The sequence below is a fragment of the Caproicibacter fermentans genome (assembly GCF_014303955.1).
Lineage (GTDB): Bacteria > Bacillota > Clostridia > Oscillospirales > Acutalibacteraceae > Caproicibacter > Caproicibacter fermentans.
Window position 1 is genome coordinate 57672 of record NZ_CP060286.1, and the last position, 57671, is coordinate 115342.

54 protein-coding genes and 1 pseudogene (2 of these 55 cut by a window edge) are annotated in these 57671 nt (G+C 51.7%); 24 read left to right on the plus strand and 31 right to left on the minus strand.

Annotated elements, in window-relative coordinates; translation table 11 throughout:
- The 4 genes from HCR03_RS00295 to HCR03_RS20225 all read right to left on the minus strand — a co-directional run.
- Positions 1-274: the beginning of an amino acid ABC transporter ATP-binding protein gene (locus HCR03_RS00295; RefSeq protein WP_187036095.1), read on the minus strand. It extends 449 nt beyond the left edge of the window; only the first 274 of its 723 coding nucleotides appear in the window; its start codon is at positions 272-274; the stop codon falls past the left edge of the window.
- A 12-nt stretch (positions 275-286) separates the two neighbouring features.
- Entirely contained in the window at positions 287-949 is a 663-nt protein-coding gene (locus HCR03_RS00300) for an amino acid ABC transporter permease (protein ID WP_228725040.1), read from the minus strand.
- A gap of 68 nt (positions 950-1017) precedes the next feature.
- On the minus strand, positions 1018-1869 hold the full coding sequence (locus tag HCR03_RS00305; protein ID WP_166525092.1) for a transporter substrate-binding domain-containing protein: 852 nt from the start codon (positions 1867-1869) through the stop codon (positions 1018-1020).
- A gap of 306 nt (positions 1870-2175) precedes the next feature.
- Positions 2176-4329, minus strand: a complete 2154-nt coding sequence (locus tag HCR03_RS20225; RefSeq protein ID WP_330601083.1) for a KamA family radical SAM protein — start codon at positions 4327-4329, stop codon at positions 2176-2178.
- A 452-nt stretch (positions 4330-4781) separates the two neighbouring features.
- Between HCR03_RS20225 and HCR03_RS00320 the strand changes: the two genes are divergently transcribed.
- On the plus strand, positions 4782-6008 hold the full coding sequence (locus HCR03_RS00320) for an MFS transporter (RefSeq protein ID WP_187036097.1): 1227 nt from the start codon (positions 4782-4784) through the stop codon (positions 6006-6008).
- A gap of 22 nt (positions 6009-6030) precedes the next feature.
- Positions 6031-6549, plus strand: a complete 519-nt coding sequence (locus tag HCR03_RS00325) for a P-loop NTPase family protein (RefSeq protein ID WP_187036099.1) — start codon at positions 6031-6033, stop codon at positions 6547-6549.
- A gap of 73 nt (positions 6550-6622) precedes the next feature.
- Here HCR03_RS00325 and nagZ read toward each other — a convergent pair whose 3' ends face one another.
- The gene (gene nagZ, locus HCR03_RS00330) at positions 6623-8176 is read right to left on the minus strand and encodes a beta-N-acetylhexosaminidase (protein ID WP_187036101.1); all 1554 of its coding nucleotides are present in this window, start codon (positions 8174-8176) and stop codon (positions 6623-6625) included.
- A complete protein-coding gene (murQ, locus tag HCR03_RS00335; RefSeq protein WP_187036103.1) occupies positions 8173-9102 on the minus strand; it encodes an N-acetylmuramic acid 6-phosphate etherase in 930 nt (309 codons plus the stop codon). Before murQ ends, nagZ begins: the two co-directional genes overlap by 4 nt.
- A gap of 351 nt (positions 9103-9453) precedes the next feature.
- Here murQ and HCR03_RS00340 point away from each other — a divergent pair, with 351 nt between their 5' ends.
- The 5 genes from HCR03_RS00340 to HCR03_RS00360 all read left to right on the plus strand — a co-directional run bounded on the left by HCR03_RS00340 (position 9454) and on the right by HCR03_RS00360 (position 13968).
- Positions 9454-10341, plus strand: a complete 888-nt coding sequence (locus HCR03_RS00340; RefSeq protein WP_228725041.1) for a MurR/RpiR family transcriptional regulator — start codon at positions 9454-9456, stop codon at positions 10339-10341.
- Between the two features lie 177 nt (positions 10342-10518).
- Positions 10519-11658, plus strand: coding sequence for an exo-beta-N-acetylmuramidase NamZ family protein (locus HCR03_RS00345; protein ID WP_156990221.1), 1140 nt, complete (start codon positions 10519-10521; stop codon positions 11656-11658).
- Between the two features lie 24 nt (positions 11659-11682).
- Entirely contained in the window at positions 11683-12162 is a 480-nt protein-coding gene (locus HCR03_RS00350; RefSeq protein WP_083210236.1) for a GNAT family N-acetyltransferase, read from the plus strand.
- A gap of 55 nt (positions 12163-12217) precedes the next feature.
- Positions 12218-13036 (plus strand): NlpC/P60 family protein, encoded by an 819-nt coding sequence (locus tag HCR03_RS00355; protein ID WP_187036105.1) that lies wholly within the window; start codon positions 12218-12220, stop codon positions 13034-13036.
- A gap of 17 nt (positions 13037-13053) precedes the next feature.
- Positions 13054-13968: an N-acetylglucosamine kinase gene (locus HCR03_RS00360; RefSeq protein ID WP_187036107.1), complete on the plus strand. Its 915-nt coding sequence runs from the start codon at positions 13054-13056 to the stop codon at positions 13966-13968.
- Between the two features lie 19 nt (positions 13969-13987).
- Here the strand turns inward: HCR03_RS00360 and HCR03_RS00365 are convergent, their stop codons facing one another.
- Positions 13988-15082, minus strand: a complete 1095-nt coding sequence (locus HCR03_RS00365; RefSeq protein WP_156990218.1) for a serine hydrolase domain-containing protein — start codon at positions 15080-15082, stop codon at positions 13988-13990.
- Positions 15083-15364: 282 nt separating this feature from the next.
- Between HCR03_RS00365 and HCR03_RS00370 the strand changes: the two genes are divergently transcribed.
- The 7 genes from HCR03_RS00370 (at position 15365) to HCR03_RS00400 (ending at position 23540) form a co-directional block, all read left to right on the plus strand.
- Positions 15365-17248 (plus strand): peptide ABC transporter substrate-binding protein, encoded by a 1884-nt coding sequence (locus HCR03_RS00370; protein ID WP_187036109.1) that lies wholly within the window; start codon positions 15365-15367, stop codon positions 17246-17248.
- Between the two features lie 125 nt (positions 17249-17373).
- Positions 17374-18315: an ABC transporter permease gene (locus HCR03_RS00375; RefSeq protein WP_066648929.1), complete on the plus strand. Its 942-nt coding sequence runs from the start codon at positions 17374-17376 to the stop codon at positions 18313-18315.
- Entirely contained in the window at positions 18315-19367 is a 1053-nt protein-coding gene (locus tag HCR03_RS00380; RefSeq protein WP_187036111.1) for an ABC transporter permease, read from the plus strand. Before HCR03_RS00375 ends, HCR03_RS00380 begins: the two co-directional genes overlap by 1 nt.
- 10 nt (positions 19368-19377) lie before the next feature.
- Positions 19378-20433: an ABC transporter ATP-binding protein gene (locus HCR03_RS00385; RefSeq protein ID WP_187036113.1), complete on the plus strand. Its 1056-nt coding sequence runs from the start codon at positions 19378-19380 to the stop codon at positions 20431-20433.
- Positions 20420-21364 (plus strand): ATP-binding cassette domain-containing protein, encoded by a 945-nt coding sequence (locus tag HCR03_RS00390; RefSeq protein ID WP_207727261.1) that lies wholly within the window; start codon positions 20420-20422, stop codon positions 21362-21364. The genes HCR03_RS00385 and HCR03_RS00390 overlap by 14 nt, the downstream gene beginning before the upstream one ends.
- 15 nt (positions 21365-21379) lie before the next feature.
- A complete protein-coding gene (locus tag HCR03_RS00395) occupies positions 21380-22087 on the plus strand; it encodes a tyrosine-protein phosphatase (protein ID WP_187036115.1) in 708 nt (235 codons plus the stop codon).
- An 85-nt stretch (positions 22088-22172) separates the two neighbouring features.
- The gene (locus HCR03_RS00400; RefSeq protein WP_187036117.1) at positions 22173-23540 is read left to right on the plus strand and encodes a transglutaminase-like domain-containing protein; all 1368 of its coding nucleotides are present in this window, start codon (positions 22173-22175) and stop codon (positions 23538-23540) included.
- Here HCR03_RS00400 and HCR03_RS00405 read toward each other — a convergent pair.
- The 17 genes from HCR03_RS00405 to HCR03_RS00480 are packed head-to-tail and all read right to left on the minus strand — an operon-like array spanning position 23524 to position 39220.
- Positions 23524-24333: a DUF7402 domain-containing protein gene (locus HCR03_RS00405; protein ID WP_187036119.1), complete on the minus strand. Its 810-nt coding sequence runs from the start codon at positions 24331-24333 to the stop codon at positions 23524-23526. The two genes, HCR03_RS00400 and HCR03_RS00405, sit on opposite strands and share 17 nt — an antisense overlap.
- On the minus strand, positions 24314-24973 hold the full coding sequence (locus tag HCR03_RS00410; RefSeq protein ID WP_187036121.1) for a PIG-L family deacetylase: 660 nt from the start codon (positions 24971-24973) through the stop codon (positions 24314-24316). The genes HCR03_RS00405 and HCR03_RS00410 overlap by 20 nt, the downstream gene beginning before the upstream one ends.
- A gap of 34 nt (positions 24974-25007) precedes the next feature.
- A complete protein-coding gene (locus HCR03_RS00415) occupies positions 25008-26180 on the minus strand; it encodes a Coenzyme F420 hydrogenase/dehydrogenase, beta subunit C-terminal domain (RefSeq protein WP_187036123.1) in 1173 nt (390 codons plus the stop codon).
- Positions 26181-26185: 5 nt separating this feature from the next.
- Positions 26186-26809: an acyltransferase gene (locus HCR03_RS19520; RefSeq protein WP_066648913.1), complete on the minus strand. Its 624-nt coding sequence runs from the start codon at positions 26807-26809 to the stop codon at positions 26186-26188.
- A gap of 14 nt (positions 26810-26823) precedes the next feature.
- Positions 26824-28401, minus strand: coding sequence for an oligosaccharide flippase family protein (locus HCR03_RS00425; RefSeq protein ID WP_228725042.1), 1578 nt, complete (start codon positions 28399-28401; stop codon positions 26824-26826).
- On the minus strand, positions 28398-30656 hold the full coding sequence (locus tag HCR03_RS00430) for a glycosyltransferase (RefSeq protein ID WP_187036125.1): 2259 nt from the start codon (positions 30654-30656) through the stop codon (positions 28398-28400). The genes HCR03_RS00425 and HCR03_RS00430 overlap by 4 nt, the downstream gene beginning before the upstream one ends.
- Before the next feature lie 41 nt (positions 30657-30697).
- Positions 30698-31783, minus strand: coding sequence for an EpsG family protein (locus HCR03_RS00435; RefSeq protein ID WP_187036127.1), 1086 nt, complete (start codon positions 31781-31783; stop codon positions 30698-30700).
- A gap of 36 nt (positions 31784-31819) precedes the next feature.
- A complete protein-coding gene (locus HCR03_RS20230) occupies positions 31820-32260 on the minus strand; it encodes a glycosyltransferase family 4 protein (protein WP_330601087.1) in 441 nt (146 codons plus the stop codon).
- Complete coding sequence (locus tag HCR03_RS20235) at positions 32257-32940, minus strand: glycosyltransferase family 4 protein (protein ID WP_330601088.1); 684 nt, start codon at positions 32938-32940, stop codon at positions 32257-32259. Before HCR03_RS20235 ends, HCR03_RS20230 begins: the two co-directional genes overlap by 4 nt.
- A 16-nt stretch (positions 32941-32956) precedes the next feature.
- Positions 32957-34006, minus strand: coding sequence for a radical SAM protein (locus HCR03_RS00445; protein WP_187036128.1), 1050 nt, complete (start codon positions 34004-34006; stop codon positions 32957-32959).
- On the minus strand, positions 33912-35258 hold the full coding sequence (locus tag HCR03_RS00450) for a glycosyltransferase (protein ID WP_187036130.1): 1347 nt from the start codon (positions 35256-35258) through the stop codon (positions 33912-33914). The genes HCR03_RS00445 and HCR03_RS00450 overlap by 95 nt, the downstream gene beginning before the upstream one ends.
- Positions 35255-35971, minus strand: coding sequence for an acyltransferase (locus tag HCR03_RS19585; protein WP_187036132.1), 717 nt, complete (start codon positions 35969-35971; stop codon positions 35255-35257). The genes HCR03_RS00450 and HCR03_RS19585 overlap by 4 nt, the downstream gene beginning before the upstream one ends.
- 13 nt (positions 35972-35984) lie before the next feature.
- Complete coding sequence (locus tag HCR03_RS00460) at positions 35985-36674, minus strand: sugar transferase (protein ID WP_187036134.1); 690 nt, start codon at positions 36672-36674, stop codon at positions 35985-35987.
- A gap of 42 nt (positions 36675-36716) precedes the next feature.
- Positions 36717-37808 (minus strand): LCP family protein, encoded by a 1092-nt coding sequence (locus tag HCR03_RS00465; RefSeq protein ID WP_187036136.1) that lies wholly within the window; start codon positions 37806-37808, stop codon positions 36717-36719.
- Positions 37805-38005 carry a tyrosine-protein kinase family protein gene (locus HCR03_RS00470; RefSeq protein ID WP_187038181.1) on the minus strand — a complete coding sequence of 67 codons (201 nt, stop codon included), beginning with the start codon at positions 38003-38005 and terminating at the stop codon, positions 37805-37807. The genes HCR03_RS00465 and HCR03_RS00470 overlap by 4 nt, the downstream gene beginning before the upstream one ends.
- The gene (locus HCR03_RS00475; RefSeq protein WP_187036138.1) at positions 37944-38525 is read right to left on the minus strand and encodes a CpsD/CapB family tyrosine-protein kinase; all 582 of its coding nucleotides are present in this window, start codon (positions 38523-38525) and stop codon (positions 37944-37946) included. Before HCR03_RS00475 ends, HCR03_RS00470 begins: the two co-directional genes overlap by 62 nt.
- 23 nt (positions 38526-38548) lie before the next feature.
- On the minus strand, positions 38549-39220 hold the full coding sequence (locus tag HCR03_RS00480) for a YveK family protein (RefSeq protein ID WP_187036140.1): 672 nt from the start codon (positions 39218-39220) through the stop codon (positions 38549-38551).
- A 578-nt stretch (positions 39221-39798) separates the two neighbouring features.
- Here HCR03_RS00480 and trpE point away from each other — a divergent pair.
- The 6 genes and pseudogenes from trpE (at position 39799) to trpA (ending at position 46300) form a co-directional block, all read left to right on the plus strand.
- Complete coding sequence (trpE, locus tag HCR03_RS00485) at positions 39799-41265, plus strand: anthranilate synthase component I (RefSeq protein WP_187036142.1); 1467 nt, start codon at positions 39799-39801, stop codon at positions 41263-41265.
- Positions 41262-42908, plus strand: a complete 1647-nt coding sequence (locus HCR03_RS00490; RefSeq protein WP_187036144.1) for a bifunctional anthranilate synthase component II/anthranilate phosphoribosyltransferase — start codon at positions 41262-41264, stop codon at positions 42906-42908. Before trpE ends, HCR03_RS00490 begins: the two co-directional genes overlap by 4 nt.
- Positions 42905-43684, plus strand: coding sequence for an indole-3-glycerol phosphate synthase TrpC (trpC, locus tag HCR03_RS00495; RefSeq protein WP_187036146.1), 780 nt, complete (start codon positions 42905-42907; stop codon positions 43682-43684). The genes HCR03_RS00490 and trpC overlap by 4 nt, the downstream gene beginning before the upstream one ends.
- Positions 43681-44316 (plus strand): phosphoribosylanthranilate isomerase, encoded by a 636-nt coding sequence (locus tag HCR03_RS00500; RefSeq protein ID WP_187036148.1) that lies wholly within the window; start codon positions 43681-43683, stop codon positions 44314-44316. The genes trpC and HCR03_RS00500 overlap by 4 nt, the downstream gene beginning before the upstream one ends.
- 1 nt (position 44317) lies before the next feature.
- Positions 44318-45510, plus strand: a pseudogene (gene trpB / locus HCR03_RS00505) (tryptophan synthase subunit beta).
- Complete coding sequence (trpA, locus tag HCR03_RS00510; RefSeq protein WP_187036150.1) at positions 45497-46300, plus strand: tryptophan synthase subunit alpha; 804 nt, start codon at positions 45497-45499, stop codon at positions 46298-46300. Before trpB ends, trpA begins: the two are co-directional and overlap by 14 nt.
- A gap of 172 nt (positions 46301-46472) precedes the next feature.
- Here trpA and HCR03_RS00515 read toward each other — a convergent pair whose 3' ends face one another.
- Complete coding sequence (locus HCR03_RS00515) at positions 46473-47045, minus strand: chromate transporter (RefSeq protein WP_187036152.1); 573 nt, start codon at positions 47043-47045, stop codon at positions 46473-46475.
- Positions 47046-47618 carry a chromate transporter gene (locus HCR03_RS00520; protein ID WP_187036154.1) on the minus strand — a complete coding sequence of 191 codons (573 nt, stop codon included), beginning with the start codon at positions 47616-47618 and terminating at the stop codon, positions 47046-47048.
- Positions 47619-47734: 116 nt separating this feature from the next.
- On the opposite strand from HCR03_RS00520, the gene HCR03_RS00525 reads away from it, so the two are divergent.
- Complete coding sequence (locus tag HCR03_RS00525; RefSeq protein ID WP_187036155.1) at positions 47735-48628, plus strand: LysR family transcriptional regulator; 894 nt, start codon at positions 47735-47737, stop codon at positions 48626-48628.
- A gap of 26 nt (positions 48629-48654) precedes the next feature.
- On the opposite strand, the gene HCR03_RS00530 is transcribed toward HCR03_RS00525, so the two are convergent.
- Entirely contained in the window at positions 48655-50163 is a 1509-nt protein-coding gene (locus HCR03_RS00530; RefSeq protein WP_187036158.1) for a sulfatase-like hydrolase/transferase, read from the minus strand.
- Positions 50160-51917: a solute:sodium symporter family transporter gene (locus HCR03_RS00535; protein ID WP_187036159.1), complete on the minus strand. Its 1758-nt coding sequence runs from the start codon at positions 51915-51917 to the stop codon at positions 50160-50162. Before HCR03_RS00535 ends, HCR03_RS00530 begins: the two co-directional genes overlap by 4 nt.
- Positions 51918-52055: 138 nt before the next feature.
- Here HCR03_RS00535 and HCR03_RS00540 point away from each other — a divergent pair, with 138 nt between their 5' ends.
- Together HCR03_RS00540 and HCR03_RS00545 are read left to right on the plus strand one after the other, a co-directional pair.
- Positions 52056-52514: an ROK family transcriptional regulator gene (locus tag HCR03_RS00540; protein ID WP_187036162.1), complete on the plus strand. Its 459-nt coding sequence runs from the start codon at positions 52056-52058 to the stop codon at positions 52512-52514.
- On the plus strand, positions 52501-53220 hold the full coding sequence (locus tag HCR03_RS00545; protein WP_187036164.1) for an ROK family protein: 720 nt from the start codon (positions 52501-52503) through the stop codon (positions 53218-53220). The genes HCR03_RS00540 and HCR03_RS00545 overlap by 14 nt, the downstream gene beginning before the upstream one ends.
- 96 nt (positions 53221-53316) lie before the next feature.
- Here HCR03_RS00545 and HCR03_RS00550 read toward each other — a convergent pair whose 3' ends face one another.
- From HCR03_RS00550 to HCR03_RS00560, 3 genes are all read right to left on the minus strand, one after another.
- Positions 53317-54555: an MFS transporter gene (locus HCR03_RS00550; protein WP_228725043.1), complete on the minus strand. Its 1239-nt coding sequence runs from the start codon at positions 54553-54555 to the stop codon at positions 53317-53319.
- Positions 54556-54737: 182 nt separating this feature from the next.
- Complete coding sequence (locus HCR03_RS00555) at positions 54738-55271, minus strand: Chromate resistance protein ChrB (RefSeq protein WP_187036165.1); 534 nt, start codon at positions 55269-55271, stop codon at positions 54738-54740.
- A gap of 211 nt (positions 55272-55482) precedes the next feature.
- The gene (locus HCR03_RS00560; protein WP_187036169.1) at positions 55483-57288 is read right to left on the minus strand and encodes an oleate hydratase; all 1806 of its coding nucleotides are present in this window, start codon (positions 57286-57288) and stop codon (positions 55483-55485) included.
- A gap of 225 nt (positions 57289-57513) precedes the next feature.
- Between HCR03_RS00560 and HCR03_RS00565 the strand changes: the two genes are divergently transcribed.
- Positions 57514-57671: the start of a TetR/AcrR family transcriptional regulator gene (locus HCR03_RS00565; RefSeq protein ID WP_066648842.1), read on the plus strand. The gene runs 397 nt beyond the window's last position; 158 of the gene's 555 nt are visible here — the first part of the coding sequence; its start codon is at positions 57514-57516; its stop codon lies beyond the right edge, outside the window.

Genomic DNA, 57671 nt, shown 5'->3' on the forward strand with positions numbered 1-57671 from the left:
TGTGCGGGAACAGATTAAAATGCTGAAATACCATTCCAACCTCCTGGCGCATCAAATTCAGCTTTTTGCTTTTCTGCGTATAGACTTTTCCGTCGATCGAAATGGTGCCCCGCTGTGCTTTTTCCAGAAAATTGACGCAGCGGAGGAGGGTGCTTTTTCCGGAGCCGCTGGGGCCGATGATGACCACCACTTCGCTCGGGTCCACATTCAGGCTGATATTGTCCAGAACCTGATTTTTTCCGAACCATTTGCTCAGATTTTCAATTTTTATCATATGGAACCCTCCTTACGCCTGACGGCTGCTGGTTTTTAAAGCGTGTTCGATCAGGCCGGTAATAATCGTTAAGACGGAGGTCATTACCAGATAGAAAACGGCCGCGACCGAAAGCGATTCCATCAGCTTGAAGTTCGCGGACCCGATTTGCTTCGCTTTCAGCAGCAGCTCCGGGACGGCGATGGAACTGGCGAGGGAGGAATCCTTCAGCGCGATGATGAACTGATTGCTCAGGGAAGGCAGAGCTCGTTTAAAGGCCTGGGGGAAAATAATGCGCCGCATGACCTTCCGTCTGGTCATCCCAAGCGAAACCCCGGCTTCCGTCTGGCCGCGGTCCACCGACTGGATCGCCCCGCGGAAAATTTCCGCGATGTACGCGCCGTTGTGAACACCCAGTGCGACAAAAGCGGCGGGGAGGTTATCCATTTTCACAACGCCGACAAGACCGTAATAAATCAGCAGGAGCTGCAAAAGCAGGGGAGTGCCTCGGATCACCCAGATATAGGCTTTTGCCGGGATGGTCAGCGCCCGGTATTTTGAAATACGCATCAGGGCAAAAAACAGCCCGAGCAGAATCCCGATGAGGATTCCGAATGTTGTAACCTTTAATGTCATCACAGAGGCCGGGACAAAGACTCTGAAATATTTCGTAATATATGTAATCCATTCGTTCAAATAAAACTCACCTTCCACGGCGATAGGGCCCGTTCACGGACCCTGTCGTGTCTCTCTCGTTTTTGGACCTACTGAACCGTAATGTCCGCGCCGCCCTGCCATTTTTTGCTGATTTGCGTCAGTGTTCCGTCGTCGTGCATGGCCTGAACGATTTCGTTCAGCTTGTTTAACAGGGACGTGTCGTTTTGATTCACTGCGATTCCCATTTTTTCAACGCGCATAACTTTGCCAAGCAGTTGAAACCGGTCGCCTTCCTTCATTTTGCGTTTGGCTTCCAGCGCCACCAGCCGGTCGGTAATGACTCCGTCAACCCGACCGCTGATTAGCTCCAGCATCGTCGAATTGTCGTCATCGTAAAGAGCACTCTCCGCGCCCAGGGCGTTTACATCCTGCTCGAAATTTGTGCCGGTCGCGACGGCGATTTTCTTACCTTTCAGTTGATTGGGATCGGTGAAGCCTGAATCGCTTCTTACCACTAATTGAGCCCCCGAATAATAGTACGGAGTCGTAAAATTGACGGACTGGAGCCGCTCCTCCGTGATCGCCATGCTTCCAAGGATCGCATCGTATCGACTGTTGCGCAGCCCTTCGATCAGACCGGACCACTCACTGGTAACGTAATTCAGTTTGACGCCCATCCTCTTGGCGATTTCTTGCCCAACGTCCACATCAAAGCCGATGACATTGCCGCTGTCATCTATGTAATTAAAGGGCGGGTAACCGCCGCTGCCGACCACCGTTAGCTTGCCTGCGTCTAATACGCGCTGAAGACTGGTGTCGCCGCTTTTCGGCGCACTGGCCTGGCTTCCGGATGTGTTGACGGCCGACTGGCCGTCCTGCATTCCGCTAGAGGGAGAACATGCGGACAACAGCATGCATACCGAAAGAGCAGCTGCGATCATCCGGCCAATTCTTTTCATAATCATTTTGGTCTCCTTTCAAATAGCAACTTACAATTTTTAATTTTGTTGTGAGTTGTAGCATCTATTAAAAATATAGTTCCAATTCATTCTTTAAGAACTAATTGGAAAATAATAACAGGCAACTTACATATTCTGTAAAGTTGTCTGTTATTATAACGGATTTTTATCCATATGTCAAATTCGCTGTGATCGGTTCCCTGCTGTATCAGGTCCGGCAAGAGATTGTTTCCGGGAGATGACGCAGGCAGCGACAAAAATCGTACCTCGGTGCGCAGATGATTATACTGCGCTCTGGAACCGGTCTTAGAGAAGAGGATTCGGATAGCGGTATTGCTTCCCTTCAAAATTTTCCATGACGGTTTCCCGGTTGTCCATATGAAGGATGTAGTCCATGGAAACGGGGGTTTTTCCTCCGCCCCCGGGCAGATCGATCACAAACTCCGGTACGGCGAAACCGGAAATATTACCGCGGATTTGCTTCATTATCTCAATGCCTTCCGCAACCGGAGTTCGAAAATGGCCGATGCCGCTGGAAAGGTCGCACTGATACAGGTAGTAGGGGCGAACGCGGATTTGAACCAGCCCGGTAAACAGCCTGATCAGGGTGTCCCGCCGGTCGTTAACGCCGCGAAGCAGAACGCTCTGGTTTCCCAGGGGAATGCCGGCGTCCACAATTTTTTCGCAGGCCCGCGCGGAATCGGGCGTAATTTCGTCCGGATGGTTGAAGTGAGTATTGATCCAGATCGGCTGGTACTTCTTCAGCATGGAAAGCAGATGGTCGGTAATCCGCATCGGCAGTACCACGGGAGTCCTGGTTCCGATGCGGATGATTTCCACATGAGGAATGGAACGAAGCCTCTGAATGACTTTTTCCAGCCACTCATCCGATAATACAAACGGATCGCCGCCGGAAAGAAGAACATCCCGAACCTCCTGATGCCGCTCTATGTAGCCGAACGCCTTGTCGAGATCATCGGCGCCCAGAGAAAAATCTTCGCATCCGACCATTCTGCGCCGGGTGCAGTGCCGGCAGTACATGGAGCATTGATGGGTCAGAAGGAACAGAACTCTGTCCGGATAGCGGTGCACCAGCCCGTTTTCGGGGGAATAGCGGTCTTCACACAGGGGATCCGTCTGGTCGCAGGGATCAACCTGAAGCTCGCGGATGGACGGAACCGCCTGCTTTCGAATCGGACTGTCCGGCTGGTTCGGATCAATCAGGGAGGCGTAATAAGGTGTGATCGCCATACGGAAGCGCCGAAGGCATTGTTCGATTTCAGCCTGTTCTTTGTCGGGAAGGGGAACGACCTTTGCAAGCTGTTCCGCGGTTGTGATTCTGTTGTGCATCTGCCATTTCCAGTCGTTCCACTGTTCAGCCGCAACCCCCGACCAGGGCCCGGCGTTATGATAACTGTTTATGGAAGATCCCCTCGATTCAGAGCGACCGGGTTCATCCCGTATCGCACAAGCGCGCTGTTCAGAACGCTCAAAATCAAGGTCCTGTAATCCATGCCGCAAAACTCCGCCAGCATGGGGTAGTCGCTGTAATTGGGGGCCAGACCGGGCAGAGGGGTTGATTTCGATAAAATAGAGAGTTTCATCCTCTGAAAGGCGGAAATCGATCCGTGAAAAATCCCTGCATTCCAGCGCTTGATAGATTTCTTTTGCCGTTTTTTTCATGAACTCGCATAATTCCGGGTCAAGACTGGCCGGGCATTGGTATTTGACATAATGCCGATAGTTTTTTTTGATCCTGTAACTGTAAATCCGGTTCCCAATCCCTTGCTGAAGATAGCAGATTTCCATCGGTTCAAACACGGTCAGCCGGTCTTCGTTGCCTAAAATGCCAACCGTGAATTCACGCCCGGGGATGTACTCCTCCAAAAGCATGGGTTCATCGTAAAGGCTGAAATTCCTTGCAAGGACTCCGTCTAATTGTTCCTCGTTTTCCACCACGGCAAGCTCGGTGATTCCCTTGCCGGAGCCTTCGGAATCCGGCTTGACGATCAGCGGAAACCGGAGGGAAGCGTTTCGCCGAGCCTGCGGGTTTTTCAGATACTGATAATGGGGGGTTGTAATCTGATAGGTCGAAAGATATCGCTTGGCAAGCGCTTTGTCCAGCGATACGGCAAGCGTCGTTTCATCCGAGCCGGAGAAGGGAATGCCCAAAAAACTCAAAATGGCAGGGATCTGCGATTCCCTGCCTCTGCCCTGGGTGCCTTCGGCGATGTTGAAAACAAGATCGACCCCGGCGCTTTTTACTTTTTCAATAAATTCAGAGTCGGCTTCTAAAAGCTCTGCGCGAAGTCCCGCAGATTCCAGCGCTTCCCGTATGGCTTTGATCGTTTCGAAAGAGTCGTATTCCGCCTCCATGTCTTCGGCCCCAGATGAAGAACCCTTTTGCAGATTATAAGCAATTCCGATTTTTAACGGGGGAGGAAAGCTGTCATTTTCCATTCAAAACACTCTCGTTTTCTTTATAAATTTTGAGAGAACCACCGTTTATTTTTGCTTGCTTCATTATAGCAAAATGGATGTAAAAGAAAATCTTGAAAAATCGCCGTTTCTTCACAAATGCGGCAATGTGGAATCGTTTTTCTCAAATATCCGGCTGGCCCTGTTACTTTCGAAAAATGTCTGGGTCAATCATCGAATGTCAAACTTTGTTTTTATTCTCCTGTGACAGAAGCGCATATTTGGGAAGAGAGTGTTCCGCGCGATTCGCCTTGTTCTCCGGGAATTGAAAAAAATTAAACCGTCCCTTGTTGAACTGCCGGTTTTTCTGAAGTATAATTAATTGTGATTTCTGAATAAAATACCTTTTTTTCAGACGAAATCATTGGCTTTTCGTTCGCTTTTACTTCCGTGAAAAGGTGGCTGGTCCTATCAATATCCGCAAAGACCTGAACTTGAGATTTACCGTTTGGTATTCCGCGGCGCAGGGCTTTTACTGGTCTGCGTTTTGCAGCAGCCTGAATTTCGCGTCGGTGTTTCTGCTGTCTAAATCGTTCAGAAACAGCCAGATTGGCATTGTGCTTGCTGTCGCGAATATTCTGGCGGTATTTTTGCAGCCTTTGATTGCCGGACTGGCCGACAGATCGGAGAAAATTACGATAAACGGCATCATTATTGCGATGGCGGGAACAGCGGGCGCCTTCGCTGCGGCTCGGTGCTTTCTTTCACATGTTTCCCCCGTCCTGGCGGCTCTTTTTATCCTTGAGCTTACCGTTCTTTTTAGTTTGCAGCCCTTTCTGAACTCCTTGGGAATGAGGATCATTAATCAGGGCATTGAAATCAACTTCGGCTTTTCAAGAGGATTCGGATCCCTGTCGTATGCCGTGCTTTCCGTTCTTTTGGGAATTCTGGTTCAACAATTCGGCACGGATTCGCTTTCCGTAATTTCGGTTGGTCTTTATTCGGCGCTTTGTTTTGTGATTTTCTTTTTTTCAAAGCGCCAATTTGCTTTGAAATCCGGAACAGTCCAAGCAGAATCTTTCCAGGGACAATTGGATTCTAAGAGCGCGAATCCGGAGTCTGTGCTATCATTTTTGTCCCATAACAAACGATTTGCGGCATTGATGGTCGCGGTTTCTCTTACATTTTGCTCTCACTCCATGATCAATAACTACTTTATACAGATTACGGAACATGTGGGCGGCACCTCGAAAGAAATGGGGATCGCAACCGGGATTGCGGCGGCGATTGAATTGCCCGCGATGATGCTCTGCGATTTCCTTGTCAGAAAGATCCGCTGCAGCTCAATTTTAAAATTTTCTCTCGTTTTCTTTACGGTGAAAACAGTGATCACTTTGATGGCGACCAGTGTCCGGATGCTCTATGCCGCGCAGGTGCTGCAGTTCTGCTCTTATGCGCTGTTCATTCCGGCTTCCATCTATTATGTGAATGAAGTGATCAAAGAAGAAGACCTGGCCAAGGGCCAGGCCTTCATGACGGCCGCAACCACCTTCGGCGGAGTTACGGCCAGCTTGTTCGGCGGACTTCTTTTAGACAGCGAAGGAGTCGGAACCATGCTGCTGGTGGGGGTAATTGCCGCCGCGCTGGGCGCCGCAATCGGGTTTTACGCAACTCAAAGGGTTGAGGTTAAAGAATGCGCGCCGGACAAAACGCAGCTTTAACCATGGCAGTGGGCGGTGAAATATGAAAATCGCAATTTTAGGGTATAGCGGCAGCGGCAAATCGACTCTTGCGAAACGATTAGCCGAATTTTATGGGATTCCCGTACTGTTTCTCGATACCGTCCAATATTTACCCAACTGGGTGGAAAGGGACCGGGTAGAGAGCTGCTCCATTGTCCGGAATTTTATGAGCAATGAGTCCTGGATCATTGACGGTAATTACAAAGAATTTCTGCAAAACGAGCGATTGCAGCGGGCGGACCAAATAATTATTTTAAATTTCCCCCGGGCAGTTTGTTTCTGCAGAGCCGTCAGAAGGTATCTGCAAAATAAAAACCGAACCCGTGAAAGTATGGCGGATGGATGTATTGAAAAGCTTGATCCGGAATTTATCTGGTGGATTCTTTATCGGGGGAGAACCAGAAGCAGGCGGGACCATTATCGCCGGATAGCTTCGCGGTATCCTTCCAAAACCGTAATATTGAAAACCCGGAATCAGATTGAACGTTTTATTCTGGATGTTTTTCGCGGATCACGCTGAGTGCCGTTCTCCGCATTCTTGTCGGGGATAAAGTGAATCCGGGGCTTCGATCAGCTTTATGTTGGCTTTTCTTTCACAGGGTTACCGGAAGACGCCCCGCCGCGGAAAGTTCCCCGGAAAGAACCTTGGCGACAGCGTCGCACGCGGCCGCGCTGTATTCATAAGCCGCGAGAGAATAAATATCCGCAGACAGTTTTTTCAGTTCGTACGGTTCGCGCAGTGATACCGCAATGGTTGGAACGCCGGTTTCGGCCAGAAGATTTGCCGCTTTCAACTGCCCCGGATGTTTTAGGCCATAGTTGAGTCCAAACACAAAACAGCTGAAGCGGCCGGCATTTGCAAGAACAGGTTCAAGGTCCGCTGGGACCGGGTCCACCGGTGTGACGAGAGCGTGGCCGCCGAATCTCTCCGCCATTCGGCTCGGAAAAGACAGAGACCCGTTCGCAGTTTCCGCAACGACTGTGGTCTGGTGGATAGAGCTTCCGACAAAGCATGGATTTTTGCCAAGCGGGGGCAGCGTTTGGCCCGGTCTGCCGACCGGCGTAACGGACTTGGCAGTCATCTCCCGAATTGTCTCCCGGTCCGATATGCGGATCGCTTCAAGCGTTCCCTGCGGAGCTTGCGCATAAATCTCTTTCAGCTTTAAGATTTTTTCAACGGAAGCGTCTGATTCACTCAAATCCAGCTTTCCGCACCGCAGTGCGTCTTCTATTGCGAGAACCGCTTCCGACGCCAAAGCGTTGCTGTGAGAGATTAGAACCATATCGGCTCCGGCTCCGGCCGCGGCTACTGCGCCGTTGATGGTCCCGTAAAAGTCCTGAATGGCTTTCATCTCCAGACAGTCCGTAATCACAAGCCCGCCGAATCCCAGTTTTTCTTTCAGCAGCCCGGTCAGAATCCTGCGGGACATCGTCGCGGGAATTTTTTCGGGTTCGAGTGCCGGAAAAAGAATATGGGTGCTCATCATTGCCGGGAGCCCGTGCAGGATCGCCTGCCGAAACGGGACCAGCTCTGTTTCGAGCAGCTCCGGCAAGGACTTTCCCACGCAGGGCAGATTCAGATGAGAGTCCGCGTCGGTGTCTCCGTGACCCGGAAAATGTTTCGCGGCGCACAGAATTCCCGCCTCGAGAAGTCCGCGCATCATCTGAATACCAAACCGCGAAACCGGGTCCGGGGTATCCCCATAGCTTCTGACTCCGATAAGGGGATTTTCCGGGTTTGAATTCACATCCAGAACGGGGGCAAAATTAAAATTGACTCCAAGAGCCTTCAGCTCCCGGCCGGTGATTCTTCCGGCTTTGTAAGCATTCAACGGGTCTCCGGTCGCGGCGATCGCCATGGCGCCGGGAATGTTGACGGAATCGGAGGGCAGGCGCGTTACCGTGCCGCCTTCCTGGTCGATTGCAATCAAAGCTCTGCTTCCGGTTTCCGATAAAATCAGATCCTGAATTTCCCCGCACAGACGGGCGAGCTGAGACCGATTTTCAATGTTGCGGCGGAACAGGATCACGTTGGAAATCTTGTATTCCCGCACCATGGAAATGAAATCCGGATCCGGCGTGGTTCCCGCCAGGCCGGTCATGACGCGCTGTCCGGCTTTTTGCCGAAGAGTTAACTCTTTTCTCATAACGGCTGACCCTCTTTCCGGTTCCGGGCGTTCAGAATGGCTGCCTTCAGCCTACCGCCGCAGGCCGCGAGAGCTTGGCGCGCATGAGTGGCATCCAACCCTGTTTCAATCATCAGGATGGCGGTTTTCCCATGCATGTCGGCCAGCTTCAGATATTTTGCGGCTGTTTCCGCATCCGCATGGGTTGCGGTCCGGATGATCCGGACCGAACGGTCGTACAGCTTCTGATTCCCGGCTTTCAGGTCGACCATCAGATTGTTGTAGACTTTTCCCATCTTGATCATGACAGCGGTAGTCAGCATATTGAGGACCAGCTTTTGCGCCGTTCCGCTTTTCATTCTGGTGGAACCGGTGATTACTTCCGGTCCGACGATGGGAGCGATGCAAACGTCGCAAATCGCGCCGAGCTTTGTGTTTGCATTGTTGACCAAGCCGACGGTTGTCGCCCCCAGTTCCCCGGCCCTTTTTACGGCCCCAAGAACAAAAGGCGTCCCTCCGCTTGCGGTAATGCCGACGACAATATCGTTTTCGGTAATACCATGGTCCATAATAAGGCGCTCGCCCGCCTCCGCGTCGTCTTCACAGCCCTCAACCGCTTCACGCAGGGCGCGGTCTCCGCCCGCGATAAAGCCCTGAATCAGGCTTGGGTCGGTTCCGTAGGTAGGGGGGCATTCGCTGGCGTCAAGTACGCCCAGACGACCGGACGTACCCGCGCCCACATAATACAGCTTTCCGCCGCGTTTCAGCGCTTGGAAACAAAGATCCACAGCCCGGGCAATGGGAACCAGCTCTTTTCGGACCGCCTGCGGTACGGTTTGGTCTTCTTCGTTCATCAGGGTCAGAATTTCTTCGGTTTCACATTCGTCGATATGAAGGGTTCTGGGATTGCTGCCTTCTGTTGTAAGACCCGACAGGTATTGATCCATTGACCATTCACCTTCTTAGATATCATAGAGAGTTTGGAGTTTTTAAAGGGATTTAAGCCTGCCCGTTCAAAAAGAAAAGACCAACCCGTTTTGCGAGTTGGCTTTCAAATACCGCAATATCAAAGACCGCCAATCATAGCTGCCCAGTTGCAGCCTTATATTGAACTTAATTATAAATTGAAGAATTCGGGTTGTCAATACAAGTCAAAATAATATTTTATAATGAAATTTTATTTCAAATCCTTTATTTATTACAGGAAAAGGTACAAAATAGTTGAAAAAGGATAACTTTTCATATAAGATATGAATAATTCTTGCCAATAAACTTCATCGAAACACCTGACAGAGGGAGTGAGTTTCATTACACTGGACGATAATATTTTTTTAAGGCTGCGGGGCATCCGTAATTCCCTGACGCCGGTGGAGAGAACCATAGAAGAGTATGTTTTTGCGAACAAAGACCAAATTCCGCATCTTTCCGTGAAAGGGCTGGCCCAAAAAAGCCACACCAGCGACGCTTCCGTACTGCGATTTTGCAAAACGCTTGGGTATCGCGGCTACCGGGACTTCATCGTGGCGGTGTCCGCGGCGCTGGGCTCGGCCGACAAAACGGAAAGCGAGTATACGGATATTCAGCCGGGGGATGACTTGCAGACGATCATCACAAATGTCTCCCGAAATAACCGGAAGTCCATCGAGGATACCATGAGCGTGATTGACCGGGATGCGATCGGCCGCGCCGTAGAACTGCTGAGAAAGGCCAGCCGCATCGATTTTTATGGAATCGGAGCTTCCGGACTGGTCTGCATGGATGCCCAGCAGAAATTCACGAGAATCGGAAAAACATGCTTTGCCTATACGGACGGGCATTCTCAGCTGACGGCCGCAAGTATTTTAAAATCCGGGGATGTGGCCGTGCTGATTTCAAATTCCGGAGATACGCTTGACATTCTAAACACGCTTGAGGTGGCGAAGGAATCGAAGGCCACGATTATTGCCATTACAAGATATGTAAAAAGCGAGCTGGCGAACGAAGCGGATCTTGTGCTGAACTTTTCCACTCCGGAGATTACGATTCGCAGCGGGGCCATGGGGTCGCGCATTGCGATGCTCAACATCGTCGATATTCTGTTTACCGGCGTTGCAAGCGCGAATTATAAGAACGTGAAGGCCCTGCTGACAAAAACGCACAATGTACTGGCGGGTAAGCATAAGCATCTGAACTGGGACAAAGGCTGAAGACTGGACTGTTATTCAGGCGAAAGCCTTCTTACGATGAAATAAAAATTCAAAAATGATTGATGCTTTGAAAGTTTATGTTGACAAATAAAACGTGAATGGCTACACTGATTTTAATTTAAGTCCGGTTTTCAAAGAAAATGGCATGAGACCCGGGTACATAAGAGGGAATCCGGTATGTTATTCGGAATTGATCGATTGGAAGAATATGATAAACTGTTTCGCGGGAAAAGACTGGGGCTGATCACTTCGCCGACCGGGATTGACAGCCAGGGAAAAACGACCATTGAACTGATTCACAAAAGATTCGGCCTGCGCGCGCTTTTTTCACCGGAGCATGGGGTGCGGGGGAATCTTGCGGCGGGCGAAACGGTCGATTCTTACCGGGACGAAGAGACGGGCGTGCAGGTTTACAGCCTTTATCGAGAAAATTCAAAACGCCTGACGGAGGAGATGCTCCGTCAGGTTGACGCGGTGGTTTATGACATTCAGGACGTCGGCACGCGGTATTACACGTTCCTTTATACTCTTCAGTATGCTCTGGAGGATTGCGCAAAGGCAGGAAAATCCCTGATTATACTTGACCGTCCGAACCCGCTGGACGGCACGACGGTGGAGGGAAACTGCCTTCGGGAGGAATGCCGCTCGTTTGTAGGCGGCTATCCGCTTTGCATGCGCTACGGGCTGACGGCCGGAGAATTTGCGGCCATGGTCAACCGCAGAGAGCGGCTGGACTGCGATCTTCACGTTGTTCCCTGCCATGGCTGGCAGAGGTGTATGCAATTTCCCGATTACGGAACGGTATGGGTTCCGCCCAGTCCGAATATTCCTCGGTTTGACACGGCGCTACTGTACCCGGGGACCTGTCTGTTTGAGGGTACCTGCCTGTCGGAGGGGCGGGGGACCGCTCTGCCGTTTGAAGCGGTCGGCGCTCCCTTTCTCCGCGCGGAAGAGCTTGCCGGGCGGATGAACCGGAAAGGGCTGCCCGGCGTGTGGTTCCGGCCGGTTCACTTTATCCCGTGCGCGTCAAAATACAGCGGCCGCATGTGCGGCGGCGTTCAGATCCATGTGACGGACAGGAAGAGTGCGCGCCCCGTCGACGTCGGAATACATCTTTTGAGTGATCTGCGGGCGGAATACGAGGAGTTTACGTTTCTTCCGCCGGAAAAGGTGGGCGGAAGGCGCTTTATCGACCTGCTGAGCGGGGATTCCGCGCTTGCGTCGTCGGTTCGCTCGCCGGAGGATATTTTGGAAGAATACCGGCTGGAAAGCCTCCGGTTCAGGGAACAAACGGAGCAATACAGGCTTTATGGATAACCAACCGTGAAAGGAAGCGTTTCTGTGATTGATCTTTTGGTCAGGCTTTATGAGATAGAGGAAAATCTCGAAGAGGAGCTTCGGCTGCAAAAAGAGGGGATCCGGGTATTCAGACTGCTTGCCACGGATATCGGCAAAGCGGTTGAGTTTGCACGTTCGTTCGGCGAGGGCTGGGCAAACGAGTGCATGGCGGCCTGTACGAATCATCCGCCCACCTGCTTTGTAGCGGTGAGGGAAAAGCAAATCGTAGGCTTTGCCTGCTACGACGCAACCGCAAAGGACTTTTTCGGTCCGACCGGCGTTTTAAAGTCGGAGCGCGGAAAGGGCGTCGGAGCGGTTCTGCTGAAAAAATGCCTTTGTGCAATGCGCGCTCAGGGGTATGCTTACGCGGTAATCGGCGGAGTCGGCGACGCGCTGCCTTTTTATGAAAAAACGGTCGGCGCGACTTCTATCGAACGCTCCTCGCCGGGAGTTTATTCCACGCTTATAGGATTTTCCTCCTGACCGACGGAGGGATAATGGCTGAGATATGTTGTTATAACGACTAGGAGGGAAGAAAATGAAATCTGCACGAATACGTTCGTCCGCAGCCGCGCTGAAGCAGGCGCCGGATGAAAAAAGCGAAACGGCGGATGAAGCCCTTTGCGGCATGCGGGTCGATGTTCTTGAGGACGGCGGAGAGTGGCTTCGCGTCCGGACCGATTATCTTTACGAGGGCTGGGTGAGCGGGCATGATCTCTGTGTGGGCGACGAGGTTTTGCAGCGGTGGAGCAGCATGCCTCAAAAGCTCGTATGGCAGGCGTGCGCCGATGTGTTGGACGTCCCCAAAGTGCAGGGCCGCATTGTTGCGGGCCTGTACCGCGGGTCGCTGCTTGGCGTCACGGAAGAGTCCCAAAACGGCTACAGAAAAGTAAATCTCTGTGACGGACGCATGGGCTGGATCTGGGAAAATTTCCTGACCGATCCGCCGTCGGACTGGACAAGGAAAGAGCCGAAAGAGCTGCGCGAAGCGCTGGTTCAGACCGCTTGCCTTTATCTGGGCGTACAGTACCGCTGGGGCGGGAAGACCCCGCTCGGCATCGACTGCAGCGGACTCTGCTCCATGGCCTATCTGCTGAACGGAATCAGGATCTGCCGGGATTCCCATATTCTTCCCGAATTTCCCATGCGGGAAATCAGCCTTGACCGGGTTGAAGCCGGTGACCTTCTGTTTTTCCCGGGCCATGTGGCAATGTACATGGGGAACGGGCGTTACATTCATTCAACAGCGGGAGATAACTGCCACGGCGTCGTGGTGAACAGTCTTGACCCGGGCGCGCCGGATTACCGTGGAGATCTGCCGAAAAAGCTGCTTTGCTGCGGCAGCATTTTTGTCTGAAAAGGGCGGAGGACGGCATGGAGCAATATGTAGTTGGAATGGACGGCGGCGGAACCAAGACAGCCGTTTCCGTCTGTGACCTGTCCGCCACAGAGCGGGAGCGTTTTTCTTCCGGAGGCATCAATTACAACGGGACCGACGAGCGGAATGTTGAAAAAAGCATGCGTGAGATTTTCCTGTGGCTTGAGCAGTCCCGCGGGCTGAGTAATTGCCGCGCGGTTTGCCTTGGCGCGGCGGGAATCGGCAATCCGGAGGTTGGGGGCAGGCTGGAAAAGCTGATTCAAAGCTGCGGGTATCACGGCCCGCTCTGCATTACGGGCGATCAGCAGACCGCGCTGTTCGGGGCGATGGGAGAACTTTGCGGCGTGATTCTGATCGCCGGCACGGGCTCTGTCTGCTATGGAAGAAACCTGGAAGGCCGGGAACACCGGACGGGCGGGTGCGGCCATGTGATTGACGACGGCGGCAGCGGGTACGCAATTGGACGGGATATCCTTTCCGCCGTGGTCAGGGCCGGGGACGGGCGGGAAAAACCGACGGTTTTGTCCGGTATGCTCGCTTCCCGGAACGGACTGAAAACATCGGACGAAATCGTGCGGTTTGTCTATGATAAAAATACAGGGAAACGGGAGATTGCCGCGCTTGCCAAATTGCTGCCGGAAGCCTGCGCGCAGGGTGACGGGACGGCTCTGGCCATTGCGGACCGGTGTGTGACGGAACTGTTTCTTCTGGCTGTTCCGGTTTTAGAGCAGCTGGGATTTCAGAAGGGTTCCCTCGCGTTTTCAGGAAGTATTCTGCAGAAAAATCTTTTCATCCGTGAAGGACTTCTGAAAAAGCTGACGGAAGAGTATCCGGGGTTGGAATGCGTAATTCCGGCCAGGGACGCGGCTTACGGCGCCGCGATGATGGCACTGCAAAACAGCGGAGCCTGACGGCCCCGCAAAAAAGAGATCATTGCAGAGGAAGAGCCGCGTATGCAGCCGTGTGAAGGACCCTACGCAGCCTGAGCTGCGCATTGTTGTCGCGGGTGGGGTGTACGCGGTTGGTGAGCAAAATTACATAAAGCCCGGTTTGGGGAGAGACAAGCAGGTGCGTACCGGTAAAACCGGTGTGTCCGAACGCGGTCTGGTCGAAAAAAGCGCCGGAATAGCTTTGAAATCCGTTTGCTAAATGGAAGGCAAGCCCCCGGTTTTCATCCTGTCCGGGCGTGTAATTTCTGATGGCCGCCCTGAGCGTGGACTGCGACAGGTACCTGCCGGTTGGCGTTTCGCCTCCGCACGCGAGCATCCGGGCGAAATGAATGCAGTCGTTGATGCTGGAGAAAACTCCGGCGTTCCCGGAGACTCCCTCCAAAAATCTCGCGTTTTCATCATGGACAATTCCGCACAGCCATTCGCCGGTCTTGGGATCTTTTTCCGTAAACGCCGTGTTTTCCCGCAGGGCAGGGTCGGATAGTCTTCCACATTTCAGCCTGTGATAAGAGGTTGAGGACATTTTGAGCGGGCGAAACACGATTTCTTCCGCCAGTCGATCGAGCCGACCGGATAGAATCCGCTCCAGAATTTTTCCAAGAAGAATAAATCCGGTACAGCTGTAAATCACGGTGCTTCCACAGACAGCGGCCGGAGGAGTGCTTAAAATCAGGCTTACGCAGTCCTCCGGGTCGGAAATCGAATCCTCCAGCAGAATATGGGCGGGAAGGCCGCTGGTGTGTGTCAGCAGATGAAAAATCGTGATCTGTTTCTTGTCTTCCGGGACCCGGTCGCCAAGATATTTTGCGATCGGATCCGCAAGATCGAGTTCTCCGGATTCCAGAAGTTTCAGCGCGATCATGCCGGTGGACATGATTTTTGTCATGGACGCCATATCGTAACGTGTCTGCTCGTTGACGGGCCGCCCCTCCGGAGTAAACGAGGTGACGCCGTAGGATTCCCTGACAAAAAGACGGTCTTTCATTCCAATGGCAAGTTCCGCAGACGGAATAGAACGGTTCCGGACGGCTGCTTCAACCAATTCAGCGGCTCTTTTAAAATGAGGGTCCAACATTCTTTTTCCTTCTTCTTTGATTTTTTCTCATCATAATCGCTCAAATCAAAAAATTCAAGACAAAATAAAAAATAAAATTTCAAAATTTTCAATCAATTTGAAATAAAACTATATTGACAATGCTGTGTAATGTTGCTATGATGTTACCTAAAGATGAGCGATGAGGTTCTGGAATCGTTCATCTTTTTTGATTTTTTACCCTAAAGCCCCGAAAATCTATGCAGTTTAACAAAGATATAGGAAATATCCTGATTGGATTAAAATTACAAGGAGGCATGTGTTATGAAGTCAAAAAGAAAGGGCGCTGCATTTTTACTTGCCTGTGTTATGGTTATTTCCGCCTTGGCGGGATGTTCGGGCGGGGCCGACAAAGCCAAAGATACGTCCGGGGATCAGGTTGCGCAGGGTCCCCACGGGATTGAGTATGCGGCCGACCAGACCCTCCACACGGTTTACAGCAGCGAGGCAACGTCACTGAACCCGTTTGCCGACGGTTCCGCAAACGACTGGGAGGCGCTCTCCAACTGCATCGACGGACTGGTGGAGGTGGACCAGTACAAGAATACAGTGCCCTCTCTGGCGGAAAGCTGGACGGTCAGCGACGACGGAACCGTGTATACGTTTAAAATCCGCAAGGGGCTTCAGTGGGTTGACACGGAAGGCAACCAGATGGGCGAACTGACCGCCAAAGACTTTGTAACCGTTGCAAACTGGATTTGCGACCCGGCAAACGCGTCCGGCTCCACCCTGTATTTCAGCGGGATCGTAAAAGGCGCCAAGGATTTCATCGCCGGTAAAACCAAAGACTTCAGCACCGTTGGTTTTAAAGCCGTGGATGACAATACCCTGCAGATCACTTTGGAAGGTCCGCTCCCGTATTTCCTTTCTTACTGCGGCAGCTACATGCCGGCCTATGCCCCCCTGTTTGAAAAGCTGGGCAGCAAGTACGGCGCGGATAACAACTCCATGTATTACATCGGCGCGTACCGCATGACGACATTTGCGCCGCAGTCGAAACGGGTCTATGAGAAAAACGACAGCTACTGGGATTCGAAAAACGTACATATCAAGAAAATCATCAGCACCTATAACGCCGAGGCAACCACGCTTGCGCCGGAGATGTTCCTGCGCGGCGAGGTTGACAAGGCGCCAATCAGTACTGACATTCTGGACCAGTGGATGAAGGATTCGAAAACGAAGGATATCGTCATCCCAAGCCTGCCGGACACCACCTATATGTTCTATTACGCGTTCAACTATATGCCGAAATTCGACCAGAAGTACGAGCCGGACAACTGGAATAAGGCGATCAGCAACGAGAACTTTCGTCAGTCGCTGTACTGGGGGCTTGACCGTTACAAAGCGCTGCTGACAAAGGACCCGTACAATGCTCAGATGCTTCAGTCAAACAGCGTTACGCCGAAAGACTGGTGCAGTGTGGACGGCAAGGATTACACGGAAATCGGCGACATGGCCGCGATTACCTCAAGGGCAAATTATAGCTTCGATTCTAAGAAAGCATTGGATTATAAGGAAAAGGCCAAGAAAGAACTTGAGGCGGAGGGGGTCACTTTCCCGATTAAAATGCTGATGCCCTATAACCCCACAACCACCTACTGGGCCAAAGAGGTTCAGGTCGTCAAACAGCAGCTCACCGGTTTGCTTGGCTCCGATTATATTGAGCCGATTCTAGAAGCAGGCCCCTCCACCGGATTCCTTTCCTCCGTTCGCCGCACCGGCGATTACGCGTTCATGAAGTGCAACAACGGCGCTACGATCGCGGACCCGGCCGCGTGGCTGCCGGCTTTCGCGAAGGGGAACAACTGGACCTTCCTTGACCAGGCGACGGACCCCGCGGTAAAATCTCTGGCGGATCAGTATTATGCGATGGTGGACGACGCAAACTCCGTCTACACAAAATCGACGGAACGCTATGAGAAATTCGCAAAAGCGGAAGCGTTCCTGCTGAACCACGCGCTTGTTATCCCATACTCCACGGATAACAAGGATTATATGGTAGAGCGCCTGAATCCGTTTGAAGCGGAAGATAGCACGTCCGTACGCTTTAAATATCAGCGCGTGCTGAGCAAGGCGCTGACGAAAGACCAGTGGTCGGAACTTTACAGGGATTGGCAGACTGCCAAGGAAAAATCGATTCAAAAGTAGTCACAAGCCGACTTTAAAATATGACTGACAAAATTCCTTGCTGTGGAAGAAAGCGGTGCCCGGCATGGAATTTTGCCATACATTCCGGCAGGAAATATTCTGAATCAAGGGGGGCTGTCACGCTTATGCTGTGGTATTGTGTCAAACGGTTGCTGCGCTCCCTGGGCAGTCTTTGCATTATAATTGTGATTGTCTTTTGCCTCTTAAGGCTGATGCCGATTGAAGGCTATTTTCCAAATTACGATAAAATGAGTGCCCAGGAAATTCAAAACGGATTGCAGAAAATGGGATTGACCGCTCCGCTGTATCAGCAGCTGTTTCATTTTTTCGGAGAATTGCTTCATGGGGATTTGGGAGTGTCGAATATCTACCGCGTCGATTATCCGATTGTCAGGATTATCGCGCAGAAAGCGCCCGTTTCCATTGAGTTTGGACTGATCGCAATGGCCATCAGTCTGCCGCTTGGTCTGGCCCTCGGCGTGCTGATGGCGAAGAAGAAAGGCGGATTCTGGGACCAGTTCGGCACGGCCTATATCGTATTTATCGAGGCGGTCCCTATTATGCTGATCTATCTGTTTCTTCAGTTGTACGGCACCGGTGTGTTCCATCTTGGAATCCTGTATGATTCCGACAAGCCTGCCACCGCTATTTTGCCCGTTCTTTCGCTTGCTCTGCCCTCTGTTTCCGGGTATGCCATGTGGCTGCGCCGCTTTATGGTCGACGAATCCAACATGGAGTACATTAAATTTGCAAAAGCCAAAGGCGTGCCGAACAACGCCATCTGGTTCAGGCATGTATTCCGGAACGCGATGGTGCCCCTTGTCCAGTTGATTCCGGGTTCTCTGCTGCTGACTATCGCCGGTTCCATCTATGTCGAATCGCTGTATTCCATTCCCGGAATGGGGGGACTGCTGGTAGATGTGATTAAACGGCAGGACAACACCATGGTACAGGCGCTGGTCATCGTTTTTGCCGCGTTAAGTATCTTTGGGCTTTTGCTGGGCGATATCTTAATGGCGATTGTAGATCCGCGCATCAGTCTAACGAAAAAGGCGGTATCCAGATAATGTCGAAGTTTTCAATTACGGAACAATACACCGAAAAGCTGGAAAAGCCTCTGCTGGAAGAGCTGAAACAAAAGGCAAAAAATTTGAAAGACGATCTGACGCCGGAGGAGATTTCCAAGCTGGAGCCAAGGCTGTTCAGCCGGGTGGAATATAATCAGGGCGAGGCCGAAAAGGTCGGATATTCGGATTATTCCTATTGGAGGGGAACCCTTCGGATGTTCCTGAAAGACAAGGTCGCCATTGTTACGCTCTGCATATTGGTGGTCGTCATTCTGTTTACACTGCTTCAGCCGCTGATGCCGGGGCAGATGGATCCCAACCTGATTAACAACGACCCGACGACCGGGATGCAGATCAGCAATCAGAAACCAAATGCTACCTTCTGGTTCGGTACAAACTCCATCGGGCAGGATCTTTGGAGCAGGCTGTGGGCGGGCACCCGGACTTCCCTGTTTATCGGTCTTTCGGTCGCGCTGATTCAGACCGTGGTCGGCATCGGCATGGGGGTCCTGTGGGGTTACATCAGAATGCTCGACTTTTTCTTTACGGAGCTTTATAACGTGGTCAGCAATATCCCGACGACCATTATCCTGATTCTTGCGTCTTACATTATGAGACCGAGCGTCAGCACCATCATTATTGCCATGTGCATTACCGGTTGGCTCGGCATGGCGCGGTTTATAAGAAACCAGGTGCTCATCATCCGCGACCGGGATTTTAATCTGGCGTCACGGTGCCTGGGAACTCCCACTTGGAGGCTGATTCTTAAAAATCTTCTGCCTCAGATGGTGTCGATCATTACGCTGCGCATGTCGCTGGCCATTCCGGGCGCGATCGGCTCCGAAGTGTTTCTGACCTATATCGGACTGGGCCTGCCGGTGGAAACGCCATCCCTCGGCAACCTGGTCGATCAGGGGCGCGTGCTGATGATGTCCCCGGCGCTGCGGTATCAGCTGATTTTCCCCGCCGTTGTTGTTTCAGTGATCACCGTATGCTTTTATTTGTGCGGGAATGCTTTTGCGGACGCGGCGGACCCCAAGAATCATACATAAGGAGAAAATCATGGAACGAGAGGTTGTCTTGTCGGTGCGGGATCTGAACGTAAAATTCCGGATGCGCAAAAAAGCCCTGCATGCGATCCGCGGTATTTCACTGGATCTGTATCAGGGCGAAAGTCTGGCGATCGTTGGGGAATCCGGTTCGGGAAAATCCGTCCTCTCGAAGAACTTCATCGGCCTTTTGGACAAAAACGGTTATGTGGAATCCGGTACGATCCAGTTCGGGGGGAAAGATATTACACACCTGAAGGAGAAAGAGTGGGAGCAAATCCGGGGCGGGCAGATCGCCATGATTATGCAGGACCCGATGACAAGCCTGAATCCGCTGAAAAGCATCGGGTGGCAGATCTGCGAGGCGCTGAAATATCACCGGAAAATTGTCGGGCAGGCGGCTCAGAAAAAAGCGGTCGAGCTTCTGACGGATGTCGGAATCACAGAGCCGGAAACAAGGCTGAAGCAATATCCGCATGAGTTTTCGGGAGGAATGAGACAAAGGGTTGCAATCGCAATCGCCGTCGCCTGTAACCCGCAGGTGCTTATTTGTGACGAACCGACTACAGCGTTGGACGTTACGATTCAGGCACAGATTCTGAACCTGCTGAAATCGCTGAAAGACCGCTACGGGCTGACTCTGGTCTTTATTACCCACGACTTGGGCGTCGTGGCAAATATTGCGGACCGCATCGCCGTCATGTACGCGGGCGATATTGTGGAAATCGGTACCTGCGATGAAATTTTCTACGACCCGAAGCACCCCTACACCTGGGCGCTGCTTTCGTCTCTACCGCAGCTTGGCACAAAGGGTGAAAAGCTGTATTCCATTCAGGGAACGCCGCCAAATCTCTATCTGCCCATCCGGGGCGACGCGTTTGCGCCCCGAAACCCGAACGCGCTTGCAATCGATTACCTGCACCGCCCGCCTTATTTTCAGGTCAGTGAAACCCATAAGGCAAAAACCTGGCTTTTAGACAGCCGGGCGCCCAAAATCGCTCCCCCGGAACAAATTCAGTCCATTCGCAGCATTTGTTTTTTGGGAGGAGAATCCGATGATAGAGAATAGAGAAGTCCTTTTGAGCGTCAAAGACCTGAAAGTTGCGTTTGGTGCGAAAAAACACAGCTTCGAGGCTGTCCGGGGGATCAGTTTTGATATCTACAAAGGGGAGACTTTCGGACTGGTCGGTGAATCCGGGTCCGGAAAAACCACGGTCGGAAGGGCGATTATCAGACTGATTCCCGTCAGCGGCGGGGAGATTGTCTTTAACGGGGAGCGCATCAGCGGGAAAATCCCGCGCGCGCTCGACAAAAAGGTGATCCGGAACATCCAGATGATTTTTCAGGACCCTATGGCCTCTCTGAACGAGCGTGCCAAAGTGGATTATATTGTGAAGGAGGGCCTTTTAAATACGGAAAAAGGGCTCTCCGCGCAGGAATATGAAAACCGGGTTCAGAAAGCTCTGATGGATGTGGGCCTGCTGCCGGAGTTTGCGGGGCGGTTTCCCCACGAATTTTCCGGCGGTCAGCGCCAGAGAATCGGAATTGCAAGGGCGCTGATTATGAAGCCGTCGTTTATTATTGCGGACGAACCGATTTCCGCGCTGGATGTTTCCATCCGCGCGCAGGTTTTAAATCTGCTGAGCAATTTGCAGAAAGAACGCGGCCTGACGTATCTTTTTATCGCGCACGACCTGTCCGTCATGCGCTTCATCTCGGACCGCATTGCCGTGATTCATAAAGGGCGGCTTGTGGAGATGGCCGAGACGGAGAAGCTCTTTCAGCATCCGCTGCATCCCTACACGCAGGCGCTGCTTTCCGCCATTCCTTTGCCGAATCCCGAAGCGGAAAAGCAGAAAAAACTAAAGATTTACGACCCCGCCTGCCAGGATTACTCCACCGACCCACCGGTCTGGGCAGAAGCGGAAGAAGGCCATTTTATTCTGGCGAATCAGGCGGAACTGGAGAAATACCGCGAAGTTTTGCAGCATGCGAGGTAAAAGGAAAATGAAAGCATGAGAAGATATCGTTGCGAGCATTGCAGAAATATGAGGGACCTTGGCGGTTACCCCTCTGCTAGGGGCGGCATCACGGCGTGGCGACGGTTTATCAGGAGTGATGCTCCGGTCCTGCTGACGCAGAACGAAACAGCCATGCTGCGAGAGCGGAATATCATGACCGTAATTGACCTGAGATATCCGGATGAAGCCGAAAGAAAGCCCTGTTTCCTTGCCGGGGAAAAGGACTTTTCCTATTACAATTTCAGCATCGGTTCTGGGTTCGTCCCCGCCGAAGAAGAAGAAATCAAACATTCTTATATGACTTTTGTACATCATCAATCCGCGATGAAACAGGTTTTTCAAACCATGGCCAAAGCAGACAACGGCATCCTCTTCCACTGTTCCGCGGGGAAAGACCGCACCGGCGTTGTGTCCGCCCTGCTGCTTTCTCTTGCTGGCGTGGAAGACTGCGATATTCTGGCGGATTACGAGGTGTCCTATCCTTATATCCGGCCGATTCTGCGGAAACTGAGGGAAAACGACCCCAGCCTTCCGGCTTTTGCCGGCAGATCCAAAACAGAGTATCTGGAGGATTTCCTGAAACTGTTTCGAGCCGAATATGGCTGTACCGAGGACTACCTCATGAGCATCGGATTGGATCGGACGATTCTTCATCGGCTGAAATCCAGACTGCTGGATGAAAGCAGCTTGCCGCAGGAGTAGGGTGCCGGCGGGCTGACGGAGCGGAATGTGCTTTTCGGCGGAAATGATTTGGGAAAGGCCTTTGAGTGAGAGGATGGAATTTTGTATGTACTCGGATTTGGAATATTTGGAGGTACCGCTTCCGGAAGATATCCAAAAGATGAAATGTCACGGGGACTTTGAAACTGTGAGGAGAGTCATCGGCCGCAGGCTTCGCTCGGAGCTTCCCTCTGCCTTGCGGAAACGTCTGGAACTGGAACAGGAAGTCCTTTTGAGGATTCCCGAGCAGTATCCTTATTCCTGGGAGCAGGCCTGCGCAATCCTGAAAGAAAATATTGCCGATTTCAGGGATGAGGAGCTGACCGCTTTCTGGGAAGACAATATGGTCGAGTGGGTTTACGTCGAGGGGAAAGTCCGTTTTCACCGAAAGTTTCTGGATAATCTGATGAAGACAAGGCCGCAGCTTGCGGCGCGGAACCTGCACCCGGTAAATCAGAAGGATCAAAACGTAAATTACGAGCTTTTAGATGCATCCATTGCGGAGATGAAACAAAAGGGAGAACTGAACTACTACTTTCACATCCGCAGCACGATGCAAATTCAGGAAAGTGCCCGAAGAATCGGCGAGACCATTCAGGTGCATCTGCCGATTCCGCTTGAGTACGCGCAGGTCCGCAATTTTAAACTGCTGTCCGTTTCCATGGAACCGATTCGCGTTGCGCCGCCCGACTATCCCCAGCGGACCGTCTGTTTTGAAACCACGTTAGAGGAAAACCAGAAGTTTGCGGTCGAATATGAGTTTGAAAACCATCTGGAATATCAGAACATGGAGCCGTCGCGGGTTCTGGACGCGCAGCCTGCTTTTTACACGGAAGAGCTTCCTCCGCAGATTCATTTCACGCCGTATCTTCGCATGCTGGCGGCGGAAATAATCGGCGATGAAAAAAATCCGCTGCTGAAAGCAAAGAAAATTTACGAGTATATTACGGCACACGTGATGTATTCTTTCGTCAGGAGTTACAGCACCATTACAGACCTTACCTCTTATGTTGCTTGCGGGCGGAAGGGTGACTGCGGAATTCAGGCGCTTTTATTCATCACGCTTTGCCGGATCGCAGGTATTCCGGCAAGATGGCAGGCGGGACTCTATGCGACGCCGTATGAAGTCGGCGAGCATGACTGGGCGCAGTTTTATATCGCCCCGTATGGATGGCTTTTTGCCGACTGTTCTTTCGGCGGCACGGCCAAACGCAACGGTGCGGCGGAACGGTGGGAATACTATTTCGGCCATCTCGACCCGTTCCGGATTCCCCTGAGTTCCGAGTTTCAGCACGAGTTTGCCGTCCCGACCGGGCATTTCCGGAACGACCCCTATGATAACCAGGACGGCGAAGCAGCCTATGCGGACAGAAACCTCACGTCGGCGGAGTTTAAGACAGTGCATGAAGCGCTGGAGCTCAGACAGATCGAGTGAATCGTGCAAAATTTCTTCTCAGCCGCTCTTTTGCCCGGTGAACGAAGCGTCCTGATTCAAAAAGGCTGCGGAAAAGCCCTGCGAAACATGCCCGAATGAAGTTTCCGGATTCTTTTTCAGTGGAATACCGCTCAAAAATGGAATTCGGAAACTCTTTATCTTCCCGCTTTTCATATACCTCAAATTCGGTTAATCCGGGATTGTCTCCCGAAAAATCCGTGATCTGAAACGAAAAGGCTCGGATTCCGGTTTGAGTTTCAAATTCCACGATTGTTCTTTTCCCGGAATTGTCCAAAGGGCCGGTTTCCAGGCAGAAACCGTTGTCGAATCGGATGATTCCGTTTTTGACATGGTCATCCGGGGCGAAATTTTCATAGAGGCAAAAGCAGGAAATGTTTACCGGCTCAGGAAAGGTAAATTCGACCGATTTTACGGGGTCATTCCGGCCAGGCGACCAGACGCAGTTCCCGAATATCCCGATCCCGTCTCGTCCTCCAGCAAGATCCGGGCAGTCGATGAGCTTAAAATCGTTTAGACATTCCGGGTTTCCGGAAGACGCTTTTGTTTTTGCCCGATAGGACAGACTCTTCGTACTGCGGAACCAATAGACGAGGTCGGAGTTGCAGATTCGGTCGAACCTCCATTTTGCCGCTTGCGAACGGTGTTCCCGCAAGGCCTGGTAAATCACGTTTTGCCACGGAATCAGCGTTCGCGTTTTCGAAGGGACGGAAAGTCGGATTCTTTCGTTCCACGAGTAGGCAGGGACGTCCAGTTCAAAACGGCTGTCGTTCAAAAGCGCTCTGCGCGGGGGCAGGGTCGGCTGCTCCGGCAAATGAAAATAGTCTTTTGGTCCGTTCCACACCCCGGCATAGGCAAACTTTTTTCAGGACGAGGGGATGATAGCTGTTCCCGGATTTTAAAATTTCACCCAATACCTCTTCAAGCATCAGGGAGGTACAGCGGTGGTCCGGGTGCCAGTCGAAATCGACCGCGATCAGCGCCTGTGCGCGCAGGTCCAGCAGAATATCGCGCAGGTCCTTTTTGTAGTGGTCACGTGTGTAGGTATGGTGAAATCCGGATTTCTGAAACCGGTAATCAGGGTGGTTTTCTAATCCGTAGGTTTTCAGGTGCCCGCCGGCTGATTCCAGCGGCACGCCCCCGTCCGCGTTATAGAGATGCCTGCTTCCCTTCCAGCCGTCCCCGTACCCCATAAACAGGATGTCCTTTTCGTCAACGCCCAGAATTTTCAAAGCGCGGATTGCTTCTTTTAATCTTTCCGGGCCCTGGCCGGGAAGATAATCGCCGTTTGTGGTGTACAGGACGGTAACGCTGCTTCCACCGTGTGTCAGGCGGGTAATCAGCTGTCCTGCCACATTGATTTCGTCGTCCGGATGCGGAACGATGACCAAATATTTTCTGTATTCCGTCTGCATAATTCCTCTCTTTTCACTCCGGATCGGCTTTTGATTACTCCTGCGCCCCGCGCAGGATTTTTTTGATTCCGGATAAAAAGGTTCGCGGATGAAAGCCGTGAAATTTTGAGGGAGAGGCGTATTGTTCCGCAAGCTCGTAAAACGGGCGCCGGTCGATTTCCTCAAAAAACTTACGGCGGTTTCGTCCGGCCTTCGCAGCGCGTTCCATACAGAAATTTTCGGCCCGAATTTCATCCGTTCCGCAATTTGCCCAGATCAGGCGCGGTTTGATTCGTTCAAAGGCCGCCCGGCCCTTTGAAGTGTTAAGAATTACCGCCGAGGTGCCTTTGTCGGTATCCAGCTCCGGATGGATTTTTTCAATTCCCCAGAAATCCCCCAGAGTAATGTCTCCTTCCTGAAGACAGTGAAAAGGGCATTGATAGCAAGAGGGACGGAGGAAAAGGTTACGCTCCAGGTACCCGGTCATGAAGGGGTCCTGAAAACGGCCGCCGTAATAAACCCCGCCGTTTTGAAAGGTGATCCGGGTACCGAAGCGGTGCCAGCCCGCGTCCTTGTTTTTAAACTGAACGGATTGGACGGGCGCGCGGTAATCGGATTCGAGCATATCCAGATATTTTCTGAAAACTTTGGGGGAAGCGACTCCACGGCAGATGAAATCACAGCGAATCAGGTTGTCATATTCTTTTCTTAGGAAACAGCGCAGCGCGGCGTTTTGGCAGGGTGTGCCGCAGAAAAGGACCGGAAGCCCTTTCTTCAGCCATTCCTGTACTTGAGCGTAAATACGTTGCGTATCGCTCTGCAAGTACTTGGACTGCCGGAGCAGGGGAATGTCCTCCTCCGAAAATATGGCTGCGTGCTCCACCGCGAAGTTTTCCGTGTACCGGGCGCCGACCGCCGCTCCGCCGTCCGACAGAACCTCTTTGGCAAGTTCGGTAAACACTCCGCCGGATGTGCTGTTGAGCTGCGTTTCCCGGTCTCTGCTGTAGCAGGCGAAGGCTTCCGGCTCGGTTCGGTTTTCCGGCTTCGCCTTAGAAAGCGGGCATTTTAACAGGCAAAGGCCGCAGTCGGTGCATTTTTCCCGGTCAATGACAGGGTACAAAAATCCTTCTTGATCCGGTTCCATAGAAATCGCCCGGTGGACGCAGACGCAAACGCACGCGCCGCAGCCGGTGCATTTTTCCTTTTCAATTACATCTACCGTCATCATGAAACCTACTTCCAGTTTATATTTTCCCGAATCACACGGGCAGGAATGCCCGCGGCGAGGCAGTGCGCCGGAATCTCTCCGGTTACCACGGCGTTTGCGGCGATGACGGAGTGGTCGCCGATCACCGCTCCCTTCAGAATGGTGGCATGAGTGCCGATGAGGACATGGCTTCCGATCCTAATGGGTTTTGTCATATCACTCCCGATTCCGCAAAGCTCATGCGAATCGGAGTCCAGAATGGTGACGTTGTGGGAAATAAAAGTGCGGTCTCCGATTTCAATCAGGCGGGTACATCTGATTTTTACATCCGAATTGCATCCGCAGTCTTTTCCGAAAAACAGTTTTGCATTTTCAAATACAATGATGTCTCCGCCGTAATACAGCGTAAACTCACCGCCGGTTTCCAGTACGGCGTCCCGGTCCACGCGAACGATGGTTGAGCGTCCGTTCCTCTTGATGCAGTTGACGTTGGTTCTAAAATTCCCCCGAATGATCAGCCTTCCGTTTGGCCCGAAGATAAAGACGGAACGGGAGTAGGGAATGATTTTTCCTCCGCTTTTCCGAACGTGTCCGCAGAAAAAATTGTAGCGGATCGCGGAAGAAAGCGACAGTTCGTGAGCCAGGCGCATACGGCATCCTCCTTTTATGATTTGTCCTTTCCCGGCAGGGGAGTTTTTTGCGGTCGCGCAGGATTTTTTACGAATTTTTGAAACGGCTGTAAAATAAGTCCCTTTTCATAGGCGTTCAGGCCGAATTCCCAAACAGAAAAAAAGAACAGCACGGAGTAGAGCAGCCCAACCCCCAAAAACCGAGCAGCGCTGTCAACCGGGAAAAAGCGTGTAACGCAGAATCCAAAAGCTGCCGGTAAAATCAGCGCGGGGAAAGTTTTCAGAATCTGTTTCCAGAAAAAAAGAATGTCCAGTCCGACTCTTGACTGATAATACCAGTTCATTATGAAGCCGGATCCCAGCGTGATAGAGGCCGCGGTGGCTGCGGCGCAGCCGACGCCGCCGAGGGACGGGCATAGAAGAATGCTGGCGGTGAGATTGACGGCGGCGATGAGCGCGTAAACGACCGAGCGGAATTTGTGCATGTTTTTGGCGATCTGTATTTCAATTCCAAGATTTTGAATTAAAGGAATTGTAACCGGAACCATCAGCAGCAGGGCGATGTGATAAGCCGTCAGGTACGTCCCCGCGTATTCCCGGCCCGCCCATACTTTGATAAAATAGCCGCCGAAAAAAGCAAACCCTGTCAAAATGAAAGACAAAACAAAAAACTGGATTCTTCCGACTTTGGTAAACAGATTTGTTAAGGATTTGACGTCGCCGTCTTCCGCAACCATCCGGTTTACCTTTGGAACAAACACGGACGAAATCGCTGTTGAGAAAGAAAGGTATATGGTGTTGAACTGGGAGCCGATGGAGTAAACTGCCACCTCGGAGCTGCCCTTCATTTTCCCCAGTATGATTTTATCGATGCTCCAGTTTGCCTGCTCCGTCACCATGTTCAAAAAGATATAAGCGGAAAAAATCCAGATTTCCCGAAGCAGCGCAAGATGAAACCGGCTGAAAATAAACTGAGTTTTCAGCTTGCTCAGACAGAACCAGATGTTAATCAGCAGACCCGCTGCATTCAAAGCGGTCGTTACGACAACCAGACTGATGGACCGGTACCCCATCAGAAGAAGCGGAAGCGTCAGAAACGGGTTCAAAACGGTTCGCAGCAAATTTACCGTTTTTTGAAAAATATACTGCTCGTGAATCATCACGATGGAATCGAAAACGCTGGTCGGAAATGTAATGGCAATATTAAAAACCATTAGCTTCATCAAAACCGCGGCGATTTTAATCTCTCTGTCCGTCAGCCCGCCGGAAAGAAGAGAGCCCGCGTTTTTTATCAGGACGCAACCGGCCGACAGCGCAAGAATTGAGATCAGGGTGAACAGGGTCAGAAACATCCCGTTCAGGCGAGCCATTCCCGTAACGTCCTTTTTCGCCTGAAGGCGGGAATAGAAGCGGATATAGGCGCTGTCGAACCCGAAACTCAATACCCCGAGATAGCTGACCATGGAGTAGACCAGATTATAAACTCCGTATTCGCTTTTTCCCAGAAGGCGCAGCATCACGGGCGTGTACGCAATGGCGATGACGCTCTGCGCCGCCATGGTCGCGTAGGAAAGAACGACTCCCGCTTTTCTCTGGCCGGCCCTCGCGTTCAATTCCGTTCACCCGCCAGCTTTTCAACTTCCTTTGACGCGTCCAGAGCTCTGGCGCAATAATCCGGCATGACGCTTTGAAGGCGGGCGCGAATGGAGTTTTCTTTGTTCATCAGCCATTTGAAGGCATGCACAAGGTCGCTGCTCTTGCGCAGCGACTGCGCCGGGATGACGTAATGCTCGTCGGTCCCAAAAATATCTTTCGCGATTCCCGCGGATTTGACGGAATATCCGACGACGAGGGTCGGCACGCAGGAAGAATATGCCGCGATGGACGCGTGGGTTCGGGCACACAGCATCATGCGGCAGCGGGCGATGCAGCCTTTCAGCTCCATACAGTTATGGTCCTCCACCAGAATTACACGGCCGGTGTCCCGAAAGGGCTCGTACAGATTTTCCATGACCTTAAGGTCGGCCTCCACAACATGAGGGATAAGGGCAATCTGAAAATCGGTTGAGGCAAGAATGAAACGAATCAGCGAAAGGTAATTTCGAAGCGTGATTCCCTTGCTGCTTTCATATTCCAGAATCAGAGGACTAACGTTAATCCCAATCATATGTGTTTCATCAAATCCGGGGGGAAGGGGATGCTTTCTCCCTTGCAGAAGAAACGCCGGGTCCGGGCAGAGCTTTGTGTTTTTGCAGATCTTTGCGTTCAGCAGCGCGCGGTACGTGATGGATTCACGCGCCGTAATCAATGAATACCGGTTCAGGTCCCTGAGAATTTCAGGGTCCTCCAGCAGCTTTGGCTCAATGGAACAACCCCACAGGACGGTTTGAACGCCCTTTTGATTCAGCCTGTGATTCAGGGCCCTCAGAATCAATGGGTACCGGTAGCGGGGATAACAGTAATTGTCTCCGCCAATGGAGATCGCGATTTTAAAATCCGGGTTTCGAAGCAGGTTTCCGTACACTTTGGCGCATTTCAACCCCGCATCTCCCAGGATTTTCATCAGAATCCCGGCAGGCAGCCGAGCGGGATCATATTGACAAAACGGTTTTCCTGCGGCGCGGACACGCAGGATGCGGTCGATTCCGTAAGACCGGTCGTCCTCCGGATGACCGGAGAAAAGAATGAAACTGAAATCGGTCAGCATTTGTGCGGTTGAGCGGATGATTGCCTCGCAGCCGTGATTTTTGCTGCTATCGTGAAAATAAAGAGCCGCCGTTTTCCCAAAGCTATCGGCCGATTTCTTTTCGACAGACCCGTTTAAAAGCGTGCGGTGCTTGATGGAATGGTACAGAATCAGGAGCCAGTCGGCGTTGAGCTTGACGCATAAAATCTGCGGCCGGACATTCCTTCGAAAACTGCTTCGTTTTTTCCAGGCGCTGTGAAGCGCTTCCCGAACAATGGGCAGCCGCTTTAGCTCCCTGCAGTACCGGATGCGCCGGAACAGCCCCAGGGGAGTTCCCTTTTTGCACGTATTCGCGGCCGCAAGAATCAGCGCGTTCGCGGCGCTGGCTCTGATTCCCTCGTCCACACAGGTCCGGCCGTATTTTGCGGAAAGGTTTTTTCGTGACCACTCTAGAACGGCCATCATGTCCGGCCACATGTTTTGTATGTAATTGCGGGTAACGGAGCCTGGGTTATCCCGGTAGAAATAGAGGAATTCACGGTTAACACTGATTCGCTCCGCCGCGTCCACACACTGAAGAACAAAGAGCATATCTTCCGACATTCTGATGGTCTCGCTGAACCGAATCCCGTGTTTCATGAGAAGCTCCCTTGAAATCAGAACCGTGCAGCTGCTTCCCATGATGTTGCGCTCGGAGGGAGACAGAATTCCGGACAGAAGCTTCATCTTGATTTGAGGGTCCTGCTCTTTCATGCCGCGGAACTGGTCGCGGCGGGTTTGGCGGTTCTCTTTCACCATTGCAAAATTACAGAAAACAAGCTGCGACCGGCTGGAAACGGCGTCCTGAGTTAATTTGCGGAACATATCTTTAGAGACCCAGTCGTCCGCGTCCGCAAACGCGAGGAATTCCCCCCGCGACGCTTTTATGCCCGCGTTTCTTGCGGCGCCGACTCCCGCGTTTTTCTGCCGGATGAAACGGATTCTCCGGTCCCTTTTCGCATATCGGCGGCAGATTTCCGGACTGCCGTCAGTGGAACCGTCGTCGATCAGAATAATCTCCATTTGATGATAGGTTTGACCGATCAGGGATTCCAGGCATTCTTGCAGTGTTTTTTCCGCGTTATAAACAGGAACGCATACGCTGACGAGACCTTGTTGGAATTCTTCAGATAGTTGTATCATCCGTGCATTCTCCCGTCTTGATTTTTATTCGGATTCTGATTTCAGTGAAAAATGGACTGGTAGGGCACCGTTTGGCAGCTTCCCATTACAAAATAGTCGTAAATCCACAAAAAAAAGACAAAAGCAAATACTGCAATGCCAATCCATGTTTTTTTTCGCTCTTTTAATCGCCGGCAGTAGGTGGGAACGAGAACAATTTGAGGAATCAGAAAATAGTAAGCGATTCTTTCCGTAAAATAAATGGTTGTATAGGCCATCAGCCGGAAGATGCAGCCCATGATCAAAAGGTTAAACAGCAGAAACATGCGGGAATCCCGTTTCAGTTCCCGTCGGAGCAGAAAACCGGGAAGTAAAAAAGGAACGGTGCGTGCAAAAACGCCGATACTGAACGAAAAACTCTTGGTTGCCCGCAGATAACCGGAGTAATAGCGCAGGGAACCGATTCCGCCGACAATCGGATACAGAATCCGATTGTAGTTCAGGACCAGAAAAATCAGGGCGGCATAGGAGATCATGGCCGGCGCCTGATATTTCGGCTTTCCGTACAAAAAATGGGCAAAGTAAACGGGGAACAGAATGAGTGCGGAAAGGTGAAAACAACAGGCAAAAGCGGTCAGCGCGGAAAATCGAAACAGCTTTCTGGAAGTAACATATTTTAAAGCGTAAAACTCGATCGACATGGCCGCCGCCTGACGCATGATGTCAAACGAAAGCTGGTAATACAGCAGCATGAAAACAAGCATGCCCAACCCCACGCTGAGCTTTTTTCGGTATTGCTTCAAACCGAGGAAAACAAAAAGAATTGTAAGGAACGAAACAAGAAAAAGAAGAACCGGGAAACCGCAGCCCAACGCGATAACAAATCGGTTCAGCAGTACGAACCCGGGTTCCATGCGGCTGCGATAATGAATATGATTCTGAAGATTCAGAAATTCGGGATAATAAACCAGCAGATAATCCGTCCCGATGCCGTACCGAAATCCGGCGGTCAAAGAAGGAATCAAAACCGCGTTACAGGCAAAAAATCCCTGTGCCCGGATATCCCTGGACCGGACGGAGCATTCGGCATTGAGAGCGGTCAGCAAACTGATGGTGCCGTAAAAGATCATGGAGCTGTAAAAATCCATAAGCGCCCCCAAACCGTATTTTTAGTTTTTCTTTTTTCATCCTGTGTCTTTACCCTCAGCTTTAACGTTCCGGTACGCGGACAGCGCTGTTTCGCGTGCGACAAGGTCCCAGTCGTAGTGCTTCAGGACATATTTTCGCGCCTGATCCGCCTTATCGGCGGACGGCCCCTCCTTTAAAATGGAGCAAATTTTCTGCCGGAGATCTTCCGGGTCGCCTTTTCGAAACGTATATCCGAAGGGCCCCAGCACTTCCGTGTTTTCCGGAATATCGCTCACAAGGCAGGGGCAGCCGCAGCTCATGGCTTCCAGCAGACTGATGGGCATGCCTTCTATCTCGCTGGGGAGCAGATAAAGGAACGCGTTGCTGAAGAGTTCGTCCAATTCCGGCCCCCGGACAAATCCCGCCATGACAACTCGTTTATCTTTGGCCGCCATTTTGCGGATAAAGTCCGTGTAGCCGTCGGAATGGCTGCTCATCCCGGCCACGACCAGCTTTTTTCCGTATCGATCTCCGCAAAGGCGCGCAGCAGATAGTGCAGCCCCTTTTCGGGAACGATACGGGCCAGAAACAGCAGATAACAGCCTTGGCGCAAGCCGTACTTTTGGGTAATGAGGTTGGCTTTTCGAATTTCCGGACGGTTTACTCCATTCGGGATTAACAGGGTTTCCCTGCCGTAGGTGTCTTTAAAGTACTGCCGGACATTCCGGGAGAGGACAATGAGCTCATCCGCATATTTGACCGCGCATTTTTCTCCCAGCAGCAGGAAATTTGACGCAAAGTTGCCCCACTTTGAGCGCTGCCAGTCCAGGCCGTGAATGCTCGCAACCGTACGGATTCCAAAGAGATGAGGCAGCCAAAGCATGGCGCAGGGGCCTTCCGCGTGAAAGTGAATCACGTCATATCGCCCGAACAGCGCGTGGACGGCGGCGAAAAAGGAATAGACGGGCGCGTCAAGGCATTTTCGGTTGATGGTCGGCACGGTAACAATCCGGATTCCGTGATATTCCCGGTTGTGCGGAAAGCCCTTTTTGCCTCGGTTGTAAACGGTTACCTCATGCCCCATTTCAACCAGCCGCAAAGAAAGTTCCTCTACATGAATTTCGACGCCGCCTTCACGGCTGGGGATCCTTTTCTGCCCGATCATTGCAATTTTCATAGCGCCCTCTCGAAGCTTATTCCCGCAGAAGTCCGGCGGTGTCGCTCTGAATCCCGTTTTCATCATCGGGATTTTCCCGAATAAAACCGTTTTCCTTCAGGCTGTACCCGCGCTTCAGCAGTTTGTGCCGGGCGACCCACCCGACGGGTACGGAAAAATGCTGTTTCATGGCGGGGGAAACGCTGCCGATCATCCAGCAGTTTTTGGGGCAGCATCTCACCGCCCTGCGCACTTTTTCCGCTTCGGCGGAATTCCAGATCTCTTCCCACGATTGGTTCTTCAGGTTGCCCATCGGCATTTTGCAATCCATTCCGTTGCAGGGCAGAACATCGCCGAACGGGTCGAGAAAAAAGCCGTTGCTTCCCATTTCGCAGGGCAAAAGCCGGGGGTTTCCGTAAATGTAATTGATCAACCCGTGGTTAAAGTAGGCGCGAAACCACTTTTTTGGCGAATTGCTTTTCAACAGCTCGTTGATCAGTTTTTCAAATTGCAGCGCCGTGTGGTATTTGTCAGCGATAGCGTTGTCCGTTTTGCGAAAATAGAAAGAGTTGTGAAGCGCGGCGGTTGCGAATTCCATTTTCATATCACAGGCCAGTTCATAAAGCAGGAGCAGATCGTCCGCGTTGCCGTCCTGAACCGTCATTCCGAATCCCACATCCCTGTGTCCGGCGGCGATAAGCTCCAGCAGACAGCGCAGGCCATGGTCAAAGCCGTCCCGAATGCCGCGAATGGCGTCGTTTGTTTTGGGCATTCCCTCTATGCTGATCCGGATTCCCAGCCGGGGGTATTTGCGGCAGAGAGCTAAAATTTTCTGATGGAAATATCCGTTGGTGGAAATGACGATCCGGTCGGCCTTTCGATCCAGCTCGGAAACGATTTCGTCCAAATCGTCGCGGAGAAACGGTTCTCCCCCGGTAATGTTTGCGAATTTCATCCGGGGAAGTTTCCGGATGAGATCAGGACTGATCTCATCACTTTTTTTGGTCGGGTCGGCATAGCAGCCGCACATGCTGCAGTGGGCGTTGCAGCGGTAAGTGACGATAATCGATCCGTGCAGATGATTCATGATGGTTACCTCCGTGCTGACTCAGACTTTTGTATTCCTGAAAAAATTTTTCAAGATAGCGTTCGGCGCTGAATTCCTTTTTGGCCCGTTCCAGGGCGTTTTTACACATTTCAGCGTATTCCTGATCATCCAGCCGATACAGCTTTGCAATCGCTTCACGAAGGGAGCCGGCGCTGCCGGCTTTAAAAATGTAGCCGGTAACGCCGTCCTCCACCAATTCCGGAAGTCCCCCAAGATTGCTGACAATGCAGGGGCGGCCCTTCGCCATTGCTTCCAGAATAGAATAGGGACAGTTTTCATACCATTCGGACGGCAAAACCACGCATTTGCACTGCTCCAACAGCTTTTGAAGCGCTTCGCCGCTTTGAAAACCGACGAAGCGAACTGATTCTGTCAGTCCGTTCTCCGCCGTGAAGCGCTCAAGCTCCGGGCGCTGCGGCCCGTCCCCCGCAACGGTCAATCCCATAGATGCTCGCGGGTCGGCTTCTTTCAACGCTTTTAATAAGGTCAGGATTCCTTTTTCCGGCGACAGCCGGCCGAAGTAAAGCAAAGAATCGCCGCAGTGTTCGGGCATCCGGTAAATCGTGCCGATCGGCAGAGGGTTTCTCAAAAAGCAGATTGGTTTCCGGGTGAATCCCGCTTCAGTCATCTTGTCCTGCAAAAAAAAGGATGGAGACAGATAGAGGTCAACCCGGTCGTAGAGCTTTTTCCATCTTAGAAAACAGGCCTCCATGGCGGCAAGAACGCTTTTGATCCGGGAATTTTTCACGCACTTTTTCAGGATACACGGCAGGAAGCATCCCCCGGAGCATCTTTCACAGACTGCTCCATGAGAGAGCATGGTGCAGTTCGGGCAGAGAAAAACCAGATCGTGCGCGACAAAAACAACGGGAATTCCGTGCCGCTTGAGCGGTTCAAGAATGGAAAGCGTAATTTGCCTGTGTACCAGATTTAAAACCGCTAAATCGGGCTTTTCCTGTTGAATCAGGCGCTCCATCTTCTTTTTTGCTTCCAATGAATACACAAGGCGGAAGCCGAACCTGATTTTTTGAATTGCGCGCACGTTCTTTTCGTTGTAGTCCACGTTCGAAACAAAGAAAGGTGATTGCCGGCAAGGGATGTTTTTGGGGTTCAGCATGGAAAAATAGACGACCTCATGTCCGCTGTTTTTCAGTGCGTCGGCAAGAGTGAAATAGTAGGTCTCGGCTCCGCCCTTCGGATAATGGAATTTGTTGACCAGCAGTATTTTCATAATTCCTTCTCTTTCCGCGAGCCGCGGTATTTCATTACTTTGGCGGGCACGCCTCCCGCCACCGCCCGGCCGGGCACGTCACGGTTTACCACAGCGCCTGCGGCGATTACCGCGCCGTCTCCGATTCTAACCCCGTCCAGAATGGTTGCCTTTGCGCCGATCCAGCAGTCGGAACCGATCTCTATTCCTTTTCGAACCACGCCCTGAAGGCGGATTGGAACCGCAAGATCTTCATAAACATGGTTTTCCGCGTGAAGGCTGACCATTGGGCCAAAGATGGTATTGTCCCCGATTCGTACGGACCCTCTCACGCCGATAAAACAGCCGGGGGAAAAGCCCACGCAATTCCCGACACTCAGGCTTTCTCCCAGCTGCCGCAGAACGCCGGTGCAGTCAATGACCGTATTTCGCCCGATGGAAACGTTCCTTCCGAAGATAACCCCCTGCCGGCAGAGAGCGTTGATGCATGCGCCGTCTTCAATCAGCAGATTTTTACCGCAGGAAATATTCCCCGCGCATTTGATTTTTACATGCTTTCCGATCAGAACAGCCCCATCCCTGTGGTGAAACGCAAACCCTCGAAGCCATCCTCTTGCCAGTTGGCGGAACCTTTCCCAAAAAACACCGCAAAGGTCTTTCAGCTGAATGCAATCCTGCAGAATGTAAGGCTCGCCTTTCAGCTTCGACAGGAATCTTGAAACCGCTTTTCTCATGTACTTCCGTCCTTTAATAGGCTCCCATTCCGAACAGAACCGCAGGCACTGTTTTCAGAATGGTTTTAAAATCGATCCATAAGCACCGTTCCCGAATATACTGTAAATCCAAATTGACCCAGCGTTCAAAGCTGACATTGCTTCTTCCGCTGATCTGCCAGTAACAGGTTAAGCCGGGAGTCACCCGCAGACGCTGCATCTGATAGGGCGTGTACTGTTCCACCTCCCTGAATAACGGAGGCCGCGGACCGACGATGCTCATTTCGCCTTTTAGAATGTTGATCAGCTGCGGCAGCTCGTCGATGCTTCCTTTCCGGATAAAACGGCCGACGCGCGTCACCCGTGGGTCGTTCGAAATTTTAAATACGGGTCCGTCCGCTTCATTCAGGTACCGGATGTTTTTCAGCTGTTCTTCGGCGTCCGGACACATGCTGCGGAATTTATAGAGTTTAAAAGGTTTTCCGTTTTTCCCGGCACGCATCTGGGTATAAATGACGGGCCCTCTGGAATCCAGCTTGATGGCGCATGCGGTCAGGATAAAAAGCGGCGAAAAAAAAACAATCGCCATTACGGAAAGAGCGATATCAAAAAGACGTTTGATAAACTCATAGGCCTGCGTCCGATTTTCAGAAAGCAGGGGATACGCTTGTGCGGGAACCTCGCAGGCTGCGGTTGCCGCCTGAAAAGTCACGTCTCGGTTCATTTTTCACTCCTCCCAAATCAGACACGAGTTTTCCCGGCCGGATCAGCCGGAGATTTGTTTCTGTATTTCTGCGACGTTTTTGGATAAATCGATTTTCAGAACGGACATTCCCCGAACATTCTGGCAGGAAAAGGTTCCGTTGATTGGAATATGACACGATTCCACCTTGTAGTTGGGATAAGAAGGCAGAAGCAGGAGCAGCGAGAGCAATTCTCCCTTGCTTAAATTGGTGGTAATATCCGGTAAAAACGTGTTCAGCAGGCTTGCTGATTCTAAAAGACTTTGTGTTTTCAGCTTTTCCAGTGCTTTTCTCAGAATCGCGCGCTGCCGGTCGGTCCGGTCAAAATCTCCGCTCCCGATGGAGCGGATGCGCGCGTAGCTCAGCGCCTGTTTTCCGTTCAGAAGCTGTTTTCCTGCGGAACACAGAACTCCGTCGTTTTCAGCGATTCCGTACCAGAGGTTTATATTCCGGACGTACTCATTGGCCGCCGCGATTTCGTCGTCGGTAACGTCGATTTCAACGCCCCCGATCCGGTCGATGAATTTCATAAAAGAGGAGAAATCCACGGAGATGTAATGATCCACCTGTACCTGAAAATTGCGTCGGATGGTCTCAAGAAGAAGGGAAGGCCCGCCGAATGCGTTTGCGGCGTTCAGGCGGTTCTCCTGCCAGATTCCGGGAATCCGCAGGTAAATGTCGCGCAGAAAAGATGTAAAGGCCACTCGCCTGGTCCGGCGGTTGATGGAGACCAGTATCATGGTGTCCGAGCGCCCTCTTTGGCCCGGAACTCTGCTGTCGCTGCCGATCAGAAGAAGGTTGAAAACATTTTGATTCTCCGGAAGAGAGGCAGCGTCCTCGAGAAGCTGCTTTTCCACGAGGCTTCCCGGGGCGCCGGATTGATTCTGGGAAGACTCCGGCGCCGTCCGGCTGTCGGAGTCGGTCCGAATGAAGGGAACAGGGCTTTTTGTTTCCGGGTCATAATGAATCCTGTTCAGAGAATAATTAATGAGGAAGATTCCGGAAAGGAAAAAGAGGAGAAGAACTGCGGCAATCACGGCAGCGGCGGAAAAGGCCGCTTTCTTTCCGGTTACCTTTCTTGTTCCAGATCTCTTGAAGATGGTCGTCTTTTTCATGGGCAGGGTTCACAGGTTTTGCCGTATCTGTCGTATCGGTATCTGCAATCCCTGGGTTCCGGCTTCATTCCGTTCAAGATGATTCCAAGGATTTTCGCTTCCGCCATTTTCAGCGTTTCAACGGTTTTGGTCAGCTCAGGATAGGTGGAAATTCCGTCCCGGACAACGATGATCACCCCCGTCGGATATCTTTGCAAGGGGCAGGGCGTCCACGACGATATTGACGGGTGACGTGTCCATGATGATATAGTCATAGTAAGGCTCCAGGCAAGCAAGCAGATTTTTCATCGCGGAACTTGCCAGAAGCTCCGACGGATTGGGTACGGCCACGCCGCTGCAGATTACGGACAGATTGGGCTCTTCCGTAGGCCGGGTTACATCTTTCACCCCGCACATGTTTCCAAGATAATTTGTCAGCCCGACCGTGTTGTCCAGACCGAAGTATTCGTGAATTTTTGGTCTGCGCAGGTCGGAATCGATCAGAAGAACTTTTATATCCACCTGCTGCGCCAGTGATTTTGCAAGATTGACGGAAGTTGTTGATTTTCCTTCCGCATCGAGCGAACTGGTGACGATGACTTTTTTGCATCCCTTTTTCAGCAGAGAAAAAGCAAGGCTTGTTCTTGCCACTTTATACGCTTCGGTAACCTGAAACGTAAGGCTTGGGTCCATGAAAGGTCTTTTCGGGGGGCCTTTTTTAAAGTGTTGGTTTTTCATATTGGATCCACCTTTTTCCCTTTTTAAAGTTTTTCATGAAAAGCAGGAATCGCGGCAAGGATCGGGAGATCTAGGTTTCCGGCAAGGTTGTCGCTTCTGATTTTTATATTGAAAAACGAATGCAGAAACAGGAAAAAAACACAGCCCGCAGCGCCCAGCACAAAACCCAGGGCGCTGAGCAGCACGCTGTTTGGAAAAGACGGCTTTTCTGGAATTACCGCCGGGTCGACAACCTCCAGCGTGGAGTTTTTCTTCAGGCTTCCGATGGTGGACGGGGCAAGCGCGGTGATGGAATCGGCGATCTTTTTGGCGTCGCCCGGCGTGTGTGCGGAGACTTTTGCCTGAAAAACTTCCGTTTGGTTCATGGGAGAGAACTCGATCATTTTTTCAAAATGATCTACAGTATCTTTGATGCCGGACCTTTCCATGACCTTTTGGTAAAAACTTCTGGTCTGCAGCATTTCGATATAGGTGTTTACAATTTTCTGGGCGTAGTCCAGGGCGTTGATGTTCATGGTTGGATCGGGATTGCTTTCCGGAGTATAAACATACAGCTTAACGGTCGAAACATATGTTTTCGGAACAACATATTTTGATATTCCATAGGCGGCGGCCGCGCAGAGTAAGGCGCTGAGAAGAATCGGCAGAAATTTTTTTCGGAAAAGCTTCAACATCTGTACCATTGATATTTCCATAATTCCTCCGTGCATTTTAAAAACAGTACAGCCTCGAACAGGCTTGTTTCATTTTTCTCATTTCATTTATATGTCGCTTTCTTACAGAAATGACCTTCTCCCGGATAAAAATGGAACCGCTGTGAAAGATCGGCCGGAGCCGTGCCAAAAACGCGGGAGCGGCATAAAATGATTAAAAAAGGATATTGACAAAATTTCAATACGCCTTTATAATAAGTCCAATTTCATATGAAAAATCCTGCGAGCAAAAGTAAGTAGCAGACACGGCGGTGTCACAGAGAGCGCGGTAACGGTGAGAGCCGGCACATACGATGGCTGTGAATGGATTTGTGAGGAGCACAGAGAAAGGCTTTGACCCAGTATCTGCCGCCGCGTCCGCGCGTTACAGCGGAAGGGTATTCATGCGTTTTGCGGCGTACCAGTTTGTAAGCGGCGCAGCAATGCAGTGTACCTGTTTTAAGGGGAACAATTTTTGTTCCCGAATAAGGGTGGCACCACGAGTCCATCGTCCCTGGTATATCAGGGACGATGGACTTTTTTTATTTGCTGAAACCCCAAAAACAAAAGGAGAATGGGCCATGTTGTATCCGCCGATTGAAACCGTAACAACCCTGCTGCAAAATTTTCGCACGGTACCCGTCTTTTCCGCGGAACTGATGGACTGCCGCACACCTGTCGGGATTTTCGCCGCGCTGAAGGAAAATTCGGAAAACTGCTTTCTTTTGGAAAGCGTGGAGCAGTCCGAGCGATGGGGACGTTATTCCTTTATCGGCGTGAATCCGAAAGAGGAGCTCGTTCTCCGCGACGGAACCGTAACAATTCGGTCGACGGAAGAGGCTTATGAGGAGCCGGTTACGGATCCGGCGGAATTTTTGGCCGGGTATCTTGAAAAGTACAGGTCTCCGCATTTTTCCGGGCTTCCCCGATTTGCGGGCGGCCTTGCGGGATATTTTGGCTATGATCTCCTCCGTTATCTGGAGCCGAAGCTTGGCCGGCCCCCGCGGAATGATCTTGAGATGCCGGACAGTGTTCTTCACCGGTATGACGAGGTGGTCGCGATCGATCATCTGAGCGGAAAAGCCTATGTGATTCTTCATATCGACGGAAACGCGGAGATAAAGCGGCAGTATGGCGCCTGTGAAGAACGGGCGAAGGAGCTTTTCCGGCAGATGGGCGGCGAGTTTCGGCTAGGCGCCCGGAAAACCTCGAAAGAGCCGCTGATTCGATGCAATATTTCAAAACAGGATTTCATCAGCCGTATTGAGACGGCGAAGCGTTTTATCCGTGCCGGGGATATTTTTCAGGTGGTTCCGTCCCGGCGGTTTGAAGCCGAAAATCCGCCGGACGCGTTTTCGGTCTACCGGATGCTCCGCGCGACGAATCCCTCGCCTTACCTTTACTATTTTCAGGCCCCGGATTATCAGATCGCGGGCGCGTCGCCGGAGATGCTCGTCCGCGTCGAGGACGGAGTCGTCATGAACAAGCCGATTGCGGGGACATCGCCGCGGGGAAGAGACGAAACGGAGGACAGACGGCTGGAACGCGAACTGCTGCGGGATGAAAAGGAATGTGCCGAGCACGCCATGCTGGTCGACCTTGGGCGAAACGACGTCGGCCGTGTTTCCAAATTCGGCACGGTGAAGGTTTGTGATTTCATGCATGTGGAGAGGGCCTCCAGAGTCATGCATCTGGTCAGTGAGGTTCATGGAGAGCTGAGAGAGGATAAAACCGCGGTGGATGCGCTTTTTTCCGTTCTTCCGGCAGGAACGCTTTCCGGCGCGCCGAAAATCCGGGCGATGCAGATCATTGACGAGCTGGAACCCGTCAAGCGCGGCGTGTACGGCGGGGCGATCGGGTACCTCGGCTTCGACGGAAACGCGGATACCTGCATTGCCATCCGCACGGCGCTGTTTCACAACGGAAAGGCTTATGTTCAGGCGGGCATGGGCATTGTGGCCGACAGCGACTCGGAAAAAGAATACGAGGAATCCGCGGACAAGGCTCAGGCGGTGCTGGAGGCAATTCGGAGGGCGGCGGAATTATGATCCTTCTTCTCGACAATTACGATAGCTTTACCTACAACCTGCGCGACCGTATCGGCGTATTTTACCCGGATGTCCGTGTCGTGAGAAGCGATACGATCACTCCGGACGAAATCGATGCAATGCAACCTGCGGCAATCCTGATTTCCCCCGGGCCGGGCTACCCGAAGGACGCCGGAGTTTCCGTCGAAGCAGTCCGCAGGTTCAGCGGAAAAATACCCATTCTCGGCGTGTGCCTTGGGCACCAGTCCGTCGGCGAGGCGTTCGGCGGCAAAACCGTTCCCGCAGAGCGGCTGATGCACGGAAAGGCGAGCGCTATTTCGATTGACGGCGGCTGCCCGCTGTTTTTCGGCCTGCCGGATGAAATCAGGGCCGCGCGGTATCACTCGTTGATTTTGGAACGCGATTCCCTGCCGGATTGTCTGCAGATCACCGCGGCGGACGCGGACGGCCAGATTATGGGAGTTCGGCACAAGACGGACCCCACGTTTGGAGTACAGTTTCACCCGGAGTCCGTGATGACTCCGGCGGGGGACAGGATTCTGTATAATTTTTTGAAAGAGGTGTGCAACTTGGAAATGAAAACAGCCGCGCCGTCGATCCCGGCGGAAAAGAGAGTCGCGCTCAAGCCGTTCCTTGCAAAGGTGGTTGACGGAGAAAACCTGACGGAAAGGGAAGCCCGCGACGCCATGGACTGCATCATGAGCGATCAAGCGACGGATTCCCAGATTGCGGCGTTTATCACCGCGCTGCGCATGAAGGGCGAAACCATCGATGAAATCACCGGGTTTGCCAGAATTATGCGCCAAAAGGCAAAGCCCGTCCCAATGTCCCCCGCCGCGGTGGACATTGTCGGGACGGGCGGCGATCTTTCGAACAGCTTCAACATTTCCACAACCTCCGCGTTCGTGGCGGCGGGCGCGGGACTCAGGGTGGCAAAGCACGGCAACCGCAGTGTTTCCAGCAAGAGCGGCGCCGCCGATGTGCTGGAAGCGCTTGGCGTCAGGATTTCCATCACGCCGGAGCAGGCCGCCGAATGTATGGAGCGATGCGGCATGACATTTCTCTTTGCGCAGAGGTTCCACGGCTCCATGCGTTTTGCTGCGGGGCCGCGCCGGGAAACGGGAATCCGGACGGTGTTCAACATTCTCGGCCCTCTCTCCAATCCCGCGCACGCGGAGGGAATGCTTCTTGGCGTATACGACGAAGCCCTGCTGGAGCCGCTCGCCGAAGTGCTGCGAAATCTTGGCGTAAAGAGCGCGATGCTGGTACACGGCAACGACGGCCTGGATGAGGTCAGCGTTTCGGACCGGACCGCGGTGTGCGAGATTCGGGACGAAAAGCTGCTGCGCTACGAGCTGAACCCGTGCGACTACGGCATCGGCCTCACGAAGAAAGAACAGATCGTGGGAGGCACGGCGCAGGAAAACGCGAGAATCACACTGGATGTTTTAAGCGGTCAAAAAGGCCCGGCAAGGGACATTGTAATTTTGAACGCGGGATGCGCCCTGTACGTCGGTAAACTGGCGGAAACCATTCAGCGCGGCGTGAATCTTGCGGAGCATTCCATCGACAGCGGCGCGGCCTTGCAGAAGCTGAGGGAACTAAAGGAACTGACCAACCGCTTTCCGGGTGACGCCTTATGATTCTGGATGAAATCGCGGAAAAGAGAAAAGAACAACTGAGACGGGAAAAAAGCGCCGTTCCCTATGAGGAAATTCGAAAAACCGCGGAGCAGGCCGGACCGGCAAGGTACTTTAAAGCGGCTCTGAGAAAGAAAAAGCTTTCGGTGATTGCGGAAGTAAAAAGAGCGTCGCCGTCAAAAGGGCTGATCTGCGCCGAGTTTCATCCGGCGGAGATTGCGAACCGTTACGAGGCCGCGGGCGCGGACGCTCTCTCCGTCCTGACGGAGGAGGCCTATTTTCAGGGCTCCTCCCAGGTTCTGCGGGAAGTGAGACGGGAAACTTCCCTTCCGATCCTGCGAAAGGATTTTGTGATTTCTCCGTATCAGATTTACGAGGCGAGAGCGATCGGAGCGGACGCGGTACTGCTGATTGCCGCTTTGTTGGACGCGTCAAGGCTCAGCGAATATAAAGCGATGGCGGATTCCGTCGGCCTTGCCTGTCTGATGGAGGCCCATAACGAGGAGGAACTGGAAAAAGTCCTGAACGCGGGGGCGAAAATCGTGGGGATTAATAACCGCGACCTGAAAACCTTCCGGGTTGATCTAAGCACGACCGCGCGCCTTTCAAAGCTGGTTCCGGCAGAATGCGTCCTGGTCTCTGAAAGCGGGATTGCCTCCCGTGCGGACATGGAGGCGGCAAAACAGGCGCACGCGGACGCCGTTCTGATCGGGGAGACGCTGATGCGCAGCGCGAACCCTGCCGCCCTGCTGCGCGAATGGAGGGGTGATTCGGGTTGAAAATCAAATTCTGCGGAATCAGGCGGCCGGAAGACGTCGCTTACATGAATGAATTCCGTCCGGATTACGTCGGTTTTGTCTTTGCCGGGACAAAACGCCGCGTTACGCCGGAAAAAGCCGCCGCTTTGGCAAGATTGCTGGACGCCGGCATCCGGAAGGTCGGCGTCTTTGTCGACGAGCCGCCGGAAAACATTGCCCGCGCCGTAAAACTCGCGGGATTGAATGTGGTTCAGCTTCACGGATCGGAAACGGCGCAGGGGATTGAAAGGTTACGAACCCTGCTGCCGGAGGCAGAGATCTGGAAAGCGGTGCGGGTCAAAAACAGCGGCAGTATTCCGCACGCGCAGAGGCTGGGGGCGAATATGCTGCTTCTGGACAGCTTTTCGGTTACGGAGCAGGGCGGAACCGGAAAAACGGCTGATTTGAATCTGATCCGGAAAGCAAATCTTTCGTCGCCCTTTTTCCTCGCGGGCGGGCTGAACAGCGGTAACATTGGGCCGATCGTGAGGGAATTCTCTCCCTATGGGGTAGATGTTTCCAGTGGGATTGAAACTGGCGGCGTGAAAGACCGCCGGAAAATCGAACAAATCATGAGGATTCTACGAAAAGAATCCGGAAAGGCGGAAGGCTGAGATGCAAAAGGTCGGAAGATATGGCGAATTCGGCGGACAATATGTGCCGGAAACGCTGATGAGCGCGGTTCATGAGCTTGAAAGAGCTTACGAATCTTACAGCAAAGACCCTGAATTTGTCTCCGAACTGGAAAGACTGTACCGCGATTATGCCAATCGCCCGTCTCCGCTTTACTACGCGAAGCGGATGACAGGAGACCTTGGCGGGGCGAAAATTTACCTCAAGCGCGAAGATTTGAATCATACCGGAGCCCATAAGATCAACAATGTGCTCGGGCAGATTCTTCTGGCGCAGCGCATGGGCAAAAAAGAATCATCGCCGAAACCGGCGCGGGCCAGCACGGGGTGGCGACCGCGACGGCGGCGGCGATGTTCGGGATGAAATGCGAAGTGTTTATGGGTGTGAAAGATATGGAGCGCCAGTCTTTGAATGTATACCGCATGGAGCTGCTCGGCGCAAAAGTGACGGGAGTGGAGTCGGGCACCGGCACACTGAAGGACGCGGTGAACGAAGCAATGCGAGACTGGGCGACCCATGTGGAGGATACCTATTATCTGATCGGTTCGACGATGGGGCCGCATCCTTACCCAATGATGGTGCGGGATTTTCAAAAGGTCATCGGAAAGGAAATCAGAGGGCAGCTTTCCGAATGTGAGGGCAGGTTGCCGGACTGCGTGATTGCGTGCGTCGGCGGCGGGTCCAACGCAATGGGCGCGTTTTATGAGTTTATCCCCGAGCGGGGTGTTCGTCTGCTGGGCGCGGAGGCGGCGGGAAAGGGGGTCGACACGGCGCTTCACGCGGCGACGGTCACCAAGGGGTCCGCCGGCATCTTCCACGGGATGAAATCGCTGTTCCTTCAAAACGACGAGGGGCAGATCATGCCGGTCTACTCTATTTCCGCCGGGCTGGATTACCCCGGAATCGGCCCGGAGCACGCCGAGCTCGCCGCAAGCGGGCGCGCGCAGTATGTTCCGGTTACGGACGAGGAGGCGGTATGTGCGTTTGAGTATCTTTCCAAAACGGAGGGGATTATCCCGGCGATAGAATCCGCGCATGCCGTCGCAGCCGCAATGCGGATCGCGCCGGAAATGGGGAGAGATCAAATTCTGGTGGTCAATCTTTCCGGCCGCGGGGATAAGGATGTTGCCTCAATTGCAAAGTACAGGGGGGTGAAGCTTAATGAACAGGATTGACCGAAAGTTTGCGCAACTAAAAGAAAAGGGGGAAAAGGCGCTGATCCCTTTTGTGACGGCGGGAGACCCAAATTTGGAAACGACCGAAAAACTGGTTCTTGCCATGTTTTCGGCGGGGGCGGATCTGGTGGAGATCGGCGTGCCGTTTTCGGACCCCGTGGCGGAAGGGCCGGTGATTCAGAAAGCCAGCAGCAGGGCGCTTAATTCAGGCACGACTCTGATGAAAATTTTTGGGCTTGTGAAAAAGCTGCGTGAAAAAACCGACGAGCCGATTTTATTCATGCTGTATCTGAACAGTATTTTTCGGTTTGGAAAAGAACGCTTTTTCGGGCTTTGTTCGGCAAGCGGCGTGGACGGCGTCATTGTGCCCGACATGCCGTTTGAAGAGCGGGACGAAATTTTGGGTACGGCGGAAAAATACGGCGTGATTTCCATCAGCATGGTGGCGCCGACTTCCCACGAGCGCATTGCGATGATCGCGTCTTCCGCAAAAGGATTCCTTTACTGCGTCTCCTCCACGGGAGTGACCGGGACCCGGAATCGGTTCACGACTGATTTCGACGCCTTTTTCGGAGCGATCCATCGGGCCGCAAAGGTTCCCTGCGCCGTGGGATTCGGAATTTCCGACCCGGAGCAGGCGAAACGGATGGCTTCTTACTGCGACGGCGTGATCGTTGGCAGCGCCGTTGTCAAAATCGTGGAACGCGAGGGGGAAAATTCCGTCATCCCGGCTGCGGACTTTGTAAAGTCCCTCTGCGGGGCGGTCAAGGGCGTAAAGTCGGAATCATAAGAAACGGCGGTCTGAAAAACGGAGCCGGCATTGATAGAAAATGAATTTTCTATCAGACATTCGATGCGATAGGCCGCTCAAAACACGCGCAAATATCAAAAAAACATCCGGATGCGGGTTACTTCTGCCGCATCCGGATGTTTTGCCCTATAGCAATACGATGGAAGGAAGATTAAAGAAATTGATAACAGATGAGCCCGACAAGGCCGGAACCGAGCATTACGGTAATCGGGTTCGCTTTAAACTTTCGGAGAACGACAAATGCCGCGAGGAAAAGGATTCCCGCCACGACATCAAACTGCGACAGATTTGCGCTCAGCCAGGAGGAGGCTTTTCCGTTAAATAATGCCATCAGCAGGATGGATAATCCGGCCGACGCGATCAGCGATACCACGGATGGCCTCAGACCCTTCAAGGCTCCCTTGATCACCCAAAGATCCTGATATTTATAGTAGAAATAAGCGATGGTCAGCACGATGATACAGGAGGGGGCGACGCATCCGATGGTAGCAACGACGGCACCGGCGACTCCCGCAATCCGCATCCCGACAAAGGTTGAGGAGTTGATGGCGATGGGGCCCGGCGTCATCTGGGAGATCGTGATGATGTCGACAAACTCCTTCATGGACATCCAATGGTTTAAGTCGACCACCTGAGCCTGAATGATCGGCATGGCCGCGTAGCCGCCGCCGATGCTGAACAGTCCGATCTGAAAAAAGCTCCAGAATAATTTCAGATAAATCAATCAGCTCATCTCCCTTTTGTTCAGCTTGTGGAAAAGGCCGTTTGCCAGGCCAAGCAGGCCGCACACCAGAATAATCAGCTTGACATCCACGTCAAAAATTGTAACCGCCAAAAAGGAGACAATCATAATCGAAGCGGTGAAAACACTTTTTTCACGGAAAATATCTTTTCCCATCTTGACCGTCACGTCGGCGATCACCGCCGCCACGCCCGCGCTCATGCCGCGCAAAACATACTTGACGACCGTGCTTTTCTGAAACGAAACATAAAAAAGCGATATGACGGAAAGAATGACCAGCGGCGGCAGGACGGTTCCCAAAATGGTGATGAAGGTGCCGGGAAGCCCCGCCAGACGGTAGCCGATCAGAATAGAGGCGTTTACCGCAATGGCCCCCGGCGTGGACTGGGCGATGGCGACCAGGTCGAGCATTTCCTTTTCTTCAATCCATTTGTATTCATCCACAAATTTTTTCTGCATCAGCGGGACAATAACATAGCCTCCGCCGAAGGTAAAGGCGCTTAAATAGAATGTTGAAGAAAATAATTTCCAGTAAAATTTCCATCCTTTGTTCATTCAAAAATCCTTCCATCTATCAAATAATTAATTTTATTATACAACTTGATAATTTATAAGTAAAATAATATAATATTATCAAAATCATATCTTTTTTCATATCAGGAGGAAGAACGTTGACTTTACGGCACATGAAGATATTTGTCGCCGTCTGCGACTGCGGCAGCGTCACGGCTGCCGCCCGGAGCCTTGGGCTTGCGCAGCCGGCGGTCAGCCTCGCGATCAAAGAGCTGGAAACCTATTATGGAATCAAGCTTTTTGACAGAATCTCCAGAAAGCTTTTTGTTACGGAAAAGGGAAAGGCGTTTTTGCAGTATGCAAGGCAGATTGTCTCGTTATTTGATGAAATGGAAAACGGGGTGAAGGACTGGGACTCTTTCGGGATGCTTCGGGTCGGCTCCAGCGTTACGATCGGCACCTGCCTGCTTTCCCAATATATCACGCGGTTCTCTTCCCAATACCCCAATGTCAAGGTTCGTGTCACGATTGACAATTCAAGCGTAATTGAAGATAAAATTCTGCTGGCCCAACTGGATTTTGCGCTGATTGAAGGACAGATACACTCGGAAAATATTATTTCCAAAAGTTTTATGGAGGACGAGCTCGTTCTGGTCTGCGGAGCGCATCATCCGCTCGCCGACGCTCAGGAAATATCTTTGGAGGAACTGCTCGGGCAAACCCTGATTCTGCGCGAAAAGGGAAGCGGAACCCGCGAATTGTTCGACAGCACGCTTCTGACGCATGGGCTGACGGCAGCCCCCGCGTGGGAAAGCATCAGTACGGAAGCCATTATCGGCGCGGTGTCCTGCGGAATGGGAGTATCCGTTCTTCCGCACAAGCTGGTAAAGAGGGAACTGGAGGAGCGCCGGCTGGTAAGGATTTTCATTCCTCATATCAAGTTTCAACGCAGCTTTACCGTGATTCGTCATAAGGATAAGCACCTTTCCAAATCGGCGCAGGCGTTTATCCGTTTGGTAACCGGCCAGAGCTCAATAAAACAGGGGACGTGAGCCGCGTCCCCTGTTTGTGCCTTATGTCAGTTTTTTTCGTCCTTCGTGGTTTTCATCCGCGTGGCTTTCTCCATCGGCAGACCCGTATCGTAATCCAGCTGCCGTGGCTCGTATTCTTCATTTTCCCGCTGACGGGTAAATCCAGAATTAGCCCAGGCGGCCTTCTTTTCGGGGCGCCAGGAGCGGCACGCCCATTGATAACCGCGGAAGAGATCCCGGGTTCGGTTCATGTGGTCCAGCAGCAAATCGTGCATTTTGTTGCGGGCCGCCCGATATGCCGGGTCGTCGATACGGTTTTCCACCTCCCAGGGGTCCTGCTCCAAATCGTAGAACTCGTCGCTGTCGAGAAGATTGATGACCAGCTTGTATTTTTCATTTACAATGGCGCGCGTCATCTGCAGCCCGCCAAATCCGTCGTGATCGACTTCGTAGCGGGTGAATTCCGTAAATACATTGTCGTTAATCTTTTTTCCGGAATTTTTTATTTGCGGAAGCATACTTTTTCCCTCCAATAAATGGGGGAGGGGGAGTCCCATATAGTCCATGATTGTGGGGACCAGATCAATGTGAGAAGCCGGGAACCGGATGGTTTTGCCGCGTTCTCCCCCTTTTATGATCAGGGGAATATTGGCGATTTCCTTGTAAGGCGCCGCGTTCTTCATCTGGAGACGGTGAGCCCCGAGCATGTCGCCGTGATCAGAAGTGAAAATGACGAGAGCGTCCGGAATCAGATCCTCGATTTTGTCAAGAAGTTTTCCGATTTCGTAATCGACAAAACTGTTGCAGCCCAGAAACAGAGAAAGCGCGCGGGATGGGTGATTGATCTCCTCTTTTGGCTGGTGGATCGCATCGCCGGCCCAAAGCTGCTGAAAAAACGGCTTTTTTGATAAATCATCCTGAAAGTTTGGGTTATCGTCAAACTGAAAGCCGTCGTACATGGTGTTCCACGGCGCCGGACAGATGCAGGGCCCGTGGGGTTCGTCGAAGGAAACCGTCAGAAAAAAGTTTTCATCCCAATACCGTTCCAGAAAATCCAGGGCCCTGCTCGTACAGCGGCCGGCATAGGTCATTCCTTCGGTCCAATCAGGGTCAAAAGCCGTTTCCATGCGGCGGGAACGGCTTTTGTCCTGATCGGAAAGCTCGTTCAGGTAGCATTTCATGTCGTACCAGTAATCCGGATCCCAACCTTCCGGGCAGGAACCCAGGCCAAAATAGTCCCCCCCGTCCAGATGCCATTTTCCAACATAACCGCAGTGAATTCCATGATCCGTCAGGCGGTGGCCGATTGTTTTCACATTCGCTCCAAACGGAACGCAGTTTGTGACGACGCCGTTGCTGTGAGGGAATGTCCCGGTAAAAATCGCGGAGCGTGCCGGGCCGCATACGGGCTGGCAGGTGTAAGCGTTTTCATATTTTATTCCCTGTTTTGCCATGCGGTCCAGATTTGGGGTTTTCATTTTTTGATTTCCGTAGCAGCCAAGCATATCTTTTCGCGTTGTATCCGTCATAATCAGTACAACTTGTCTTTTTTTCATTGAATTCTTACTTCCTCTTCCGCTTCTTCATTTTTTTGAGACCTTTCTTCCAGAAAGACTTTGTTGTGACGTTTCCAAATATAGACAAACCCGGCGGCGGACAGAACGAGATAAATGAGTGTTATGACCGTGAAGCGCCCGCCGTAATTTTCGCCGTGGAACACGATTCCAAAGCGAGAAAACAGGAAATAGACATAAAGGGTTGTCGTGAGGACCATGAACGAAATCGGTTTTGCATATTTCCAGGAGGTCAGGTCTACCTGGCCGACATCCTTTTGATGGTATTCTTTTTTCATCGGCGCGATCTTACCGGCAATCAGCATGATCGCGATGCAGCACAGGAACAGAATCGCGTAGACATAGAGAAAATGGATCGGGATTGGGAACACAAATTTATATAACGCGTAAGCGGCAATAAAGAACGCGATGGAAATTTTAGCGCCGATGGGCGGAACCTTCTTTGTCGCAAAGCCCATTAACACGACAACCAGCGTCGGAATATTGAAGAAGCCCATCACGCTCTTCATAAACGTGTACAGACCGTTCGGCGCCTTGGCGATTTGCGGCGCCACGAGAATCGAGAAGATTGCAAGAATAATACCAAATACTTTGCCGATGAAAACCAGCTTTTTGTCGGACACGTTTTTGTTGAAAATCGGTTTGTAAACATTAATGCAAAACATGGTGGCGGCTGAGTTCAGCGCGGAATTGAAGCTGCTCAGCACCGCGCCGAACATGACGGCGCCGAAGAAGCCGATGAGCGGCACGGGCAATACATGGTTGACCAGAACGGAATAGGCGGAGTCGATGTTTTTAATTTCGGATCCGTACAGCTGATAGGCGATCACTCCCGGAATGACCAGAATAATGGGGGTGAATATTTTAATGAACCCGGCAAGCAGGACGCCTTTTTGCCCCTCAACCAAATCTTTGGCGGCAAATGTGCGCTGAACAATCTGCTGATTGGTACACCAGTAGAACGTGTTGACCAGAATCATCCCGGTGAATAGAGTGCCAAGAGGAGCGGTGCCGGGGAGTTTTGCCGAACCCAAGGAATCCATCCGCTCCGGACTGTTGACAATCAGACTGCTGAAGCCTGCAATCAAATTGCCGTTCCCAAGAGCCAGCAGCCCCAGGATCGGAATGAGCAAACCGCCGATCAGCAGCCCGATCCCGTTGATCGTGTCCGATACCGCGACGGCCTTCAGCCCCCCGAAAATCGCGTAAATTCCGCCAACGATACCGATCAGCGCGATGACGAAACAGAGCGAGCTTGCAGAATCCATATGTAACAATTCCCCCACGTTAAAAAGGGAATTCAGGGCAATTCCGCCGGCATAGAGCACGATGGGCAGCGTGACGAGCGCAAGGCTCATCAAAAACAATGCCGTCACCAGATTTCTGGTTCCTTCGTCAAAACGTTCCTCCAGAAAATCGGGGACGGTGGTAAAGCCTCCCTTTAAATAACGCGGCAGGAAAATCAGCGCCATAAATACCAAAGTAACGCCGGACGTTGCTTCCCACGACATGCTGGAAAGGCCGGATTGAAAACCGAGGCCGTTTGTTCCGACCAGCTGTTCTGCGGACAGGTTTGTTAAAATAAGGGAACCTGCGATTACAACACCCGTTAAACTGCGGCCTGCCAGAAAATATCCTGTGTTGGTCGATAAGTTGTCGTTGCGTGTCATCCACCAGGAAATCACTGCTACCAAAGCGGTAAAAAAGACGAAAGAACCAAGAGCCCATGCTGTCATTACAACTGCCTCCTTAAATATATAGTTTACCAAGTAAATTATATTACCATTATAATACTTTCATTGATTCACTATGTCAAGTAAATAAAGTTGAAAATTTTTGGCTTTTTTGCTAATATTACTTTGAGGTGAAAATGTATGGCGCATAGCTACGAGATCAAGCAGAAAAATAAAAGGGATATTTTAACCTTGCTGTATCGCAAAAAAGACTTATCCAAAAAGCGTATTGCGCAGGAACTTCACTTGTCCGCGTCGGTCATCACGAAGCTTTGCGGGGAATTGGAGCAGGATCGGCTGATTCAGGAGACAAAAGCGATTGTAACCGGAAAAGCCGGCCGCAGAGAAATCAAGATAGCGATCAATCAGAATGCCGCGTATTGCATCGGCGTCACCATCAACCATCATACGACAGCGATTGTATTGACGGATATGGCGTTAAACCCGATGAAAACCAGCCGCCTTTCGATTGACCCCGACGGGAATCGGCATATCTTAAAGATAATTGATTGCGTTAGTGAACTAATTGCTTCGGCCGGAATTTCTCCTTCTCAACTGATCGGCGTCGGCGTTAGTATCAAGGGGGTTGACGGACGGTGAAAAAAGCATTCACGGAATCTGGAACGTTCCGGTGGCAGTCAGAAAGCCTATGGAAGAAGCGCTGCATATTCCCGTGGTCATGGATAACGGAATCCGCTGCAGCGCATTGCTGGAACAGATGACGTCCGACGAAGATAATTTTATTTTTATTAAATACATGCAGCCGGGTATTGGGGCCACCTTTTTGAAAGACGGAGAAATTTACCGCGGAGAATCCTATTTTTCCATGGAAATCGGCCATACGATCATCGACCCGGAGGGTGACTATTGTCCGTTGTGCCGACGCCGCGGCTGTTTGGAAAGCGTCATTTCCATCGACAGGATGACAAAAGAAATCACGGAACAATTCTCGCCCGAATGGTGCCCGGAATTGTATGGCCTTTGTGAAGGCAGCGCAGAAAATATTTCTCTGGAACTGATTCTGAAAGCGGCTGACAACGGTTCCATCGCAATCAACCGATTGCTGAAACGGAATGCCAGATATTTTGCGATTGCCGTCATTAACGCCCATACGCTGATCGACATTCATAAGATCATGATTGTCGGGACTTTGTTTTCTTCCGTCCGCTTTTCCGAATACTTTAAAACATTTATTTATGAGTATCAGTTAACTCCGATTTATGATATGATCCAAATACTTCCGCTCAAAAATATGGAATTATCCCCGGCGGCTTTATGCGTCCATTCGTTTCTGGAGCATATTTGAGTACGGCGGAACGATTCCGCATAAAAAAATCCGAACCCCTGCAAGGCTCGGATTGAAACAGATGAAACGATTCGGGAAATTACTGAAACGGTGCGTTCAGGTTTGCTCCGCCGGATTTTTTAACTCCCGGTTTCTAATGATCAGCAGAAGAAGAGACACCGGAATCAAAAAGATCACCGTTGCGGAAATGCCAAAACCAACCGAAAACTTTTCCGCAAGCAGCCCGATCAAAGGTCCCCCCAGAATTTCTCCCAGCGAGTTGACCTGCTCGTTTGTCGAAAGAACGGTTGCCCGGACGCTTCTGTCAATCTGGTTGGTGAGCAGCGCACTGAGAATCGGCCGGTTCAAGGCCTTTAAGGTATTAATTGTGAGATAAGAGAGAAGCATCAGACTGAAATTTCTTGTAATGCCGAAAAGCAGCATACTCAGAAGATAGAAAAAATTAATCAGCGACAACTGTTCCACAGACCCAAGGGACGACGAAGCTTTCTTTCTTTTTACTGCGAACTGCATGACAAGAGTACTGAGAAGCATGACCAGTATTCCGAAGATCCCGAACCAGGTCACAGGCTTCAAATTCCCCAGGCGGGGGAGAGTGGTATCATTCAGAAAATGATCGGTGTTCAGACGGTCGTAGCCTTCGCTTGCAAGGCCTGTGAACAGAGCCATGCACAGGAGAAGCAGCAGTACTGTTTTTGTCCTTATGATTTTTATTCCCGACCGCAGGGTGAACCCTATTTTCTGAAAGGAATTCAGTTCCTCCGGGGCGGCGGGGTGGAAATGGACCTCCGGCATGGAAAGAGCTAAGAACAGGCACAGTGTCAGCATCAGCCCCCCGCCCAAAAGGATGGGAAGAACGAGCGATAGATTGCCGAGAACGGTGCTCAGCAGAATCCCCGCCAGCGCGCCGATTTGTCCAAACTGCGCGCCCCTCAGATAGACCGTATTCAGTCCTTTTGCGCGGTCCTCATCGGCAATCCAGGCCTCAAGAGCTCCATCGATAAAGGTGGAACCGATTCCAAGAAAAACCTGGGAGGCCATGACGGCCGGGTAACTTGGGATGCTTCCCTGAATGAGAAATCCGAGTCCGGTCAGACCGACTCCAAGAATCACGGAGAGTTTTCGGCTGTAAAGGTCCGCCACAATCCCGGTGGGAACCTGGGAAAGAAAACAGGAGGCTTCAAAAGCCGTGCCGGTTAAAACCAGCTGCAACGGACTTAAGTGAAGAATTTCTACCTGATACACCATCGTAACCGTCGAATTTAACGAGTAGAACAGTGCGTACAAGCAGGAGAAGATCAGATACATACGGTATGCTTCAAACTGTTTTCTCAATTTTGCTCCTTGTCTTTTACTCGGGGCGCGCGTTCCGCGTAAAATAGGTATTTGTAATGATCATTACATAATAATATTGTAACGATCATTACAAAAAAGTCAAGGGAAAAGTTATTAAAAAAAAGAACCCCCGCCGCGAAGATGCGGCGGCGGGGATAAGCGGCTCATTACTTTAAGCGGCGTCAAGTGGCGTCCCGTTTAAAGACCTCCTCCGAATACGTTTGAAGCTCCTTTTTTGCCTCCTTTAAGACGTCCGCCGCCGAAGCTTTCAACTGAGATTGAAAGTAGTTTTTTCTTCCGATTTTTTCGTACCAGCGCTGAAATTTCTTGTATTCTTCTTCGTTCTCGGTAACCTCTGAAAAATTGTAATCCCCGCAGGAATTTTCATGCTTCAGCTCATCGATCAGCACCTGACAATTTTTGATAAACTCCCGATATTCCTCGTCGATTTGCCCGGTAAATTCGGAAACAATCTCTGTTTCGTCGTCCTCTTCCAAAAACTGAAGCTTTCCCAGAGTTGAGATTCCCCCAAAAGAGATCACCTTTTTTCGAAGGGCTGAAAGGGAGGTGTGCAAATCATCGCGATAGGGGAGCAGCACAACCCCCTGCTGAAGGAATACCGCTCCGAATTCCTTGATCGCCCTCCATACATAGACCCGGCTGTTGGACCGGCTGCCGGGCAGTTTATAAGAAAAAACCAGAAATTCCCTGCTCATGCTTTCCCACCTTTGATACTTTTTCAATTCCGCCTTTTTAACGCAGCAGGCTGGTCCGCTCCGCAGGCCGAAGAGTTGATAAAATTATTATAGCATAATTCCGGAGGATAACATATTAAAATTCATAAAACCGGAACGGGAAAGGCGGGAGAAAATGAAAAGCGCCCGCATTCAGGAAAGCTCAGGAATGCGGGCGCGGAATAAGATTTCTTTATTTGCTGAGCGGAGCCTCGGGATGCAGGACGGACTCTTTCAGCGGAACCGTCTGGTCGCGGCCAAGGTACATACGGTAATACGGCGGATAGGAATTGAGCATGGCAATCGCCATTTGCCGCAGCTGTTCACCGTCAAGATTTTTTAAAGCCGGGACGTCGTCCTCCGACAGTTTTTCGGCGGCGGTTTTTCCGGCGAACTTTTTCAGGCGCTCGACGGTGTAACGAATGTCGTATTTCGACGGGTAAACTTCCAGCATATCCTTTTCGATGCCTGTGAGCTGATAGACAGCTCCCAATCCGGTGCGGACCGACATTTCAACCGTAAAAACAACATCCTCGGGTACTTCGACATACTGTCCCAGAAAACCGATGTTCGTGCAGCCGTCCGGAACATTCTTCGGGCGGTCCGTAACCTTTCTCGGCATGAACTGGCTGGTGATATACGGCATCATGCAGGTGGAGATATAGGAATGGGACAGTACTTCGTCCTTGATGTCGAGCATATTCAAATGATAGAGAAGCTCTGTCATGATTTCCTCGCCGGTGCATTCGCACATGGGCTTTTTCACATAGTTGCCCACGTTTTCACCGTAGCAGCCGTATCCCCACATGACCTGTTCGTCATCCTTCTGGTCAAGGAAGAACGGATTGTGGTGCAGCTCGAAGGACATATCCCAGTTGGAATCCAAAATTGTGATTGCGCCGCCGGTCCCGGCCTTGCTGCCGGTCATTTTCTCGATTCTGCTGACAAGCTCCGGGTAGCCCTTGATGGTGGGCATGAACGAAACCCATTTTGTCTTGTCGATCTGGCCGATGAATTTTTCCGGATGCCCGAATTTCTCATTCTTTTTGGCAAGATTCTGCCAGAGCGTAAAGGCTCCGAGGTCGGCGGTATCGCGGTTGATTGGAGCGACTGTTTTGTTGTCGCCAAAGGCGCTGTTGGTTGTCATTGAGCCGTTTGTGATCAGAACCAGATCCCGATCGTCAAGACGGATGACGGACTCCTCTCCGTTTTGGCGGAGCAATAGGGCTTTTGCAGTGTTGCAGGCGTCGTCCATCTCAAGGTCGTACACCCAGCAGCCGTAAGCCGTTTTCACGCCCTTGTCGCAGAGCCAGGTCATCAGGGGGCGGATCATGGCGTCATATTCGCAGTACTTCGTGTGAATAATTCCCTCAAGGTATTCGTGGCGGACTTCGAGGGCAAAACGCTGAAAATACCGCTGGCATTCCAGCGCGCTGTGGTAGGTCTTAAACGCAAGGCAGCTGTGAAAGTTGATCCAGCAGCTGCTGTGAAAGAAAGATTCGTCAAAGAAGTCTGCAATCTTCTTGTCTTCCAAAGCCGACTCGGGCAGGCTGAGAAAACGCTGCATGTCGGCCATGTCCTTTTGGGAGAAGCGGTAATCATGAACCTTGCTGTACCGTTCGCCCCGGTTCAGAATCACACGGCATTCGGAGTGAATCGGCTCGTCACGGTTGAAATCCACAATGTCGTCCAGCACCGTGCGTCCCTTGTTTTCCAGAGAGGGGATTTTACTGTACAGATACCAGAGGCATTCCATGTACGGTTCCATCTCACGCTCGCCGCGGCACAGGTAACCGAATTCGTTTCGCATGCCGTCCATGCTGCCGCCCACATCGTCGCGTTTTTCCAAGATCGTGATGTTTTCTCCGGGCATGCCGGCGTCGTCAATCAGGAATGCCGCCGCCGCCAGTCCGGCCAGGCCTCCGCCGACGATGTAGGCCTTTTGCTTTTCAATGCCTTCCGGTTTTTTCGGCCGATACATGGTTGAGTAAATGTTCATACATGACAGCTCCTTTTCGTGTAAATTCTGAGGGGTGAACCCTCATTACGATCAAAGTATAACACTGGGACCGCCGGAGAGGAATTGACAGACGGTTTCATGTGTCAAGAGATTTTTACAGATCCTTTCGTCTGTAAAAGGAAAAATTTTTTGTTCATATCAATGTAAAAAAAGTATTATATGGTAAATAAGTTCCTACTCCAACAATCAAAGGCAGATGATAACATGCTGAAAAATGCGAAGGAAGTTTTTGCGGATTCCCTGAAAAAGATGCTTGAAAAAAAGACGCTCGACCATATTACCGTGAAGGATATTGTGGAGGACTGCGGCGTAACCCGCCAAGCGTTTTACTATCATTTTTCGGATATTTACGCCCTTGTGGA

What these genes read in the sequence shown, in the direction of transcription:
- HCR03_RS00305 (WP_166525092.1), bottom strand. Translation starts at nt 1,869, where the DNA reads ATGAAAAGAATTGGCCGGATGATCGCAGCTGCTCTTTCGGTATGCATG.
- HCR03_RS20225 (WP_330601083.1), bottom strand. Translation starts at nt 4,329, where the DNA reads ATGGAAAATGACAGCTTTCCTCCCCCGTTAAAAATCGGAATTGCTTAT.
- HCR03_RS00325 (WP_187036099.1), top strand. Translation starts at nt 6,031, where the DNA reads ATGAAAATCGCAATTTTAGGGTATAGCGGCAGCGGCAAATCGACTCTT.
- nagZ (WP_187036101.1), bottom strand. Translation starts at nt 8,176, where the DNA reads ATGAGAAAAGAGTTAACTCTTCGGCAAAAAGCCGGACAGCGCGTCATG.
- murQ (WP_187036103.1), bottom strand. Translation starts at nt 9,102, where the DNA reads ATGGATCAATACCTGTCGGGTCTTACAACAGAAGGCAGCAATCCCAGA.
- HCR03_RS00345 (WP_156990221.1), top strand. Translation starts at nt 10,519, where the DNA reads ATGTTATTCGGAATTGATCGATTGGAAGAATATGATAAACTGTTTCGC.
- HCR03_RS00355 (WP_187036105.1), top strand. Translation starts at nt 12,218, where the DNA reads ATGAAATCTGCACGAATACGTTCGTCCGCAGCCGCGCTGAAGCAGGCG.
- HCR03_RS00360 (WP_187036107.1), top strand. Translation starts at nt 13,054, where the DNA reads ATGGAGCAATATGTAGTTGGAATGGACGGCGGCGGAACCAAGACAGCC.
- HCR03_RS00365 (WP_156990218.1), bottom strand. Translation starts at nt 15,082, where the DNA reads ATGTTGGACCCTCATTTTAAAAGAGCCGCTGAATTGGTTGAAGCAGCC.
- HCR03_RS00370 (WP_187036109.1), top strand. Translation starts at nt 15,365, where the DNA reads ATGAAGTCAAAAAGAAAGGGCGCTGCATTTTTACTTGCCTGTGTTATG.
- HCR03_RS00375 (WP_066648929.1), top strand. Translation starts at nt 17,374, where the DNA reads ATGCTGTGGTATTGTGTCAAACGGTTGCTGCGCTCCCTGGGCAGTCTT.
- HCR03_RS00380 (WP_187036111.1), top strand. Translation starts at nt 18,315, where the DNA reads ATGTCGAAGTTTTCAATTACGGAACAATACACCGAAAAGCTGGAAAAG.
- HCR03_RS00385 (WP_187036113.1), top strand. Translation starts at nt 19,378, where the DNA reads ATGGAACGAGAGGTTGTCTTGTCGGTGCGGGATCTGAACGTAAAATTC.
- HCR03_RS00390 (WP_207727261.1), top strand. Translation starts at nt 20,420, where the DNA reads ATGATAGAGAATAGAGAAGTCCTTTTGAGCGTCAAAGACCTGAAAGTT.
- HCR03_RS00395 (WP_187036115.1), top strand. Translation starts at nt 21,380, where the DNA reads ATGAGAAGATATCGTTGCGAGCATTGCAGAAATATGAGGGACCTTGGC.
- HCR03_RS00400 (WP_187036117.1), top strand. Translation starts at nt 22,173, where the DNA reads ATGTACTCGGATTTGGAATATTTGGAGGTACCGCTTCCGGAAGATATC.
- HCR03_RS00410 (WP_187036121.1), bottom strand. Translation starts at nt 24,973, where the DNA reads ATGCAGACGGAATACAGAAAATATTTGGTCATCGTTCCGCATCCGGAC.
- HCR03_RS00415 (WP_187036123.1), bottom strand. Translation starts at nt 26,180, where the DNA reads ATGATGACGGTAGATGTAATTGAAAAGGAAAAATGCACCGGCTGCGGC.
- HCR03_RS19520 (WP_066648913.1), bottom strand. Translation starts at nt 26,809, where the DNA reads ATGCGCCTGGCTCACGAACTGTCGCTTTCTTCCGCGATCCGCTACAAT.
- HCR03_RS00430 (WP_187036125.1), bottom strand. Translation starts at nt 30,656, where the DNA reads ATGATACAACTATCTGAAGAATTCCAACAAGGTCTCGTCAGCGTATGC.
- HCR03_RS00435 (WP_187036127.1), bottom strand. Translation starts at nt 31,783, where the DNA reads ATGGATTTTTACAGCTCCATGATCTTTTACGGCACCATCAGTTTGCTG.
- HCR03_RS20230 (WP_330601087.1), bottom strand. Translation starts at nt 32,260, where the DNA reads ATGAGCAGCCATTCCGACGGCTACACGGACTTTATCCGCAAAATGGCG.
- HCR03_RS20235 (WP_330601088.1), bottom strand. Translation starts at nt 32,940, where the DNA reads ATGAAAATTGCAATGATCGGGCAGAAAAGGATCCCCAGCCGTGAAGGC.
- HCR03_RS00445 (WP_187036128.1), bottom strand. Translation starts at nt 34,006, where the DNA reads ATGAATCATCTGCACGGATCGATTATCGTCACTTACCGCTGCAACGCC.
- HCR03_RS00450 (WP_187036130.1), bottom strand. Translation starts at nt 35,258, where the DNA reads ATGAAAATACTGCTGGTCAACAAATTCCATTATCCGAAGGGCGGAGCC.
- HCR03_RS19585 (WP_187036132.1), bottom strand. Translation starts at nt 35,971, where the DNA reads ATGAGAAAAGCGGTTTCAAGATTCCTGTCGAAGCTGAAAGGCGAGCCT.
- HCR03_RS00460 (WP_187036134.1), bottom strand. Translation starts at nt 36,674, where the DNA reads ATGAACCGAGACGTGACTTTTCAGGCGGCAACCGCAGCCTGCGAGGTT.
- HCR03_RS00465 (WP_187036136.1), bottom strand. Translation starts at nt 37,808, where the DNA reads ATGAAAAAGACGACCATCTTCAAGAGATCTGGAACAAGAAAGGTAACC.
- HCR03_RS00475 (WP_187036138.1), bottom strand. Translation starts at nt 38,525, where the DNA reads ATGAAAAACCAACACTTTAAAAAAGGCCCCCCGAAAAGACCTTTCATG.
- HCR03_RS00480 (WP_187036140.1), bottom strand. Translation starts at nt 39,220, where the DNA reads ATGGAAATATCAATGGTACAGATGTTGAAGCTTTTCCGAAAAAAATTT.
- trpE (WP_187036142.1), top strand. Translation starts at nt 39,799, where the DNA reads ATGTTGTATCCGCCGATTGAAACCGTAACAACCCTGCTGCAAAATTTT.
- HCR03_RS00490 (WP_187036144.1), top strand. Translation starts at nt 41,262, where the DNA reads ATGATCCTTCTTCTCGACAATTACGATAGCTTTACCTACAACCTGCGC.
- trpC (WP_187036146.1), top strand. Translation starts at nt 42,905, where the DNA reads ATGATTCTGGATGAAATCGCGGAAAAGAGAAAAGAACAACTGAGACGG.
- trpA (WP_187036150.1), top strand. Translation starts at nt 45,497, where the DNA reads ATGAACAGGATTGACCGAAAGTTTGCGCAACTAAAAGAAAAGGGGGAA.
- HCR03_RS00520 (WP_187036154.1), bottom strand. Translation starts at nt 47,618, where the DNA reads ATGAACAAAGGATGGAAATTTTACTGGAAATTATTTTCTTCAACATTC.
- HCR03_RS00530 (WP_187036158.1), bottom strand. Translation starts at nt 50,163, where the DNA reads ATGAAAAAAAGACAAGTTGTACTGATTATGACGGATACAACGCGAAAA.
- HCR03_RS00535 (WP_187036159.1), bottom strand. Translation starts at nt 51,917, where the DNA reads ATGACAGCATGGGCTCTTGGTTCTTTCGTCTTTTTTACCGCTTTGGTA.
- HCR03_RS00540 (WP_187036162.1), top strand. Translation starts at nt 52,056, where the DNA reads ATGGCGCATAGCTACGAGATCAAGCAGAAAAATAAAAGGGATATTTTA.
- HCR03_RS00555 (WP_187036165.1), bottom strand. Translation starts at nt 55,271, where the DNA reads ATGAGCAGGGAATTTCTGGTTTTTTCTTATAAACTGCCCGGCAGCCGG.
- HCR03_RS00560 (WP_187036169.1), bottom strand. Translation starts at nt 57,288, where the DNA reads ATGAACATTTACTCAACCATGTATCGGCCGAAAAAACCGGAAGGCATT.